The following is a 55,995-nucleotide window of genomic DNA, read 5'->3' as shown; positions in this document are numbered from 1 at the left end:
CGCAGCGCCTGCACGACCGTCGAGGAGACGACGAGCAGCGAGACGAGGACGACGGTCCCGGCCACGGAGGCGAGCAGCTCCAGCACGCCCGCGCGGGCGGACGCGACGCCCAGGAACTCGGGGCCGCCGCGCCCGTCCCCGGTCAGCACCCGGGCCTTCGCCGAGTCGCCGTCGGCGCGATTGCCCACGCTGTGGACGCCCGCCGCGTCCAGCGCGTGCCGCACCCGGCCGTACAACTCATCGGTGCCGACTCCGGAGGCGGCGATCACCCCGATGGCGTCCAGGCTGCCCGGGTGTCCGGCCAGCCGGCGGGCCCGGGCGGCCTCGAAGTAGACGGCGGCGCGCGGGCCGTCGGCCACGCCGACGACGGTGTACGCCGCGTCGACGCCCGCCACCCGCAGGGTGACCCGCTCGCCGGGGCGGGCCCCGCCGCCCATGACCACCTCGCCCGCGCCCTTCGGGGCGCGCCCGTCCCGCAGGGCGTACGGGGCGAGCCGGGCCGCGTCCCAGGGCCGCCCGGCGAGGGCCCGCCCCCCGCGCCCGACCTGGAACACGTCGTCGGGAACGGCCGCCCGGACGCCGGGCACCTTCCGCACCACGTCCAGGGCGCCGCGCTCCACCCGCACCCGCTCGGTGAGCCCGGCCCGCGCCGTCTCGGGGTCGCCGCCCCACGGCTTGGCGGTGAAGCGGGTCTCCTGGTCGCCCGCGACGACCAGGTCGGCCGCCGCGTACCGCTCCACGCGGGGGTGCCCGAGCGCCGTCGAGGTGAGGGCGAGCACGAACGAGCCGAGCAGCAGGGAGGTGAGGGCGAGCGCGGCGAACACGGCGGCCCACGCCTTGCGGTGTGTACGGGCGGCGCGGGAGGCCAGCAGCGCGGTCACGCGCACCGTTCCCCGTCCGGGCGCCGGCGCGCTCATGCCCGCCACCCCTCTCCGCCCTCTCCGCCCGCAGTGCTCTCCGCCGCGTTCTCCCCGGTGTCCCGCCCCAGGCGCTCCATCACGCGGCGCACATCGTCCGCTCCGGGCCGGTCCAGCCGCCCGACGGCCCGCCCCCGCACCAGGAAGAGGGCCTCATCCGCCCAGGCCGCCGCGACCGGGTCATGGGTGACCATCACCACCGTGTGGCCGTCGCGGTCGACGGCCCGCCGCAGCAGCGCCAGCACGCCCTGCGCGGTGGCCGGGTCGAGTGCGCCGGTCGGCTCGTCCGCGAAGACGATGTCGGGCTCGGTGACCAGCGCGCGGGCGATGGCCACGCGCTGCCGCTGCCCACCGGACAGCTCCGCCGGCCGGTCCTCTCCCCGCGCTCCGAGCCCCACCGCCGCAAGCGCCCGCGCGGCCCGCCCGTCGGGCGGCGCGCCCCCGAGCAGCAGGGGCAGGGCGACGTTCTCCGCGACGCTCAGCGACGGCACGAGGTTGTGCGCCTGGAACACGAAACCGATCCGCTCCCGCCGCAGCCGCGTCAGCGCGCTCTCCTTGAGCGAGGCCAGTTCCGTGCCCCCGACCCGCACCGTCCCCGCCGTCGGCCGGTCGAGCCCGGCGGCGCACTGCAGCAGGGTCGACTTCCCGGACCCGGACGGCCCCATCACGGCGAGGAACCGGCCGCGGGGCACCGCGAGGTCGACGGGGTGCAGCGCGGCCACGCCCCGCCGGTACTCCCGGCTCACCCCCTCCAGCGTGAGCGCGTCGGCCACCGGCCCCGCCCGCTCCGCGCCCACCGTGCCGGCACCGCCCCGCTGCCTGCGCATACGTACGCCCTCTCCCATTGATCGAATGGCTTCCCCATCCGCTCACGAGGCTAGGAACGGGCGGCGGCGCGGGGCAGAGGGCACGCTCCCGTTCCGGGGGTGTAGCGGGCTACACCCCGTGACACCGGCTCCCACATCCCCTGTTGGGGCGCCGGGCACTGGCGATGAGTCGCGTTGGGGGGATGAGCTACTGTCACGGGGGCACATCCATTGGCCCGTCTCATGCGTCTCTTGAGTAAGCGGCACTCTCAACATCGCCGCCCCCCAGGGGCATTTGGAGCATAAGTCTTGAAAACCGGCATCAAGGGCATTCGTCGCGCATCCGCTGTGGCCGTCATCGCCGCGGGCGCCGTTCTGAGCGCCGGGGCGCTGGCCCCCGCGCAGGCCGCCACGGTCGCGACCCCCACGATCACCGCCAAGGGCGGCTTCGTGATGAACAACGGCACGGGGAAGTCCCTCTACACCAAGGCAGCGGACACCCGTCTCTCCACCGGCTCCACCACGAAGATCATGACGGCTCGGGTGGTACTCGCCCAGCCGAATCTGAACCTGGACGCGAAGGTCACGGTCCAGAAGGCGTACAGCGACTACATCGTCGACAACAACTGGGCCTCCTCGGCGCGTCTGATCGTCGGCGACAAGGTCACCGTCCGCCAGCTGCTGTACGGGCTGATGCTGCCGTCCGGCTGCGACGCCGCGTACGCGCTGGCCGACAAGTTCGGCACCGGGTCCACCCGGGCCGCGCGCGTGAAGTCGTTCATCGGCAAGATGAACACGACCGCCAAGAACCTCGGCCTGAAGAACACGCACTTCGACTCGTTCGACGGCATAGGGCACGGCGCCAACTACTCCACGCCGCGCGACCTGACCAAGCTCGCCAGCAACGCGATGAAGTACTCCACGTTCCGTACGGTCGTGAAGACCAAGTCGACCAAGCAGAAGGTCACCACGAAGAACGGTGGCTACCGCTACATGGAGTGGAAGAACACCAACCCGCTGCTGGGCACCTACTCGGGCACCATCGGCGTGAAGACCGGCTCGGGCCCGGAGGCCAAGTACTGCCTGGTCTTCGCCGCCACCCGGAACAACAAGACGATCATCGGCACGGTCCTCGCCTCCTCGACGGTGGACAACCGCACGGTGGACGCGAAGAAGCTGCTCGACTACGGCTTCAAGAAGTAAGCGCCGACGGCGTTCGCCCGGGCCCGCCCGCGACCGGCTTCCGGTCGCGGGCGGGCCTGTGTCGCGAGCGGGCATGTGTCCCGATCCGACCAGGCGGCTGCCGCGGTCCGACTGGACCGCCTCCCCGGCGCGGCGGAACGGCCCCGGGGGTGTCCGCTGCCACACTGGGCGGCCATGGACGTCACCGCTCGTATCGAGTCCGTGTACGCGCAGATCGTGCGCCGCAACCCTGGGGAAGCGGAGTTCCACCAGGCGGCGGGCGAGGTGCTGCACACCCTCGCGCCCGTGCTCCGCGCGCACCCGGACCATCTCGACGCCCGGATCGTGGAGCGGCTGTGCGAACCGGAGCGACAGATCATCTTCCGGGTGCCCTGGGTCGACGACCAGGGCGACATCCATGTGAGCCGGGGCTTCCGGGTGGAGTTCAACAGCGCCCTCGGGCCGTACAAGGGCGGGCTGCGCTTCCACCCCAGCGTCAACCTGGGCATCGTGAAGTTCCTCGGCTTCGAGCAGATCTTCAAGAACGCCCTGACCGGGCTCGCCATCGGCGGCGGCAAGGGCGGCGCGGACTTCGACCCCAAGGGCCGCTCCGACGCGGAGGTCATGCGCTTCTGCCAGTCCTTCATGACCGAACTCCACCGGCACATCGGCGAGCACACCGACGTGCCGGCCGGGGACATCGGGGTGGGCGCGCGCGAGATCGGCTATCTGTTCGGCCAGTACAAGCGGCTGACCAACCGCTTCGAGGCCGGCGTCCTGACCGGCAAGGGCGTCGCCTGGGGCGGCTCGCACGCGCGCACCGAGGCCACGGGGTACGGCACCGTCCACTTCGCCCAGGAGATGCTGCGCACCCGTGGGCGCGGGTTCGACGGCTGCGATGTGATCGTCTCCGGGGCCGGCAATGTGGCCGTCTACGCCATCGAGAAGGTCCACGCCCTCGGCGGCCGCGTGATCGCCTGCTCCGACTCCTCCGGGTACGTGGTCGACCCGGCCGGGATCGACCTCGACCTGCTCAAGGAGGTCAAGGAGGTCCGCCGGGCGCGGATCCTCGACTACGCCCGGGCCAGGGCGGGCGCGGTGTTCTCCGACCGGGGCTCGGTGTTCGAGGTGGACTGCGACATCGCCCTCCCCTGCGCCACCCAGAACGAGCTGGGCGAGCAGGACGCCGTCGCGCTGGTGAAGAACGGCGTGCTGGCCGTGGCCGAGGGCGCGAACATGCCCTGCACCCCGGCGGCGGTCGAGGTGTTCCGGGAGGCCGGGGTGCTCTTCGGCCCCGGCAAGGCCGCCAACGCCGGCGGAGTGGCCACCTCCGCGCTGGAGATGCGGCAGAACGCCGCCCGCGAGCAGTGGACGTTCGAGCAGACCGAGGCGCGGCTGGCCGAGGTCATGTCCGATGTCCACGCGCTGTGCCGGGCCACCGCCGAGGAGTACGGCTCGCCCGACGACTACGCCCTGGGCGCGAACGTCGCCGGGTACCTGCGGGTGGCGGAGGCCATGGCCGCGCAGGGCGTGATCTGACCGCCGCCACGCCGGGCGCCGCCATGCCGGGCAGCCTCAACGCCGGCCGCCGGTGCTGCTGATGGACGAGCCGCTGGGCGCGCTCGACAAGAAGCTCCGCGAGGCCCTTCAGGAGGAGATCCGGGAGATCCACCGCAAGGTGGGCACCACCTTCCTGTACGTCACCCACGACCAGGAGGAGGCGCTCTCCCTCTCCGACCGGATCGCCGTCTACGACGACGGGCGGATCGTGCAGGTCGGCACCGCCGAGGAGTTGTACGAGCGGCCCCGGTCGCTGTTCGTCGCCCAGTTCCTCGGCGAGTCCACGCTGCTGCGCGGCGTCGTCCACCCCGACGACCCCAGGCGGCTGCACGCGGGCGCGCACGGCGTCCCGCTGTCCGGTGTCCATGGGGTGCGCGGCGACGCCTTGGTGGTGATCCGCCCCGAACAGCTGCGGCTCACGGCCGAGGGCCCGGCGCCCGGCCGGGCCGGGGTGCCGGTCACCGTGCGCGACGAGACGTACCTGGGCCACTCCCGCAAGCTGACCGTCGAACTGCCCGGCGGGCACACCGGGCTGGTCCGGGAGGGCCCCGGCACCGCCTCCGGGCTGCGCGTCGGCGACTCCGGTTACGCCACCTGGGACCCGGCCGCCGCCGCGGTGGTCCCGGACCTGTAATCCCTCGGTACTCGCGTGAGGACAAGTGAAGTGATCAACGGCCAGGTCTCCTTCTGGATGCGGGACACCGCCGGCTCGGCACGGGACCCCGCCGGCGCCGCCCACCCCGAGCGGCCCCCGCTGGACGGGGACACCACGGTCGACGTGTGCGTCGTCGGCGCCGGATACACCGGGCTGTGGACCGCCTACTGGCTGCGCCAGGCGCTGCCCGACGCCTCGATCCTCGTGGTCGAGGCGCGCCACGTCGGCTACGGCGCCTCCGGCCGCAACGGCGGCTGGCTGTCCGGCAAGATGATCGGCCTGCCCGGCCACCTCGCCGGAGGCCCCCGCGGCCGGCAGGGCGTGGTGGACCTGCGGCGCGCGGCCGTCGACTCCTTCGACGAGATCCTCGGGATCATGGCCGACCACGACCTCCTACCTGGCCGGCCGGACGCTCGCCGACCTCGTCGCCGGCCAGGACACCCGCTACACCAGACTGCCCTGGACGGGGCGCCGCTCCCCCCGCTGGGAGCCGGAGCCACTGCGCTGGCTGGGCTCCTACGCGATGTACGGCCTCTACCGCATCGCCGACCTCAGCGAGGCGACCACCCGCCACGAACGCACCTCGGCCTTCGCGCGGCTGGCCGACACGGTCTCCGGGCGGCACTGAGTCCTCTGTGCGGCGTTCTCTGTGCGGCGGTAGGCGGTCACCAGCAGCTACGGATCCACCCCCGCGACCGCTCTATACACTGTGTTTATACACACCATGTATAGTCCGAGCCGTTCAGGGCCACCCAGAACTACCGGCACGTCAGAGAGGCTCGTCCATGTACGCCAAGGCATTAGCGCCCGAGTACCAAGGCTCACTCAGTTCCCTGTCCGTGAACTCCTCCCTGACCGACGTTCTCGCCGAGGGCACCGACCGGCTGCGCGCCGCCGAACAGGCGGGCTCCCAGCGGGAGGTCGCGCGCTCGGGGCTCGCCGTGGCGGAGGCGCACCGCCGTCTGGGCCATGTCGAAGAGGCCGACCGCGCCTGGAAGGCGAGCTACCGCGCCGCCCGCTCGGCCGGTGACGTCGGCGCGATGGCATGGGCGGTGTGGAGCGGCGGCACCCTCGCCCGGCAGCGGGGCTCGCTCGCCCTGGCCCGTCGGCTGCTCGCCCTCGCCGCCGAGCTGGGCAAGCGCGGCGACGACGTGGTGGCCCGGGGCTACTCGCTGGCCGGGCTCGCGGAGACCGGCCGCATCCAGGGCGACTACGAGGCCGTACACACCCTGCACGAGCAACTGCTCGCCGAGGCCCGCAAGCGCGGCGAGGCCCGGCACACCGTCTGGGCGTTGGAGGGCATCGCCCAGATCCACCGGAACACCGGCTCGTACGACACCGCCTTCGCGATGTTCGAGGAGGCCGCCGCCATCGCCGCGCAGGCCGACGACCAGCGAGGCCGGGCCTGGGCGCTGCGCGGTATGGCCGACATCGTGTCCCTGCGGGACAAGGACGTGGACCGGGCCCTGGCGCTGCTGTCCGAGGCGGAGCTCGCCTGCCGCAGGATGAAGCTGACCAGCGCGCTCGCCTACAACCTCAAGATGCGCGGCAACGTCCTCTTCCGCGCCGGACGTTACGTGCCCGCCCGGGAGTACTACGAGACGGCGCTGGCCGAATTCCGCGCCATGAGCGAGCCGCGCGGCACCGCACTGTCCCGTCTGGGTCTGGCCAAGACGCTCGCCCGGCTGGGGCAGGACCCGGAGGTCACCGCCGCGGAACTGGACGACCTGCGGGGGGAGCTGGACCGCATCGGGCTGCGGCACGCCCGTGAGATGGTCGACGCGGCGTACGAGGAACTGGGCATATCGCGAACCGGTGCGCATCGCGCACCCGCCATACCCGGCGCGCGAAAGGCCCCAGAGGCGGTGGCCGCCCGATGACCACGAACCTCTCAACGAGGCCCGCAGCAAGGAGGGTCCACCAGTGACCGCGCCCGCGCCCCTGCTCCCGCGCCCGACCACCGCCCCACCCGTCCCCGCTTCCGCGGCGCAGACCCTCGCCCGCTGCCGGAGCCTCGTACTCCCCGCGCTGACCACGGCCGTGGAACGGCTCCACCCGTACCCGGGCGAGATGGCCGCCTTCTCCTTCGGCTGGTGCGAGGTGGGCGGCACCCCGGCCGCCGGACGGCCCGGCGGCGGCAAGGGCGTACGCCAGGCCCTGGCCGTGCTCGGCGCGGAGGCGGCGGGCGAGCCCGGGGCGACCGCGGTCGCCGGGGCGGTCGCCGTCGAGCTGATCCACGCCTTCTCACTCCTGCACGACGACATCATGGACGGCGATGAGACCCGGCGCCGGCGCGCTTCCGTATGGAAGGCGTACGGCACCGGCCCCGCCGTTCTGGCCGGGGACGCGCTGTTCGCCCTCGCGGTGCAGACGCTCGCCGAGTCGCACGGCCCGCACGGCGGCGCGGCGATCCGGCAGCTGTCGGGGGCGCTGGGCGACTTGGTGCGCGGTCAGGCGGAGGATCTGCTGTTCGAGTCCCGCCCCTGGACCGGCCCCGACGCGGTCCGCACCGCCGAATACCGTGCGATGGCCGAGGGCAAGACCGGGGCGCTGCTGGGCTGCGCCGCGGCCCTCGGCGCCCGGCTCGCGGGCGCTCCGGAGCCGGTCGTCACCGCGTTGGACCGGGCCGGGCGCCACGTCGGGGTGGCCTTCCAAGCCGTCGACGATCTGCTCGGCATATGGGGCGATCCGCGGGTCACGGGCAAGCCCGTGCACGGCGATCTGCGTCGGAGGAAGAAGACGCTGCCGGTACTGGCGGCCCTGGCCGCCGACGGCTCGGCCGCCCGCGAACTCGCCGCCCTCCTCACCGACAACCTGCACGCCGACGCGCCGGACGCCGGCCCCCACGACGCGGCCGTCCACCGCGCCGCCGAACTCGTCGAGGAGGCGGGCGGTCGCGCCGCCACCCTCGCCGAGGCCCACCACCACCTGGACGCCGCCCGCGCCCAGCTGGCCTCCGTCCCGCTGGCCCCGACCGCGGCCGCCGAACTCCTGGCTCTGCTGCCCTTCCTCGTCGACCGCGCGCTGTGACCACACCACCCCTTTGGCCCGCTGTGCGCGCGGCGGCGGGCCGCCTCACCCATGCTGGAACGGCCGCTGGGCTGGTGGGGAAGGACTGGTGTGGAAGGACGGGGCCCGATGAGGCTTGTCGTCGATCTCAACCGATGCCAGGGGTACGCGCAGTGCGCCTTCCTGGCGCCCGACGTGTTCGCGCTGCACGGGCACGAGGCGCTGCGCTACACCCCCTACGCCGACGACTCGCGGCGCGAGCAGGTGGCGCGCGCGGTGGCGGCCTGCCCGGTCGGGGCGATCCTGCTGGACGACCTGCCTGAGAACCTGGCGGACGACGTCGCGGGTGACGGGGCGGGCGACCCGGCGGACGGCCTCCCCGCGGCGGGCCCCGGTGTCGGCTGAGCGCGGCGGCGGGGGCGGGGGACGCGACGAGGGCCTCGCGCGGCTGCGGCGGGACGGGCGGATCGTGATCGTCGGCGCCTCCCTGGCCGGGCTGCGGGCCGCCGAGACGCTGCGCGAGCAGGGCTTCACCGGCTCGCTCACCCTGATCGGGGACGAGCCCGAGCCGCCGTACGACCGGCCGCCGCTGTCCAAGCAGGTCCTGCTGGGCACGGTGGACGCGGACCGCACCACCCTGCCCCGGCGCCGGCCGATCGGGGCCCGCTGGCGGCTGGGGACCGCCGCCACCGGGCTGGATCTCGCGGCCCGGCGGGTGCGCCTGGCCGGCGGCGACGAGGTGCCGTACGACCGGCTGCTGATCGCCACCGGTGTGCGCGCCCGCCCGTGGCCGCACCCCGCCGAGGCGGATCTCGACGGCGTCTTCACGCTGCGCACCGGCCGGGACGCGGCGCGGCTGCGGCGGCGGCTGGCGGCCGGGCCCCGGCGGGTGCTGGTCATCGGCGGCGGCTTCATGGGCTCCGAGATCGCGTCGGCCTGCCGTGAGCTGGGGCTGCCCGTCACCGTCGTCGAGCGCGGCCCGGCGCCCCTGGTGGGCGCCCTGGGCGGGGTGATCGGCCAGGTGGCGGCCGAGCTACAGCGGGCGCACGGCGTCGATCTGCGCTGCTCGGTCATGGTCACCGGGCTGGAGGGCGACGCGGCCGGGCGGCTGCGGCGCGCCCATCTGTCCGACGGCACCGCCCTGGAGGTGGATCTGGCGGTGGTCGCGCTGGGCGCCGTCCGCAACACCGAGTGGCTGGCCGGGTCGGGTCTTGGCGCCGGGCCCCGGGGGGTCGCGTGCGACGCGGGGTGCCGGGCGTTCGACGTACGGGGCCTGGTGACCGACGACGTGTTCGTGGCCGGGGACGTCGCCCGCACCCCGCACCCGCTCTTCGGCTACCAGTTCCTGTCCCTCGAACACTGGGGCAACGCCGTCGCGCAGGCCGAGGTCGCGGCGCACAACATGGTCAGCCCCGGGCCGGACCGCCGTCCCCACCTGTGGGTCCCCGCCTTCTGGTCCGCGCAGTTCGGGGTGAACATCAAGTCCGTCGGAGTGCCCACGATGGGCGAGGAACTGCTCATCGCCCAAGGGTCGCTCGCCGAGCGGAGCTTCACCGGCGTGTACGGCTACCAGGGCCGCGTCATCGCCGCCGTCACCTTCGACCAGACCAACTGGCTGGACTTCTACCGGCGGCAGATCGAGACGGCCGCGCCCTTCCCGCCGGTCTGCCGCACCGTGGACCGGCGCCCCGACGGGCTGCGCCCCGTCCCCGCCGACTTCCCCGACCCGTCCCTGCCCACCCACGGGCCGACCGTCACCCTCAGCGGTTACTCGCCGACCGACCGGCGGATCGTCTTCACCCCCGCCCGGCCCTGAGGGGCGCCCTGTTCACCCGGAAGGACTCCGTCCATGACGCACGGCACGTTCCTGCGGAAGATCACCGACTACGCCCACCGCGCCGACCCCTACCCCCTCTACGCCGAGCTGCGGAAGACGCCCGTGCTGCGGGACGACACCGGCCCGTACCTGGTCTCCACGTACTGGGAGATCCACGGCCTGCTGCACGACCCCCGGCTCAGCTCGGACCCCCGCAACCTCGACCCCGAGACCGCCGGCCTGGTCGTTGCCGAGGAGGAGGACGACCCGAGCCTGCCGCCGAGCTTCCTGCGGCTCGACCCGCCCGAGCACGACCGGCTCCGCCGGATGGCGATGTACCCCTTCGGGCCGCCGCACACTCCACGGCGGATCCACGACATGCGCGGGGAGCTCGCCCGGATCGTCACCGGGCTCGTCGACGGCTTCGAGGGCCGGGACCGGATCGACCTCGTCGACGACTTCGCGTACCCCTTCCCGGTGACCGTGATCTGCCGGCTGCTGGGCGTGCCCCGCGCGGACGAGCCGCTCTTCCACGCGTGGGCCGACACCATCGTCTCCAGCGCCGACCCCGACCCGGACGCGGACGCCGCCGAGCGGCGCGGCGCCGTCCGGCGGGCCCGCACCGAACTGGCCATGTATATGTCCGAGCTGATCGAGGAGCGCCGCCGCGCCCCGGGCGAGGACATGCTCTCCTCGCTGGTCCACGGGGACGGGCCGGACGGGCGGATGGCCCACTCCGAACTGGTCAGCACCGCCGCGCTGCTGCTGATCGCCGGGCACGAGACGACGGTCAACCTGATCACGAACGGGATGCTGACCCTGCTGCGCCACCCGGACGTCCTCAAGCGGCTGCACGACGACCCCCGCCTGGCCGTGCCCCTGGTGGAGGAGGTGCTGCGCTACGACCCGCCGGTCCAGCTCCTCCCCCAGCGGACCCCGCTCACCGACATCGACATCGCGGGCGTCACCATCCCCAAGGGCGCGTCCGTCTGGCTGATCCTCGCCTCCGGCAACCGCGACCCCCGGCGCTTCCCCGACCCCGACCGGTTCGACCCGGACCGCAGGGACAACCAGCACCTGGGCTTCGGCAGCGGCATCCACATCTGCTTCGGCGCCCCGCTGGCCCGGCTGGAGGCGCAGCTCGCGCTGGCCGAGCTGGCCCGCCGGCTGGAGAACCCCCGGCTGCTGGAGGACCCGCCCCCGTACCGCCGGAACGCGGTGCTGCGCGGCCCGCGCCACCTGCCCATCGGCTTCGACGGGGTGCGCGCGGCGCGGGAGCCTTGAGGGCGCCGTCTCGCGGGGCGGCGCGGGTGTCTTAAGCGGTTGTCCCTCGCGGGTGTGTGGAGTGGCCGCCCGTCCGGGGCCGTTGGAGGATGAGAGCAGGCGATGTTTGGAGGGCACGGTGTTCGAGGCCGAAGACATCCGGAAATGGCGCGACCGTGACGTGGTGGACCGCGAGGGCCGCAAGATCGGCACGCTCGAGTCGATCTACGTGGACACCGCCACCGACAAACCCGCCTTCGCGACCGTCACGGTCGGCATGCCGACCCGGCGGCGGCTGGTGTTCGTCCCCCTCGGCGGCGCGACCGTGTCCCCGCACTATCTGAAGGTCACCTACCCCCGGGACCTGGTGCGGGAGGCCCCGTCCATCGGGACCGACGACGTGCTGCCCGCCAAGGAGGAAGAGGCGGTCTTCGCCCACTACGACCTGAGCTACCAGCCGGGCGCCGGGGGCGAGCGACGGCTGGCCCGCCCCTGAGCGGGAGGGTGCGATGACGCTGTTCCTGCTGCTGCTCCTGGTGGCCGTGGCGCTGGGGATCACCGGCGCGGTCACCCAGGGGCTGTTCTATCTGCTGGTCATCGGCGTGGTGGTGTTCCTCGCCGACCTGGTCTTCCTCGGCGCCCGGCTGCGGCGCGGCAGTCGGCGCCCGATCCGCTGACCGGACCGGACCCGGGAACAGGACCTGACCGGACAAGACCTGACCGGACCGGACCCGGGGGGCAGGACAGGGCCCGGGGACAAGATCCTGGGACTGAACCCGGGCAGGACAGAACCTGCGAGGTGGGCTCCCTTCGCCGGCATTGTCCGGATCAGGTGGTGGAGGTCGCCTTCCGGTCTCCCCGACCTTCCGGCCTCTCAGCCCGGCCATCTAGGACGCGTCCGTTCAAGAGAACTCTTGTTCTCCCTTTCAGAGAACCGAAGTCCTCTGTCCCGGAGAACCGTGGTTCTCTCTGCTTGGACGTGTCTCCGGTCGAGCTCCCTCGCTCGCCCCGCAGGCTGTTTTTCACATTACCCCCGCCCCCTTTGGGTGACTAGACCCACTCACACATTTTTTGCCCGATTCGCCAGATTTTTCCCTTACGCCCCTCGGGTCGACCCCACCGCGCCCGCCACGGCGGGCGACAGCCGCCCGGTACTCCGGCGCCTTGGCTGCGCCGGGTGCCGCTTGCCCGGTAGGCTTTCCGTGTGATCTTCAAGCGCATCGGAAACGGTCGACCGTACCCCGACCACGGCCGGGAAAGCACCCGCCAGTGGGCGGATGTCGCCCCACGCCCGGTACGCCTTGACCAGCTGGTCACCACGAAGCAGCAGCTCGACCTCGAAACGCTGCTCGCGGAGGACTCGACGTTCTACGGGGACCTCTTCGCCCACGTCGTGAAGTGGCAGGGCGACCTCTACCTCGAGGACGGGCTGCACCGCGCCGTGCGCGCCGCGCTCCAGCAGCGCCAGGTGCTGCACGCGCGTGTCCTGGAACTCGGCTGACCGGCCGCGCGGGCGCCGCCGGGAGGGCTCGTTGGCCCTTTCGGGTTGGGCTGCGCGGCAACCATTGATCATTTAGTAGGCATCGCCACCGAGCCGCACTACGCTGCGCCTATGAGCATGCTCACCCCTCCCGGCATGGGCGGAAAGTACCGCATCACGGGCGACCGCTACCCGCGCATGCGCCGGCCGAGCGGCCGCCGCCGGCTCGTGTTCGCCGCGATGGGCGCCGTCTGCGCCCTCGGCCTGGTCGGCTGGGGAACGCTCCAGCTCATCGATGTCTTCTCGGGCGGCGACGACGACAAGACGGTGCGCGCGGCGCGGGGCACGGCGGACTGCAAGCGCGAGCTCGGCAAGGACACCGCCAAGGGCCACGACAAGGGTCACGACAAGGCCTCGGGTACGGCTCCCAAGGCGCTGCCGAAGCCCGGCGAGATCACCGTCAACGTCTACAACGCCACTCCGCGCACGGGGCTGGCCAAGGACACCGCCGACGAGCTGAAGAAGCGCGGCTTCAAGATCGGGAAGGTGGGCAACGCGCCCGCCGCGTACGACAAGAAGGTCAAGGGCCCCGGGATACTGCTCGGCGCGCCGGCGGCCACCAACGGCCCCTTCGACGTGCTCGGCACCCAGCTCGCCGGCGCCCGGACCGAGAACGACGGGCGCTCGGGCAAGGACATCGACCTGATCCTGGGGAGCGGCTTCAAGGACCTGACCAAGAAGAAGGACGCCACCAAGGCGCTGGCCGCCCTGTCCGCGCCGAAGCCGTCGTCCTCGACCCCGGCCTGCTGAGCCGGGCCCCACTGGCCGGGCCCTGCTGACCTGGGCCCCGCTGGCCGGGCCCTGCTGACCCAGGCCCCACTGGCCGGGCCCCGCTGACCCGGGCCCCACCGACCCGGGCCCTGCTGGCCGGGGCCCTGCTGGCCGGGGCCCGCTGAGCGCCGACCGCACCGCCCCGCGCGTCCGCTCGGGGCGGTCGGAGCCTGCTCGTACCGGCCTCGGCCGTCCCGCTCAGCCGGCCGTCCCGCTCAGCCGGCCGTCCCGCTCAGCCGGCCGTCCCGTACATCCGGTCCCCGGCGTCGCCGAGCCCGGGGACGATGTACCCGTTCTCGTTGAGCCGCTCGTCGACCGACGCGGTGACCACCGTGACGGGCGCGCCCGCGAGCTCGCGCTCCATGGTCTCCACGCCCTCGGGCGCCGCCAGCAGACACAGCGCGGTGACGTCGTCCGCCCCCCGCGATATCAGCTCCTGGATCGCCGCGACGAGCGTCCCGCCCGTCGCCAGCATCGGGTCCAGGACGTACACCTGACGGCCGGAGAGGTCCTCGGGCATCCGCGTCGCGTACGTCGACGCCTGCAGCGTCTCCTCGTCGCGGATCATGCCCAGGAAGCCGACCTCGGCGGTCGGCAGCAACCGCACCATGCCGTCCAGCATCCCCAGGCCCGCCCGCAGGATCGGCACCACCATGGGGCGCGGGTGGGACAGCCGCACCCCGGTCGTCGCCGTCACCGGGGTGTCGATGTCGACCTGCTCGGTGCGCACGTCCCGGGTCGCCTCATACGCGAGCAGGGTGACCAGCTCGTCGGCGAGGCGCCGGAAGGTGGGGGAGTCGGTGCGCCGGTCGCGCAGCGTGGTGAGTTTGTGCGCCACCAGCGGGTGGTCGACGACATGGATCCGCATGGCATCGACAGTAACCGAGCCCCGGGAGACCCACGCCGCCCGGCCGCCCTTCCGGGCCGTGTCAGCGGTATGCCGTCACGCGGGCATCAAACCCCCGATTGGGGGAAACGTTCCAGAAACGGCCGAGTAGGCCCGGGCCGCCGCCCCGGGCGAGACCTCGTACCGAGGGGTGTGGCCCATGGCTGACCGAAACCGGCTCCCCGGCGAGACGGCCGAAAGGACACCCGTTCACAAGCCCGCGGAGGAGACCGTGGAGGACATCGACAGGGACCGCCGCCGCCGTCGCGCCCAGTTCCTGCGCGACCTGACCGAGGCACGTGAGCTGCGCGATCGGGTGCGTCCACGGGCGGCGCGGGCGGCCCGGATGCGGCAGGTGCTGCGCATGCGGACGTTCCGCTGGTGAGGTGTGGGGGCGGGTTTCGAAGCCGTCCGTTTCGGTCCGCGTGAGTTACATCTCTTTGGACTGGTGCACGACGCAGCGCGGAAGACCTCTCGCGAAGCGATGGTTTCTGCCACGATTCCGATTGGGGCGGGGCACTGTCCCGCCCGCCCCGGCACGCCTATGACCAGTGGGAGAGTCACGGTGTACTTCGCCGCATTGCTCGCGCGCACCGCAGAAGGGTGGGAAGCGAGCGACACAGAGCTCGATGACGTGGAGACCCTGACAGATCTGATCGAACTGGCCCGTGAGGCCTCAGACGACGACACGGTGCTGGCCTTCGTCGAGCACGAGGACGCGTGGTTCGGCATCGTCCGCGTGGACGGCGAGGAGGATCCGCACATCTACGTATCGGACGCCGCCGCGGCCGCCCGCACCTCGTACGGCCAGATGCTCACCGACGAACTGCTCGGCCGGGGCCCCGACGAGGACCTGGACAGCCTCGTCGACCTGGACGGCACCGAGGACGGTGAGCCCGACGCGAGCGACGACGAGGACGCCGACCCGGACGCGCCGGTCCCCGCGGGCCCGCTCGGCGACGCCGACATCCTCGCCGACCTCGGCATGGACGAGAAGGAGCTGAAGGCCCTGGACGGGGACGCGCTGGAATCCATCGCCGACATGCTGGGCTGCAGCATGGAGGGGCTGGAAGCGGTGCGCTGACCGCTGTCGGCCCCGGCCGTGCCGTCGCCCACACTGGTGCCATGACCGATCCGCTGTCCGGCCTCGTCTCCGGTCCCGCCCCCGACCCCCTCCGCGACCCGTGGCGCGCCCCGATGCGCCTCGCGCTGGAGGAGGCGGCGCGGGCGCCGGAGACGGGCGACGTGCCGGTCGGCGCCGTCGTGCTGGGCCCCGACGGCTCCCCCCTCGGCCACGGCCGCAACGAGCGCGAGGCCCACGGCGACCCCACCGCCCACGCCGAGATCCTCGCGCTCCGCGAAGCCGCCCGCCGCCTCGGCGGCTGGCGCCTGACCGGCTGCACGCTCGTGGTCACCCTCGAGCCGTGCACCATGTGCGCCGGCGCGATCGTGCTGTCCCGCCTGGACCGGGTGGTCTACGGCGCCGTCGACGACAAGGCCGGCGCCGTCGGCTCCCTGTGGGACGTGGTCCGCGACCGCCGCCTCAACCACCGCCCCGAGGTCGTCCCCGGCGTCCTCGCCGACCAGTGCGCCGCCCTCCTCACCACCTTCTTCCGCGCCCCCCGCCCGTAACCGATTTCGGAGCACGGCCACCCGTCCGCTAAGCTCTCTCTCGGTAGCGTGTCCGAGCGGCCTAAGGAGCACGCCTCGAAAGCGTGTGAGGGGGCAACTCCTCCGTGGGTTCAAATCCCACCGCTACCGCTCCGAAACCGTGGGGCCCGGCTCAAGAGAGCCGGGCCCCACGCGTGTTCCCGCCCCACGTGTGCTCCCGCCTCCGTGTGTTCCCGCTTCGCCGGGCCGCGGGTCGGGGGAGTGGGGAGTTACGCCGCCGGCCAGTCGTCCGGGCCGCCGCCGTGCCACTCGATCAGGCGGGGGTTGTCCAGGGAGGCGTCGTCCTCCTCCAGCACGCCGGCGCGGCGCAGGACGCCGCGCAGTTCTTCGGCGGTGACGACGACGCCGACGTCCTCGCCGTCGATCATCACGCGGCGGCGCCCGTCGAGCGGTTCGTCCACCACCACGCGGGGCCGGTCCTCGGTCTTGTCCTCCATGCGACCAGCCTCGCCATGACCGCCGCCGCCCGCACCTCGGGCCTGTCGGCCGGGTGGCCGGGCGGGGCGGGAATCAGCCGGATGGAGCAGGGGTGGGGGTCACTCGGGCCCGCTGCTGAAGAGTTCGGCCGAGCGGTGGACCTGGGCCAGGCGGCGGAGCCCGGCGAGGAGCGCGTCGCCGAGGATGTCGCCGAGGACCACGGCCTCGGCCATGCCGTCGACATCGGGGCGGCGGCGGACGAGGTCCAGGTCGGTCGCGGCGATGGCGTCGGCGGCGTGGGCGTAGTCGTCGAGCCGGTCGACGAAGTCGTGCAGGCCCAGTTGGCGCAGGGCGCCCACGACCTCGGCGGCCGCGGCGACGGCGGGGCTGTCCGCGGAGACCTTCCAGCCCTGGCGGTGGACGAGGTCGAGGACCTCGGCCGTCGCGTCCTCGCGGGCCTCGTCGTCGCAGTAGGCGGCGGTGCGGATGACGGTCTGCTGGGCCGCGCCGAGGAGTTTGTGGGTGCCGGTGTCGGGGCTGTCGAGCGCGGCGATGACGTCGCGGGCCACGGCGACGGACAGGCCGCCGACGTCCAGCAGGGCCCGGATCAGCCGCAGTCTGCGCAGGTGGCGGTCGTCATAGTGGGCCTGGTTGCGGCTGGTGCGCTCGCCGGGCGGCAGCAGTCCCTCCCGCATGTAGTACTTGATCGTCGGCGTGGGTACGCCGCTGAGGCTGCTGAGCTCCCCGACGCGCATCGATGACCCTCCGGGCTCCTGGGACTCCACTTGCGTTCTCCGGATGCTGCCCGCCGTGCTCGGCCTGCTGGGCCACCGCGCCTGGGGCCGGAGGGAGAAGCGGCGGTGAACGCTCCGGTCCCGGCGGGTCAGCCCGCGCGGCCCTTGTCGAAGTCCAGTTCGAGCATCCGGATCGCGTTGCCCCGCAGGAGCTTGTAGACGGTCTCCGGCGGCAGCCCGGCCATGTGCTCGGCCGCGACCCGCTTGGTGTGCGGCCAGGTCGAGTCGACGTGCGGGTAGTCGGTCTCGAAGGTGGCGTTGTCCACGCCGACGGTGTCCAGCGAGGCGACGCCGTGTTTGTCGCGGAAGAAGCAGCAGAAGATCTGCCGGTAGTAGTACGAGGAGGGCGGCTCCGGGACCAGGTCGCGCACCCCGCCCCAGGCCCGGTGCTCCTCCCAGACGTCGTCCGCGCGCTCCAGGGCGTACGGGATCCAGCCCATCTGGCCCTCGGCGTAGGCGAGCTTCAGCCGTGGGAACCGCACCAGGACGCCGCTGAACAGGAAGTCCATCATCGACGCCATGGCGTTGTTGAAGCTCAGGGCCGCCTGGACGGCCGGCGGTGCGTCCGGGGAGGCGGCGGGCATCTGGGAGGAGGACCCGATGTGCATGCACACCACCGTGCCCGTCGCCTCGCACTCGGCGAAGAACGGGTCCCAGTAGCCGCTGTGGATGCTCGGCAGCCCCAGATACGTCGGGATCTCGCTGAACGTCACGGCGCGCACGCCCCGCGCCGCGTTCCGCCGGATCTCCTGGGCCGCCAGCTCCACGTCCCACAGCGGGATCAGGCACAGCGGGATCAGCCGGCCGCCGCTGTCCCCGCACCACTCCTCCACCATCCAGTCGTTGTACGCCCGGACGCAGGCCAGGCCGACCTCCTTGTCGGCGGCCTCGGCGAAGGTCTGGCCGCAGAAGCGCGGGAAGGTCGGGAAGCACAGCGAGGCCTCGACGTGGTTCATCTCCATGTCCGCGAGCCGGGCCCGGGGGTCCCAGCAGCCGCGCCGCATCTGGTCGCGGGTGATGCCTTCGAGGGTCATCTCGTCGCGCGAGAAGCCGACGGCCGCGATGATCCGTTTGTACGGGAAGAGCAGCCCCTCGTACTCCCACCAGTCGGTGGGCGGGCCGTCCGGGTCGGTGGTGATCCGGTACTTGCCACCGACATAGGCCAGCTCGCCGATGCCGGCGGTCAGGGGCTTCGGGCCGCGGTCCCGGAACTTGGCGGGCAGCCAGGTCTCGAAGAGGTGAGCGGGCTCGATCACGTGGTCGTCCACGCTGATGACCATGGGCAGCTCGGTCGCGCCGTTCGTCTCGCCAGTCATGCCGTCCTCTTCCCCGGCGTCCGGCAGTGGGGCCGGAACACCGCACCCTTATCTGACGCTCCGTCAGATGGAGGGTAGGGAGTCGGGCGTCAACCAGCAAGAGAAACCGGGCGCACGGAACGCGAACCGGCCGGTCCGGCGCGCGCCGCCCTCGCGCCCCTCCATGCGGATATCCGCCCCGTACCTAGACTGAATGGGGCGGTATCGGGTGTCTCGTACGGCGGGCCGTCCGCGGCCCGGCGTAGCGGCGAGGCCGGGGAGAAGCGGCGGAGAGGCGACGGAAGGAGTCCACGATGAGCGGCCCTGTCGTGGCCGGAGTCGACGGTTCCGAGCGCAGTCTGGCGGCGGCGGACTGGGCCGCGCGGGAAGCGCTGGACCGGGCGGTTCCGCTGCTGCTGTTGCACGCCTCCCCGCCCCTTCCGCCCCGGATCTCCCCGGTCCCGGGCGCGGACGCCTGGGAGAACGTGGGCGAGCAGATGATCCGGCAGACCGCGACGGACCTCGCCGGCCGCCATCCGGGCCTGGAGGTGACCGGCGAGCACGTCTCCGCGCCCGCGGACGAGGCCCTGCTCACGGCGGCGCGGAGCGCCGGGCTCATGGTCGTGGGGACTCGCGGCTGGGGCGGCTTCGACGGGCTGGCGGTCGGCTCCGTGGCGCTGCGGGTGGCGACCGCCGCCGACTGCCCCGTGGTGACGGTCCCCGGCCGGCGCGCCGGGGAGGCCGCCGACGCGGAGGGGGCCCCGGGCGCGGAGGAAGCCGGAGGGGTCGAGGAAACAGGCGAGGTCGGGGTCGCGGACGAGGCCGGGGTGGAGGCCGGGGAGGTCGTGGCCGCCCTCGACGCCCACGGCCGCGTCGCGGAGACCGCCGACTTCGCCTTCCGCGCCGCGCTGGCGCGCGAGGCCCGGCTGCGGGTGGTGCACGCGTGGGCCCTGCCCGCGGCCGCCCCCTCCGCCTGGATGATCGGCGTCCTCGAGGAGGACCGCGCCATGTGGGAGGACCAGGAGGGCCAGGCGGTGTCCGACGCGCTGCGCCCCTGGCGTACGAGATATCCGCAGGTCGACGTCCTGCCCGATGTCGTTCTGCTCAACCCGGCGCAGGCGCTGGTCAGATCCTCGGCGGGGGCGCTGCTGCTGGTCGTGGGCCGCCGTACGGCCGAGCGGGTGGCCGAGCGGCACCTGGGGCCGGTCGCCCACGCCGTACTGCACCACGCCCGCTGCCCGGTCGCGGTGGTGCCGCACCCTCAGCCGAAGAAGACGCCGAACTCCGCGTAGAGGGCCGGGTCGACGCCCTTGGTCCCGCCTGTCACCTCGGACAGCGGCACCCGCACCACGTCCGCGCCGCGCAGCGCCACCATCGTGCCGAAGTCCCGCTCGTACACCGCGTCGACCGCGCGCAGCCCGAAGCGCGTCGCCAGCCAGCGGTCGAAGGCGCTCGGCGTGCCGCCGCGCTGGATGTGGCCGAGCACCGTGGTGCGGGCCTCCTTGCCGGTGCGGTCGGCGATCTCCCGCGCCAGCCACTCGCCGATGCCGGACAGCCGCACATGGCCGAACTCGTCCAGCGAGGAGTCCTTCACCACCATCTGCCCCGCCTTGGGGACCGCACCCTCGGCCACCACGACGATCGGGGCGTACCGGATCTTGAAGCGGTCCCGTACCCACTCGCACACCTGGTCCAGGTCGAAGGGCTGCTCGGGGATGAGGATGACGTTGGCGCCGCCCGCGATGCCCGAGTGGAGGGCGATCCAGCCCGCGTGTCGGCCCATGACCTCGACGACCAGCGTCCGGGTGTGCGACTCGGCGGTGGTGTGCAGGCGGTCGATGGCCTCGGTCGCGATGTTTACCGCGGTGTCGAAGCCAAAGGTGTAGTCGGTGCCCGTGACGTCGTTGTCGATGGTCTTGGGCACCCCGACCACGCCGATCCCCTCGTCCGCCAGCGCGGCGGCGACGCCGAGCGTGTCCTCGCCGCCGATCGCGATGAGCGCGTCCACCTCGTACGCCGCCAGCGTCTCCCGCACCCGGGCCACCCCGTCCTCGCTCTTGAGCGGGTTGGTCCGGGAGGAGCCCAGGATGGTCCCGCCGCGCGGGAGGATGCCGCGTACGGCGGGGATGTCCAGCGGCACGATCGCGCCCTCCAGCGCGCCCCGCCAGCCGTCCCGCACGCCGACGAACTCGAACCCGCACTCCTGTACGCCCTTGCGCACGATCGCCCGGATCGCCGCGTTGAGGCCCGGGCAGTCGCCCCCGCCGGTCAGCACACCGACACGCATCTGAGCCCCCTTCCAGCCCCTCCGAGCGGCGCGGTGCCCGCCCGATCGTTCCCTCCTCATCCAGAATCCACCCATATGAGCCCGCATGCCCACCTTGCTCTACCGCGCCATGGGGCCGCCCTCGGGGGCGCCCATGCAAGACGCCCACACAAGAGGGGAGGACCGGTGGAGACACGAGTTGATTCGTAGGACTGATGAGACCACTGCGCCAAACGTGTGGATAGACTCACGCGACTGCACAGGGGACCGCAGGGGAGGCGGCACGAGATGGCACAGGCGAGGAAAGTCGCGCTCTACATGCTGATCGTCTTCGTGCTGTACACCATCATCAACAGCCCCGCGCGCGCGGCCGACCTGGTGCAGGTGGGCTTCGAGGGGATATCGGACGCCGCCAAGAGCGTCGGCGAGTTCATGACCGAGCTGATCAACTGACGTAGGCGCCGACGCGGGCCGGCCTCAGCCGACCCCCCATCCGCCGCCGCGCGAGCACTCGACCGAGCGAACCGGCCACACCGGCCATCCGGCCCACAGACCCCCTCGGATCCCGGCCCACCCCGCCCGGGCTCGTTCCCTGTCCGCGCACGCTCCGGCGTACGCCCCCACCCCCGCACCACCCCTCGAACACGTGGCAACGGCGCCACCAACACGTAGTAATGCGGTGCTTGCACACAGTGCACATGTCTTGTGATGCTATGACCGCTTTGCCGGGTGAGTACATCGTGAAGGGGTGGCGTGACCGTGTCGGCCCGAACCGCGCCCAGAACCCCGCCCCAGGGCGACGGCGGCAGCGACAGCGGCAGAAGCCGCGGAGCGGACGCCAGGGCGCTCACCCAGGTGCTCTTCGCCGAGCTCTCCCGCCTGACCCCCGGCACACCCGAACACACGCGCGTCCGGGACGCGCTGATCGAGGCCAACCTGCCGCTGGTGCGCTACGCCGCGGCCCGCTTCCGCAGCCGTAACGAGCCGATGGAGGACGTGGTCCAGGTCGGCACGATCGGGCTGATCAACGCGATCGACCGGTTCGACCCGGAGCGCGGGGTGCAGTTCCCGACCTTCGCGATGCCGACCGTGGTCGGCGAGATCAAGCGCTACTTCCGCGACAACGTCCGCACCGTCCATGTGCCGCGCCGGCTGCACGAGCTGTGGGTGCAGGTCAACGGCGCGACCGAGGACCTGACGGTGCTGCACGGCCGGTCCCCCACGACGGCCGAGATCGCCGAACGGCTCGGGCTCGGCGAGGACGAGGTGCTGGCCTGCATCGAGGCGGGGCGCTCGTACCACGCCACCTCGCTGGAGGCCGCCCAGGAGGGCGACGGGCTGCCGGGCCTCGTGGACCGGCTCGGCTACGAGGATCCGGCGCTCGCCGGAGTCGAACACCGCGATCTGGTGCGGCATCTGCTCGTCCAACTGCCGGAGCGGGAACAGCGCATCCTTTTGCTTCGTTACTACAGCAATCTGACCCAATCTCAGATCAGCGCCGAGCTGGGCGTCTCCCAGATGCATGTCTCCCGGCTGCTGTCCCGCAGCTTTGCCAGGCTCAGATCCGCAAACCGGATCGAGTCCTAACCGGGACGAGGGACCCCTCCCCCACTCCTTCCGGGCGGTAATGTCGACATGGCGCTACAGCGTGTTGCCGACATGTGACATTCTGCAGGAACCGCGTTTGCCGCGGCCCTACCTCCGGTATTCAGGGGGAGGCTGCGTTCGACGCGACGAGCGCAGCTGGGATCCGTCCGCGACCCAAAGGGGGTGGCATGTCCGTAGAACTGGGCAGCTCGAAGGTGCTCACCAACGACGCACCGCACGTGCTCGACGACTGCGACGCCATCGACACCCGCACCCTCTCCCGCTCCCTGTTCCTGCGGCTCGCCGCCCTCGAGCGGGACAGCGCGGAGCGCACCTACGTACGTGACACCCTCATCGAGCTGAACCTCCCCCTCGTGCGCTACGCGGCGGCCCGCTTCCGCAGCCGTAACGAACCGATGGAGGACATCGTCCAGGTGGGGACGATCGGCCTGATCAAGGCGATCGACCGGTTCGACTGCGAGCGGGGCGTGGAGTTCCCGACCTTCGCCATGCCGACCGTCGTGGGCGAGATCAAGCGCTTCTTCCGCGACACCAGTTGGTCGGTACGGGTGCCGCGGCGGTTGCAGGAGCTGCGCCTGGCCCTCACCAAGGCCAGCGACGAGCTGTCCCAGAAGCTCGACCGCTCCCCCACGGTCACCGAGCTGGCAGGCGCCCTCGGTGTCTCCGAGGAGGACGTGGTCGACGGACTGGCGGTGGGCAACGCCTACACCGCCTCCTCCCTCGACTCCCCCTCCCCCGAGGACGACGGCGGCGAGGGCTCGCTGGCGGACCGGCTCGGCTATGAGGACAGCGCCCTGGAAGGCGTGGAGTACCGCGAGTCACTCAAGCCGCTGCTGGCCAAACTGCCGCCGCGCGAGCGCCAGATCATCATGCTCCGCTTCTTCGCCAATATGACGCAGTCGCAAATCGGCGAAGAGGTCGGCATCTCCCAGATGCATGTCTCACGGCTGCTGACGCGGACTCTGGCCCAGCTGCGGGAAGGGCTCATCGCCGACTGACACGGCGTCATCGGGCCGGTGCGCGACCCTGTACACCTGACGGGGTGTCAGCGACACTGGCCCGATGCGACGCCCGAAGCGATACGCGTGGAGCCGGACAACGGGCCGCCGGGGCAAGGCGATCGCCTCCTCGGCGGCCGCGCTGTGCCTGGGTGCGCTGCTCAGCGGCTGCGCCGGCGGCGACGACGGATATCTCGCGGCCGAAGCGGCCGGGCCGGACGGGGCGCGCGCCACATCCGCGCCGTCGAAGGGCGGCGTGGAGATGGTGCCGCTCGACGGCGACGGCGACCGCGACGGCGCGGGGAAGGGCACCGGGGACGGGAAGCGGCGGCCGTCCGGGGCGGGGACCGCCACGGGGTCGGGCGCGCCGGACGCCTCGTACGGGCTGGACGGGCCCACCTCGGCATCGACGCGGGGGCGGTCGCCGGGGCAGTCGCCGCAGGCGCCGTCAGGGCGCGGCGGCACCGACGGCGGCGACGGGACCGGCGCCGGGAGCGGCACCACCCCCGGCGGGGGCGGCTCCGGCGACACGGGAGACACGGGAAGCACCGGAGGCTCCGGGGGCCCGGGAGGCACGGGCGGCTCCGGGGACTCAGGAGGCTCGGCGCCCCCTCAGTCCCCGCCCGGCACGCCCTCCACCCCGACCGGCCCCGCCGAGCTCACCCTCGGAGACCTGGTGCGCACGGCGGCCGACGACCGCTGGTGCGAGAAGGTGACCGTCGAGTTCCGCAACATCGGCGGTGCCCCCGTGACCACGGGGAAGATCACCTTCGCGACCCACATCATCGACTCCCTCGGCATCGACTGGGCGACGGTCGAGTCGGCGTACGACCTGCCGGTGCCGATCAAGGCGGGCGGCAAGAAGGAGAAGACCTGGGAGGTGTGCGTGGACGCCTGGCGGGTACCGCTGGGAATGCACATCGAGACCCAGGACGCCTCCGTCACAGGGACGAAGTGATAGCGATGAGTGAAGCTTAGGCCTAGGCCAGGGCCAGCCAGGCGACCCCGGCCACCACGGCGATCGCGACGATCACGCCGACGATCACGCCGACCCGGGGGCCGCCGGAAGCGGAGGGAGCGGCCGCCCGCTGCTGCTGCGGCCCGCCTTCGTCGACGAAGGCCCGGAACATCTGAGTGGAGCCGGCCGGGTCGTAGTTGCCCTGGGGTCCTTGGGGGTTGTTCGCCATGGCCCCCGACCCTAGCGAATGAGCGGTGTCCCGCACACCCCAGGCCCCCACCGCCCCACAGGCCCCGGCCACCGGGCCGAAACGGGCCGCTTGACCGGCCCCTGAGCCGGCCTTTGCGGGCAATTTACTCAGCGAAGCCCCATTTCATTTGCCTGTAGCAACTAAATTCACCTATGGTTGCCCTAAGCAACCGATAGTTCTGGAGGTGCCATGGCCGCACGGAGTCAGTACGAGGAGCTGGCACGGCAACTGAGCGCCATCGGCACCGTCAAGCGAGGGCTGTCGCGTGTCCTCCCCCATGACTGCGCGGCCGGCTCGGCCATCGTCCTGATGCTGCTCCACCGCTATGGCGAGATGCGCATGAGCAAACTGGCCGAGCTGCTGGACATCGACATGTCGGTCACCAGCCGGCATGTCGCGCACGCCGCCGAGCGCGGCTGGATCGACCGGAACCCGGATCCTCAGGACCGGCGGTCCCGGCTGCTGAGCCTCAACGCCAGTGGCGAGAAGCTGCTCAGCGAGGTGTCCGAGCGCTATACGCAGGCGCTCGCCGCCTGTCTGAGCGACTGGTCCGATGACGACGTCGGCCGCCTCAACGAACTACTCGCCCGGCTGCGGACGAGCTTCGGTGACACCAGGTCCCGGGTTCCCCAGCTCCGGGACGAGAGCACCACCCGTACACCAACGCAACGTTAAGGAACTCCATGGCAACGACCACACCGGACGGCGGTGTGCGGGGACCCGCGGGGCACCCCGCCCACGCCAAGCACGGCGGCGGCCACCGCGGTCACCACGGCCACGGCGCCGACCCGGCGGCACCGATGACCCACCGGCAGATCATGGAGGCGCTGTCCGGGCTGCTGCTCGGCATGTTCGTCGCGATCCTCTCCTCGACGATCGTCTCGAACGCCCTCCCGGAGATCATCGCGGACCTCCACGGCGGTCAGTCCTCGTACACCTGGGTGGTCACCGCCGCCCTGCTGTCGATGACCGCCGCCACCCCGCTGTGGGGCAAGCTCTCCGACCTGTTCAGCAAGAAGCTCCTGGTCCAGATATCGCTGATCATCTATGTGGCCGGCTCCGTGGTCGCCGGGCTCTCGCAGAACTCCGGCATGCTGATCGCCTGCCGTGTGGTGCAGGGCATCGGCGTCGGCGGTCTGTCGGCCCTGGCGCAGATCGTCATGGCCGCGATGATCTCCCCGCGCGAGCGCGGCCGCTACAGCGGCTACCTCGGCGCGACCTTCGCGGTGGCGACCGTCGGCGGCCCGCTGCTGGGCGGCGTGATCACCGACACCTCCTGGCTCGGCTGGCGCTGGTGCTTCTACGTGGGCGTGCCGTTCGCGGTCATCGCGCTGATCGTGCTGCAGAAGACCCTGAAGCTCCCGGTCGTCAAGCGGGAGGTCAAGGTCGACTGGTCCGGTGCCTTCTTCATCAGCGCCGCGGTCTCGCTGCTGCTGATCTGGGTCACCTTCGCGGGTGACAAGTACGACTGGCTCTCCTGGCAGACCGGCGCCATGGTCGGCGGCTCGATCCTGCTCGGCCTGGTCTTCCTCCTGATCGAGAACAAGGCGAGCGAGCCGATCATCCCGCTGCGGCTGTTCCGCAACAAGACCATCACCCTCGCGTCGATCGCCTCGCTGTTCGTCGGTGTCGCGATGTTCGCCGGGACCGTCTTCTTCAGCCAGTACTTCCAGCTCGCGCGGGACAAGTCGCCGACGATGTCCGGCGTCATGACCATCCCGATGATCGGCGGCCTGTTCGTCTCCTCGACCGTCTCCGGCCAGGTCATCACCAAGACCGGCCGCTGGAAGGCCTGGCTGGTCACCGGTGGTGTGCTGGTGACCGCGGGGCTGGGGCTGCTCGGCACCATGCGGTACGACACGCCCTACTGGCACCTGGCGATCTTCATGGCCCTCATGGGCCTCGGCATCGGCATGATGATGCAGAACCTGGTGCTGGCCACCCAGAACCAGGTGGCCCCGCAGGACCTGGGCGCGGCCAGCGCGGTCGTGACCTTCTTCCGCTCCCTGGGCGGTGCGGTCGGCGTCTCGGCGCTGGGCGCGGTGCTCGCCAACCGCGTCACCCACTACGTCAAGGACGGCCTGGCCGAGCTGGGCCCCAAGGGCAAGGCCCTGGGCCACGGGGGCACCGGCGGCGGCGGGATCCCCGACGTGGACAAGCTCCCGGAGCCGTTCCGCACGATCATGGAGAGCGCCTACGGGCACGGCATCGGGGACGTCTTCCTGTACGCCTCGGGGGCCGCGCTGCTGGCCTTCGTCGTCACGCTGTTCATCAAGGAGGTCCCGCTGAAGACCCGGTCCGGCAACCAGAGCGCCGCCTCTTCGGAGGAGGCCACCGAGGCCCCGGCCGAGCAGGCCCCCGCCATGAGCGCCGCGGGCGGCGCGAGCGCCGTGGAGCAGCTCGAGCCCGCGCTGGTGGGCGCGCCGTCCGCCGACCTGTCCGACGCCACGTCGGAGTACGCCCTGGCGGGCGCGGCCGCCCCCCAGCGGCTGGCCGCGTACGCCTCCGCAGGAGGCGACGGCGCCGACCACCGCCCCCGGCAGGGTGTGCACGGCTTCGTACGGAACGCGGACCACACCGCCGTGCCGCGCGCCGCGGTCACGCTGATCTCGCTGAACGGACGGCAGCTGGGCCGCTCGGTGGCCCATGTGGACGGCTCGTACGCGCTGGACGCCCCCGGCTCCGGCACCTACGTCCTGATCGCGGCCGCCGACGGCCACCAGCCGCAGGCGTCCACCGTCGTGGTCGGCGAGGAGCCGCTCGCCTTCGACGTGGTGCTGGCGGCGACCAGCGGCCTGGCGGGCACCGTGCGCGGCGCCGCCGACGGGCAGCCGGTCGAGGCGGCGATGGTCGTGGTCACCGATGTCCGCGGCGAGGTGCTGGCCACCGGCAAGACCGGTGAGCAGGGCGACTTCAGCTTCGACGAGCTGGTCGCCGGGACCTTCACGGTCGCGGTGAACGCCGCCGGCTTCCGGCCCACCGCGCTGCCCGTCGAGGTCGGCGCCCAGGGCCTGACCCGGGTCGAGATCGCGCTGCAGGCCGGCGCCCGGGTGCAGGGCGTGGTGCGGGCCGGGGTCGACCGGCGGCCGCTGCCGGACGCGCGGGTCACCCTGGTCGACGCGGCCGGGAACGTGATCGCCACCGCGACCACCGGCGAGGACGGGGCGTACGCCTTCACCGACCTGGACGCGGGCGACTACACGGTCATCGCGAGCGGCTACCCGCCGGTCGCCGGCTCGCTGACGGTGCAGGGGCAGGGCATCGACGGACACGACGTCGAACTCTCCCACCCCGTCGACTGACGGGGCCGGCGGCACCGAAGAACCCCCGGGGCCGGGGCGCGCGGAGCGGAGACGCGCCCCGGTCACGGCCGGGACGGCGCGAAAGCGCCGGGCCCGGAACCCGGATCCCGGCGGCGGTGTATAGCAGGTGGAGAGCCTGCCAGGCAGGGGACGGCCTGACGCCGCCGCCCGGGTCCGGCGTACGACCCTCACACGGACATCACACGACCATCCCTCACACGACCATCCGTCACACGGACAGACCACGCGCACAGTGCGCGACACCACAGCCCCGACTGAAGAGACAGCCTCGACGGAAACGGGAGCGGGAGCGAGAGCGAGAGGCGGCATGACGACCACTGGAGCAGGAACGGGCGGGAGCGCGAGCGGGGGCCTGCGCGCCCTGATCCGCACGCGTGACGGCTGGGCGGTGCAGCACGCCGTGGTGACCGTCACCGACATGACGGGCGCTCAGGTGCTGCGCGCCCAGGCCGACGAGGACGGCGCGGTGCGCACGGGCGAGCCGCTGGCGCCCGGGCCGTACACGGTCATCGCGACCGCCGTGGGCTACGCCCCCGCCGCCTCGACCGCGATCGTCACGGCCTCGGGGCGCGCGGACGTCGGCACGGTGGTGCTGGCGCGGCAGGGCGGGGTGGAGCTGCCGCCGCCCGGCGCGTGGACGCTCGACCCGGCGCACTCGACGGTGGCGGCCGTCGCCCAGCACCTGGGCATCTCCAGCGTGCACGGCCGGTTCACGGAGTTCAGCGGGCGCATCGAGATAGCGGAGGACATCGAGAAGTCCGGGGTGGAGGCGGTCATCCAGGCCGCGAGCATCGACACGGGGAACGGGATGCGGGACGACCATCTGAGGTCGGCCGACTTCCTGGACGTGGAGCGCTTCCCGGTCCTGACGTACCGGAGCACCGGACTGACCCCGGCCGGCGCGGACCGCTGGACGGTCCACGGCGAGCTGACCCTCCACGGCGTGGTCCGCGAGGTCGACCTGGACCTGACGTATCTGGGCACGGGCCCCGACCCCTGGGGCGGGGTGCGAGCCGCCTTCCGCGCCACGGCGCAGCTGCGGCGGGAGGACTTCGCGATGAACTACAACCAGGTGGTCGCGGCGGGCATCGCCGCCATCGGCACGACGCTGCGAGTGGAGCTGGACATACAAGCGATTCAGGGGGGCCAGGCCGTGCAGGGCAAGGAGCTGCCGGACACCTGAGGTGCCGGGGGCCGGTGGCGGGCCGGGAGCGGCCTCAGTCCTCGCCGCGGGCGGGGGCGTGGCCGTCCCGGAGGGCCTCGATACCGGCGATCGCACAGTCCAGGGCGAAGGTGAAGTCCCGCTCGCGCATCTCCTGGACGGTGCTGCCGCCCCGGGCCTCCATGAGCGCCCGCGACTCGTCGAACTCCGGGCGGCCCTCGATGGTGCCCATCATCTCGGCGAAGAACTCGTCCTGACTGACGCCCGCCGCCCGGCAGCGGGCGGCGAAGCGGCCCTCGATGGTGCTGAAGCCGTAGACGAACTGGAAGACGAGGGCCAGCGCGCCCGGCACCTCGGAGGTGGGCAGGCCGCTGTTGTGGAGCACGCGCTGCACGGCGGTGGAGAAGGCCATGGCGTTCGGCCCGATGTTCATGTACTCGCCCATCAGCGGGGACAGCCAGGGGTGGGCGACCAGCAGCCTGCGGTATTCGGAAGCGATCTGACGCAGCTGATCGCGCCAGTCCCGCTCCTCGGGCTCCAGGTGCCCCAGGTGCTCATAGCCCTCGACGGGGCCCAGGCTTCCGGCGGGGAGCGACATCTCGCCCATCGCCGCGTCGAGGGCGAGTTCGAGGAGCTGGTCCTTGGTCTCGACGTACCAGTAGACCGACATCGCGGTGACCCCCAGCTCGGCCGCCAGCCGGCGCATCGAGAACCCGGCCAGCCCCTCGGCGTCCAGCAGCCGGACCGTGGCCGCGACGATCTTGACGTGGTCGAGCCCGGCCGGCTGCTGCTCGCCCCTGCGCTTGGAGGCCTTGCGCTCGGAGAGCCAGATGCTGGTCCGCGGACGGCTGACACGGCTGCCTGTTGCCATGGCGCGCTCCCCTTCGTCCCTGCGCCAGGGCCGCGCGGCTGGGGATGCGCGGCCGATGACGTCTTACTACCCGATGCTATGCCGCTGAGATCTCCTGTGAAGATCGTTCGGCACGGCGCAGCAGCACCGCCGTCAGCACGCCGCCCGCGAGCACGGCCGCCGCTCCGACCAGTTGGCTGGTCTGCACACCCGAGGCGAAGGCGTCCGCGACGGTGGCCCGCTCCTCCTCGGTGCGCGCGGCGGCGTAGGCGGTCGGGAACGAGCCGGCCCCGGCGGCGGCCGCGGGCAGCAGCGCGCCGAACCGGGAGCCCAGGACCGCGCCGAGGACGGCCACGCCCAGGCCGTTGCCGAACTCGGTGAGCGTGCCGTTGACGCCCGCGCCCACCCCGGCCTTCTCCGGCGGGATCGCCGACATGATGGCCGTGGCCATCGCGGGCATGGAGACCGCGATGCCCGCCCCCATCACGACCAGTCCGAGGAGCATCCCGCCGTATCCGTCGGCGCCGAGCGTCGCGATGAGGGCCAGCCCCAGCGCCAGCAGGCCCATCCCACAGAAGATGGTGACCGGGGTGCCGAGCTTTTGCAGCAGCCGGGCGCCGACACCCGTGAGGTTCAGCCCGACGATCACCAGCGCGAGCGGGGCGGTCCGCAGGCCCGCGCCCAGCGCGTCGTATCCGAGCACGAACTGCAGGTGCTGGGTGAGCAGGAAGAGCGAGCCGCCCATGCCGAAGGCGACGAGGATGCCGCCCCCGACGGCCCCCACGAAGCGGCGGTCGCGGAAGAAGTGCATGTCCAGCATCGGGTGGGGGATCCGGCGCTCCCACAGCGCGAAGCCGGTCAGCACCACCACGCCCACGAAGGCCGACAGCAGCACCCGCTGGGACGTCCAGCCGTGTTCGGGCCCCGAGATGATCGCGAAGACGACGCCGGTCATGCCGATCGTGGACAGCAGCGCGCCGAGCAGGTCGGGCCGGTCGCCGGTCGGGTTCTTCGACTCCGGCACCAGCCAGACGACGGCGGCGAGACCGAGCAGCGCCACCGGGAGGTTGATCAGGAAGATCGAGCCCCACCAGAAGTGCTCGAGGAGCGAGCCACCGATCAGCGGGCCCGCGGCGAAACCGAGCGAGCTGACGGCGCCCCACACGCCGATGGCCTTGGGACGCTCGCCCTCGTCGAAGATCTGGACGACCACGGCCAGGGTGGTGGTCATCAGCAGCGCCCCGCCGACCCCCATGCCCGCGCGTGCGGCGATCAGCTGGCCCGGCCCCTGCGCCAGCGAGGCGATCAGCGAGCCGATCCCGAACAGGGCGAGCCCCGCGACGAGCATCTTCTTCCGGCCGTAGCGGTCGGCGGCGTTGCCCGCGGTGAGCAGCAGTCCGGACTGGACGAGCGAATAGGCGTTGATCATCCACTGGACGTCGGCCGTGGAGGCGGCCATCTCCTCGGTGAGGGAGGGGATCGCGACGTTGAGGATGGTGTTGTCGAGCAGCACGGTGAGCTGGGCGAGGCAGATGACGCCGAGAATCAGCCAGCGCTGGGGGTGCCCGCCGGACTGGTGCCCGGGCGGGGTGTCGGACGTGGGGTCGGCGAGTTGCGCCGTCATGGGCACTCCTTGCGTGTCTTGTACGGCGTATGGGCGAGGTTCGTACACCGTACAGCGACTCCTCTACGCCGTACAGGAAATATTGGGCCGGGACGGCGAAAGGGCCGGTGACCGGGGGATTTCCCCGCTCACCGGCCCGCTCGGCGGTCCGCTCACCGGCCCGCTCGGCAGCTGGCTGAGCCGCGCGCCTCGCCGGATCAGGACTTGTTCGAGGCCTTCTGGGTCAGGTCGTAGAGGGTGGTGCCGTCCACGGTGACCTTCTTGAAGTTGGCCTGGATCCACGAGCTGATCTGGGAGGAGGTGCCGTTCCCGCCGCCCGGGCCGCCGCCCGGGCCGCCGCCCGGGCCGCCGCCCATGCCGCCCATGCCGCCCGAGCTGATGAAGTAGTGGATCCTGCCCTGCTTCACGTACTCCTTGAACTGCGCGAGGGTCGGGGACGGGTCACTGCCGTTGAAGCCGCCGATGGCCATCACCGGTTCCTCGGTGGCGAGTTGGTAGCCCGCGGCGTTCTGCGAGCCGATCGCGGCCGCCACCCAGGTGTAGTCCCCGGCGTTCTTCTCCAGCGCGGCCTTGACCTTGGAGCTGACACTCGGGCCGTCCAGCAGACCGCCCATGCCGCCGCCGCGTCGGCCGCCTTCGCCCATGCCGCCGGGCAGCATGCCCAGCCGGTTGCCCTGGCCGTTCTGGCCCTGGCCGCTGCCGTTCTGCTGGGACTGGCCGCCGCCGGGGAAGCCGCCGTTCTGGCCGCCCTGCTGACCGCCGCCGGGGGGCATGCCCTGCTGACCGGCAGGACCGCCGTTCTGACCCGGGCCGTTCTGACCCGGGCCGTTCTGGCCCTGGCCGTTCTGACCGTTCTGGCCCTGCCCGTTGCCGTTGCCGAGGCCCGGCGGGCCGCCGTTGGCACCGTCCCGGAAGCCGGCCCGGAAGCCGCCCGGCCCACCGCCGGGACCGCCCATGCCGCCCGACACCGCTGGACCGGCGGTGACGATCGAGCCGCGGTGCGGGGTGTCGACCGTGTTCAGCGTGTACGCGAGGGGCCCGGCCAGCGACGCCGCGAGGCCGAGGGCCGCCACGCCCAGCGCCGGCCGCCCGCCCAGCCGCGCCCCGGCCAACAGCCCGGCCGCCGCCGCGAGCCCGCCGATCAGCACGGCCCAGCGCAGCCAGGGGTGCCAGTCGGGGGAGCGGTTCAGCATCACGTACGACCAGACGGCCGTCACCGCGACCGTGGCGGCGAGCACCATCGAGGCCGCGACGGTGGTCCGCCGCTCCCACAGCATCGCCGCGCCCATGCCCACGATCGCCGCGATGTAGGGCGCGAGCGCGATGTTGTAGTACTGGTGGAAGATCCCGGACATGAAGCTGAAGGTGGCGAAGGTCATCAGCATCGCGCCGCCCCACACCAGGAACGCCGCGCGCCGGGTGTCCGTGCGCTTCGCCCGCCAGGTCAGCCAGACCCCGGCGAGCAGCAGGATGAAGGCCGCGGGCAGCAGCCAGGCGATCTGACCGCCCATGTCGGAGCCGAAGAGCCGGTCGATGCCGGTCTCGCCCCACCGGCCGCCGCCGTTGCCGCCGCCGCCGACGCTGCCGGTCTCGTTGCCGTTGATCCGGCCCAGGCCGTTGTAGCCGAAGGTCAGCTCGAGGAAGCTGTTGTTCTGCGAGCCGCCGATGTACGGGCGCGAGGACTTCGGCCACAGCTCGACGATCGCCACCCACCAGCCGCCGGAGACGACCATCGCGAGCCCGGCGAGCAGCAGTTGGCCGATCCGCCTGCCCGGCTTCGCCGGCGCGCACACCGCGTACACCACCGCCAGCGGCGGCAGGATGAGCCACGCCTGCAGCGTCTTGGTCAGGAAGGCGAAGCCGAAGCAGACTCCGGCGAGCACCAGCCACTTGGTGCGGGCGTCCTCCAGCGCGCGCAGCACGCAGTAGACCGCCGCGACCATCAGCAGACACAGCAGCGCGTCGGGGTTGTTGAACCGGAACATCAGCGCCGCGACCGGGGTCACCGCCAGCGTCGCCGCCGCGATGAGACCGGCGGCCGCGCTGAACCGGCGCCGCACCGCCGCATACAGCAGCCCGACCGTCGCCACGCCCATCAGCGCCTCGGGGACCAGGATCGCCCAGGAGCTCAGGCCGAACAGCCGCACCGACAGGGCCATCGGCCACAGGGCGGCCGGGGGCTTGTCGACGGTGATGGAGTTGCCGGCGTCGGAGGAGCCGAAGAAGAACGCCTTCCAGCTCTCGCTGCCCGCCTGCACCGCGGCCGAGTAGAACTGGTTCGCGTAGCCGGACGCGCCCAGACTCCACAGGTAGAGCACGGCGGTGACGGCCAGCAGCCCCCACAGCGCGGGCCGCGCCCAGCGCGGGTCCTCCGGCCGGCCGCGCCACGCCCGGACCAGGCGCGAGCCCGCCGGGGCCTCCGGCCGCGCGGGGAGCGGGGCCGGAGGGGTCGGAGGGGTCGGGGGCGGCGGCCCTGCCGCGCGGAAGCCCTGGTCGTACGTCGTCATCGGGTTGTCCTCGGATTGTCGTCGGTCGGGTCAGGGACGGTGGGAGCGCCGATGCCCGCGCTGTCCGCGCTGTCCGCGCTGTCCGAGGGGAAGACCCAGGCCCGGAAGAGCAGGAAGCGCAGCACGGTCGCGGCGAGGTTGGCGGCGATCAGGACGGCGAGTTCGGTGCTGTGCGCCGGGGTGCCGGAGGCGGCGGCGTCCAGGGCGGCCAGGGAACCGCTGGTCAGGGCGAGGCCGATGGCGAACACCACCAGCCCCTGGGCCTGGTGGCGCACCGCCCGGTCCCGGCCCCGTACCCCGAAGGTGAGCCTCCGGTTGGCCGCGGTGTTGCCGAGCGCCGACAGCAGCAGGGCCAGCGCGTTGGCCACCTGCGGGCCCGTGCCCAGCCGGAAGAGGGAGTACAGCAGCAGATAGACGAGCGTGCTGAGCGCGCCCACCACGCAGAAGCCGACCAACTGCCGGGCCAGCCCGCCCGGGACCCCGCTCAGCCCCCGGTCGCGCGGGTCGTCGCCGAAGGGGCGGCGCAGCCGATCGAGCGGCAGCGCGCCAGTGGCCAGCGCGCGCCCCACCCGCCAGACGCCCTTGAGGTCCTCGGTGGCCGTCCTCACGATGTGGACCGTGGAGTCGGGGTCGTCGACCCAGTCCACCGGCACCTCGTGGATGCGCAGCCCCGCCCGCTCGGCCAGCACCAGCATCTCGGTGTCGAAGAACCACCCGGTGTCCTCGACCAGCGGCAGCAGCCGCTCGGCGACGTCCTTGCGGATCGCCTTGAAGCCGCACTGGGCGTCCGAGAAGCGGGCGGACAGGCTGCCGCGCAGGATCAGGTTGTACGCGCGGGAGATGAACTCCCGCTTGGGGCCGCGCACCACACGCGAGCTGCGCGCGAGCCGGGACCCGATCGCCAGGTCCGAGTGGCCGGAGATGAGCGGGGCCACCAGCGGCAGCAGCGCGTTGAGGTCGGTGGACAGATCCACGTCCATGTAGGCCAGCACCGGCGCCCGCGACATCGACCAGACGGTGCGCAGCGCGCGGCCCCGGCCCTTCTGCTCCAGCCGGACCGCCGTGACCTCGTCGATGCCGTCGTCGAGTCGGGCGGAGATCTCCGGCGTGCGGTCCGTGCTCGCGTTGTCCGCGATGGTGATGCGGAAGGGGTACGGGAAGGTGCGGGTCAGGTGGTCGTGCAGCCGCCGCACGCACCGCTCGAGGTCGGCCTCCTCGTTGTACACGGGGACCACGACGTCGAGCACCGGCTGGCTCCGGCCGACCGTCACATGCGCACGGGCGGGCAGGGTCTGCGGGGGCGTCCCCGGTGTCCCGGGTGTCTCGGGCGGTGCCTCGAGAGGTGTGTGAGTTCGCATGGGGACGACATTCGCCAGCGGCGCTGTCATGGCTGTGTGGTCAGCCTGTGGGGTGCCTGTGAGTGGGTGACGGACTGATGGACAGCGGCTTGGCGTACGGGCGCCTGGTGCGCGGAAGGCCAGGGCCCGGAAGAGCGGTGAACGGAGGACCGGTGGGAGACCGGTGCGCGGAAGACTGGTGCGCGGAAGACCGGTGCGCGGAAGACCGGTGCGCGGAAGACCGGTGCGCGGGCAGGTGGACGCCGAAGACGGTGCGTCCGGGGACGCTGTCCACCGTCACCTGGCCGCCGTGCGCCGTGACCACGGCGTGCACGATGGCGAGGCCGAGCCCCGTGCTCCCGGCGGCGCGCGAGCGCGAGGCGTCGCCGCGCGCGAAGCGTTCGAAGACATGCGGCAGCAGGTCGGGCGGGATGCCCGGCCCGTCGTCCTCGACCTCCAGGGAGACGCAGGACGCGGGATACGGGGACGGATACACGCGCGCGGTGACCGTCGTCCCGGGCGGAGTGTGCGTACGGGCGTTGGCCAGCAGGTTGACCAGGATCTGACGCAGCCGGGCGTCGTCGCCGTACACGACCGCGGGGTCGTCGGGCAGCTCCAGGCGCCACTTGTGGTCGGGCCCGGCCGCCCGGGCGTCGCTGACCGCGTCGACCACCAGGGGCGACAGGTCGAGCTCCGCGCGCTCGACGGGGCGGCCCGCGTCGAGCCGCGCCAGCAGCAGCAGGTCCTCGACCAGGCCGGTCATCCGCGCCGCCTCGGACTCGACGCGGCCGAGGGCGTGGCGGGTGTCGGGTCCGATCTCCTCGCGGCCGCGTCTGGTCAGCTCGGCGTAGCCGCGGATCGAGGCCAGCGGGGTACGCAGCTCATGGCTGGCGTCGGCGACGAACTGGCGTACCCGCGTCTCGCTCTCCTGGCGGGCCGCGAGCGCCGACTCCACATGCCCGAGCATGCGGTTCAGGGCCGCGCCGACCTGGCCGACCTCGGTGCGCGGGTCGGCCTCGGAGGAAGGAACCCGCTCGCTCAGGGCCACCTCGCCGCTGTGCAGCGGGAGTTCGGAGACCCGGGTGGCGGTGGCCGCCACCCGGCGCAGCGGGCGCAGCGAGATGCCGACCATGGCTGCGCCGGCGATCCCGGCGGCGACCAGCCCGGCCGCGGTGACGGAGACCTCGGCGAGGATGAGGGTGTCGATGGTGTTCTGCGCCTCGGCGGTCGGGATGCCGACCAGGAAGTCGCCGTGGCCGCCGATGACGTACGTGACGCGGTATTCGCCCTTGTCGGGGATGTCGACGGTGTGCTCCGCCCCGTCCCGGGGGACCTGGCTCAGCGCCTTCCGCTGCGCGGAGGTGAGAGAGCTGCCGGAGATCCGGGGCTCCCCCGTGGTGGACTCGTGCTGCGAGCTGATCGCGCTGTCGCCCAGCTCGCCGCCGCCCCCGACCTCGGCGGCGAGGGTCCCCATCGGCTGGCCGGGCCCGGCGACGGTGTCGCGGATGTCCTCGGTCCAGCGGCCCCCGCCGCTGTCGGGCAGCGGGGTCTTGCCGATGCCGAAGGGCGGGCCCGCGACCCGCATGGCGACGCCGGAGAGCTGCTTGTCCACCTGGTCGTACAGATAGGTGTGGAGGGCGATGGTGGTGACCGTGCCGATGACGGCGCAGACGACGGCGATCAGCCCGACCGCGGAGAAGACCAGCCGGGTGCGCAGCGACCACGGCCTGCGGCGGCGGCGCGCGGACCGCCTGCCGGACGGGGAGGACGGACGGGACGGCCGGGGCCCGGCGGGCGCAGCGGCAGACGCACCGGCGGGCGCACCGCCGGCAGGGGAGAACGCCATGGCCCGGCTCACCTACTCGCCCGGCTTGATCAGATACCCCGCGCCACGCCGGGTGTGGATCATCGGGCTGCGCCCCGCGTCGATCTTCCGGCGAAGGTAGGAGATGTACAGCTCCACGACGTTGGCCTGGCCGCCGAAGTCGTAGCTCCACACCCGGTCGAGGATCTGGGCCTTGCTGAGCACGCGGCGCGGATTGCGCATCAGGTAGCGCAGCAGCTCGAACTCGGTCGCGGTCAGATGGATCTCCCGGCCGGCCCGCGAGACCTCGTGGCTGTCCTCGTCCAGGACCAGATCGCCCACGGTCAGCAGCGACTCGCTGCGCGCCGCCGCGGCCCCGGACCTGCGCAGCAGGCCGCGCAGCCGGGCCACGACCTCCTCCAGGCTGAAGGGCTTGGTGACGTAGTCGTCGCCGCCCGCGGTCAGCCCGGCGATCCGGTCCTCGACCGCGTCCTTCGCGGTCAGGAAGAGCACCGGCACCTCGGGGAGTTCACCGCGGACCCGCCCCAGCAGCGTGAGCCCGTCCATGTCGGGCAGCATGATGTCCAGGACGACGGCGTCCGGGCGCAGCTCGCGGGTGATCCGCAGAGCCTCCGCGCCGTCGCCGGCCGTCCGCACCTCCCAGCCCTCGTAGCGCAGCGCCATCGAGAGCAGGTCGGCGAGCGCCGACTCATCGTCCACCACCAGCACCCGTACGGGGCTGCCGTCGGGCCGCAGCAGTTCGGAACGCCCATGGGGCGAGGTCGCCTTCATGGTTGTCACCCTCGGGCGGCCGTCTGAGAGCCCCCTTTCGGCTGTCTGTGAAAAACCTGAGAATGCTGTGCGCTCCGCTCGGCCCCCGGCCGGCCCCTCTTGGGCTCTCCCAGGCCCCCTCAGGCCCTCTCAGGCCCTCTCAGGTGAGAATCCGGTGCCGAATCGGCGTACGACCGCGCGGCGGGAATCAACCGGATGGGGCCTCCGGTTGAATGGTCGTATGGCCTCTCACCACACACAGAGCGACACGCCCGGCACGACCTCCGGCAGGGCACTCGCCACGACACTGGGCCGGACGGGCATCTGGACCGGAGCCCTCCGCGCGACGGACCCCGCGCGGCACGGCGCGATCAGGGACGCCGCGGCCGAGTTGGAAGAGCTCGGCTTCCCAGCGCTGTGGCTCGGCGGCAGCCCCTCATTGGACCAGGCCGCCCTCCTCCTGGAGGCGACCTCCCGGATCACCGTGGCGACCGGCATCCTCAGCATCTGGGACCACACGGCGGCCGAGGTGGCCGAGCACCACGCCGCCCTCGACCCGGCGCATGGCGACCGCTTCCTGCTCGGCCTCGGGGTGAGCCACAGCCGCCTGGCCAAGGACTACTCCCGCCCGTACACGGCGATGCGCGAGTACCTCGACGCCCTCGACGCCGCGCCGACCCCCGTCCCCGCCTCCCGCCGGGTGCTGGCCGCCCTCGGCCCGAAGATGCTGAAGCTGTCCCGCGACCGCGCCGCGGGTGCCCACCCCTACCTCGTCACGGCCGAGTTCACCGCCAAGGCCCGCGAGATCCTGGGCCCCGACCCCCTCCTCGCCCCGGAGCTCAAGGTCGTCCTCGAACCGGACCTGGACCGCGCTCGCACCGTCGCCCGTGGCTATCTCGCCTTCTACCTCTCGCTGCCCAACTACACCAACAACCTCCTCCGGTTGGGATTCGGCGAGGACGACTTCCGCGACGGCGGCAGCGACCGCCTCGTCTCTTCCGTCTTCGCCCTCGGTGACGCGGAGGCGATCCGCCGCCGCGTCGACGAGTTCCTGGCGGCGGGCGCGGACCACCTGGCGGTGCAGGTCGTCACCGACAACCCCATGAGCGACATCCCGCTGGCGGAGTGGCGCACGCTGGCCGAGGCCCTGCCGCTCGGCCAGAACGGCTGAGCCCCGGGCTCGCGCCTCACCACACGCAGCTCACGACTCACGTTCGGGGCGGGCCCACCCCCGTCGGGCCCGCCCCGAACGCCGCCGGGTCAGCCCGGCCACTGTGCAAGCAGCATGGCACCCCCCACTGACAATCGCGCTGCCCTGCGACTCGCGGACGCCCGGGGCGGCGCGTCACGGCCCCGTCTCAGGCTTGCTGCGGGTTGGTATCGGCGCCGGTCAGGGCTTTTGTCGCGACCATGATGATCTGCAGTACAAGATCGCCACGTAGAGCTCACCACGCGCGAGATCCCCCCGTACACGATCCCCCCGTACACGATCACCGCGCACGAGATCACCGCGCACGAGATCACCGCGCACGAGATCACCGCGCACGGGATCACCGCGTACGGGATCAGTACGCACAAGATCAACACGTACGAGCTCACCAGACGCGACAACGCCACGTTCACCACCGACGGGACCCCCCAACGTGCTCAACCGCTCCCCCCGCACCCGCGCCGCCGCCCTCCTCTGCGCGGCGGGCCTCGCCCTGCTGGCCACCGGCTGCGAGGAGGACACCGCCGCCGCGCAGCCGGGGCGCGGACCGGGACCGGCGGCCTCGAGAGGCCGAGCGCTCGACGGCGACAGCAACGGAGACGGCACCCTGGCCCTCGGCAAGGCCGCGGCGATCACCTACAAGCGCGGCTCGGACAACGTCCGGGACACCCTGAAGATCGCGGCGAAGAGCGTGGTGCGGGGCTCCCAGGCCGACCTGCCCAAGGACGCCCTGCGGGCCGCGGACCGGCGACTGCGGCCGTACTACGTCACGATGACCTTCACGAACGTCGGTGACGCCGCCATCCACTACCCCTTCCTGAACACCCCCACCGGCCTGGAGGACCGCGCCGGCGTGCCCCAGGAGGTGCTGATCACGGGGGACGAGGGAGTGAAGCGGTGCCCCGGCAAGGACCCGGACGACTTCGGAGCGGGTCGGACCGTCACCCTGTGCAAAATCTTCCTGCTGCCCCGGGGCACCGCCCCGGCCACCGTCACCTACGCCACGGGCGATCACACCGAGAGCCCCGTGGCCTGGAAGATCCCGGGCTGAAACGGCCGAGGGCCCGGCACTGATGTGCCGGGCCCTCGTATGAGTAGCGGGGACAGGATTTGAACCTGCGACCTCTGGGTTATGAGCCCAGCGAGCTACCGAGCTGCTCCACCCCGCGTCGGTGCTGGTAACTGTACGTCATTCCGAGCGCCCAGGGAAATCCATTCCGCCCCCGGTTACTTTGCAACGGCCCGGTCTCAGCCTCGCTTCGAGTGGATCATCGCCTCTGGCCTGGGGCTTTGTCACGGCCATGATGTGTGCACACCACATCGACGGGCCTGCGCATCCAGCCCGCCGCACCACGAACTCACGTCAACGGGGACCGACTCATGCGTATCCGATCCACGCGCCACCGCACCGCCGTCACCGTCCTGTGTGCCGCCGGCTTCGCCCTGCTCGTCACCGGCTGCAACGACAACCTCGCCCAGGACGGCGGCGAGAAGACGCCCACCAAGGAGCCCAAGCCCTCCGCCACCCCCAGCAAGGCGCTGGACTCCGACGCGGGCAAGACCCTCGCCCTCGGCGAGTCCACCCCGATCACCTACAAGCGCTCGGACAAGACGGGCACCCTGAGGATCGCGGCCAAGAGCGTGGTGAAGGGCGCGCAGTCGGACCTGGACAAGGTGGCCCTCAACGCCGAGGAGCGGAAGCTCCAGCCGTACTACGTGACGATGAGCTTCCAGAACATCGGCAAGAACTCGATCCACTACCCCTTCCTCACCACCCCGGTCAATCTCCGTGACAGCCGCGGCGAGGACGCGAAGGCCCTCATCACCCTGAACGGCGACGTCGCCAAGTGCCCCGGCGAGGACCCGGACGACTTCGGCGCGGGCGACAACGCCACCCTCTGCAAGGTCTTCCTGCTGCCCGCCGGCGAGACCCCGTCGGTCACCTCGTACACGGGCGACTTCGACAAGGAGCCGGTGTTCTGGAAGGCCGGGCAGGACTGATCCCTGCTCTCCCACCCGGAGGGAGGCTGTTTCCACGGAAACGGAACCAGCCTCCCCACACAAACCAACCGACCCGCGCGAACCAGCCTCCCCACGCATCCCAGGGGACGGCATAATCCCCCCATGGCTGCCCATGTGTCCCCCGTCCAGGCCCTGATCGTCGTAGACGTCCAATCGGCCTTCGCCTCGGGTCCGGACGCGGTGCCCGCGGCACCGCGGATGGTGGTGTGCGTCAAGGACCTGATGGCCAGGGCCCGTACGGCCGGCGCGCTCGTCGTCCAGCTCCAGAACGACGGCCCGGAGGGCGCGCCCGACGAGCCGGGGACACCGGGCTGGGAGCTGCACCTGCCCGTCCACCAAGACCTCGGGGACGTCGTGATCCGCAAGACGGAGGACGACGGTTTCCAGGACACGCCCCTCGCGCGGCTTCTCAACGAGACGGGAATCCAGGCCCTGGCCATATGCGGAGTGATGTCGGAGATGTGCGTCAGCGCGACGGCGCGTACGGCGCTGGCCCAGGGCTACCGCGTGGTCATGCCGCACGACGCCCACGCGACCTACGACATCCCCGCGGCGCCCGGCATCAGCGACATGGTGCCCGCCGCGATGGTCTCCCGCGTCGCCGAATGGGCGCTGGGCGACGAGGTCGAAATCGTCCCGCACGCCGCCGATGTGACGTTCGAGCCCCCGGCGGACCGGCCGACCCCGGAAGGGGCTCAACGATCCTCAGTACATTGACGGGTTCTCAGAAGCTCTGATCCCAGGCAGCGCCACACGGGTGATCGGTCCACCGAGTGGGGGCGCCCTTGAGAGATCCCCGTCCCCCGGACACACGATCAGCCGGGCCCGTAGCATCTTCGCCGTGGAGATCGGCGGAGCAAGAGGTCTTGCGAACGAAGCGCCGTACATACGATTCCAGAGCACGACCCCGAACGAGCGCGGATACTTCACCGGCGTATTCGGACTGGTCAACGGCCTGGCACGGGACGGGAAGCTCACCGCTGAGCAGGAGCGCTTCAGGCGGACCAACAATGACTGGTACAACGCGGCCTATCCCGACCCCTCCTCCGTCGACCCGACGGTCTACGACCGCGCGCTTCACCCCGGGGCGGCTGCCTGGTTCAAATCCACCTCGCGGGACCTGATCAAGCGAGTAGACGGCTACTTGGAGATCCTCGCCGCTCATGGGATCGGGTGCCGCATGATGCACTCGTCGGATCCAGGAAGGATCGCCTACGAGGACGCGTACCAAATCGTCGTCGTTCCGCACGATGCCTGACCCGGCCACCCGGGCCCGTCGACCATACGCGCCGGGGAGGGATGGCGAGCGTGCGGCTCATAGCCCCAGCCTGACCCCAACCCGGCTATTGATCATCACCAGGCCACGGCTGCTGTCACCGTTGATGTCAACGCATACGCCAGAGAGCCCTTCCGATGATCGGAAGGGCCCTCTGGGCTGGGGCGCGCTCGGCAGGATTCGAACCTGCAACCTCTTGATCCGTAGTCAAGTGCTCTATCCGTTAAGCTACGAGCGCTTGGCTTCCCGGCGGTTTTTCTTGCCGGTCGGCGTTGCGGGGACAACATTACATGACCTGCGGCGTCAGACGAAATCCGTTTCCCACACCCCCTCCGAGCTGGGAAAACTCCCTTTTGGCGGTCGCCGGGGAGCGGCGGGGCGACGGAGCGAGGCAGGCACACGGGGGCTGAGGCCGGGCTGGCGATGGTTACCATGCGTGACCAGGTTGGCACGCAAGGGGCGGCCGGCCGGGTGGGGTGGTGGGGGCGCCTGGAGGGGTAAACGCGGCGGAGCCCCGGCCGTGGGGCCGGGGCTCCGGTCAGTGCGGAGGCTCCGGGATTTGAACCCGGGATGGGGGGTTACCCCAAACCGCATTAGCAGTGCGGCGCCATAGACCAGACTAGGCGAAGCCTCCATGCACACCGAGCATATTCGCGCGAGCGCGATGCGGTGTGTGCAGATGATGTCACAGCCCAGGGGGATGTCACCAATCGCCGCCTACGGTACTCGGCTGGCGGGTCGCATCGCAAAGCCCTTATGGCGGCGCAACGCGCACGACGGCGGCGCGTTAGACGGGCAGGGGCAGTGCGCCCCGATGTGATCACACCTGGAGCGCCCCCATGCCTGTGTTGCACCGCCTCGCCGTCGCCGCCGTCTCGGCGGCCGCCTCTGTGGCCGCGCTGAGCGTCCCCGCCTGGGCAGCGCCCGTGCCGCTGCCCAGGCCGTACGACGGGGAGGGCGGCGACCGTTTGGTCGTCACCGTGTCGCGGAGCGGCGTGGTCGCGGACTCCGTCACGTACACGCTGACGTGTCATCCCACGGGCGGGACGCATCCGGCCGCGGGGGAGGCGTGCGATCAGCTGGATGACGCGACGGTGTGGGGGAGGGAACCGTTCGCGCCCGTGCCGCCCGGGGCGATGTGCACGGGGCAGTACGGGGGGCCGGCCACGGGGCATCTGCGGGGGCGTTGGGCGGGGCGGCCGGTGGACGCGCGGTTCACTCGGGTGAACGGGTGCGAGATCGCCCGGTGGGACAGATTTTCCGAGGTTTTGCGCCTTCCTGGGAGCTGACCTGGAGTATTGGCCGGGCCTGGGACGGAACCGACCGGTGAGCGCGCCCAGGGGGTTTGTCCAGGCGTGCGTCGAGACGCGTACGTCGTGCTGCGACCTCCCTCTCATCTACCGCCGCGCCCGCGCCCGCTGCCCGTAGACTCCCTGGAGGACACTCAACGGACGCGGCGGCACAATGACCGCGAGTGTCGGGCAAGGTGCGGTACATCAGGGAGGAAGCGTCGTCGTGAGCAGCAGGCCATCCCGAGGCGCTGCTCGCCTCGCAGCCATACTCGACGCCCTCCCGGACGCCCTGCTGCTGGTCAACTGCAACGGCACGGTCGTCAACGCCAACCACATCGCGCTCGAGACCTTCGAGGTGCCGGGAACGGCGCTCGTCGGCCGCGGGCTTCTCGATCTCCTCCCCACCTTCGACTCCAATCGCATTCCGGGCTCGATGCGCCGCCCGGACCGGGACGAGGCGGGCCGCACCAAGCCGACGCGCATGATCGCGCGGCGCACCGACGGCGTGCAGTTCCCCGTCGAGGTCACCAGCGCGAATCTGGAGGACGGCCGGACCCCGTACGCCGACCAGTACAGCTACACCGGCGACGAACTGCTGATGCTCGTCGTGCGCGACCTGACCGGGACGCTCGACACGGAGGCCGAACTCGCCCGCCAGCAGCGCCAGACCGAGATGATCCTGCGCGCGGCGGCGGAGGGCGTGGTCGGCGTGGACACCGAGGGCAAGGTGGTCCTCGTCAACCCGTCCGCCGCGCAGATCCTCGGCTACCGGGCCAGCGACTTGGGCGGTCAGGAGCTTCATCCTCTTGTACACCACTCGCGCGCGGATGGTTCCCCTCTCCCGTACGAGGAGTCCCCGCTCACCGAGACCCTGCGCTCCGGCCGCAAATACCGGGTGCGCGGCCAGGTGCTGTGGGCGAAGGACGGCAGCCCGGTACCGGTCGACCTGACGACCGCGCCCGTGCGGGACGGTGATCAGCTCGTCGGCGCGGTGATGACCTTCACCGACCGGCGGCCCGAGGAAGCCCTCGTGGCGCAACACGCCGAGGAGCTGGAGAAGGTCACAGCCAAGCACGCGGAGGAGCTGGAGAAGCTCACCGCGCGGCACGCGGAGGAGGTCGAGAAACTCACCGCGCGGCTCAATCAGGAGCGGGACGAGCTCACGGCGCGGCTCGCCCAGGAGCGCCAGGAACACGCCGAGCGGTACGAGGCGGTCGCCGCCCGCAACGCCCAGCTGCTCGCCGTACTCGACCAGTCGCTGCGCGGCCCGCTGCTGGAGCTGCGCGGTGAACTCGGCGTGCTCGCCGACGACCCGGCCGGGCAGCTGTGGCCCGAGGCGAACCAGATCCTCCACCACCTCGCCGCCGGCTACACCCGGATGACCACGCTGGTGGACAACGTCCTCAGCTACCAGCGGCTCGACTCGGGCAGCGAGGACTTCACGCGGCACCCGGTCTCGATGGACGAGGTCGTCACGGCCGGCGTCGAGGGCGCGGTCGAGCTGATCGGCCCGGGGCGGGCGCAGTTCGCCGTGCACGCGCCGCCGATCGAGGCCGAGGTGGACGCGGAGCGCCTGGCACAGGCGCTGGCGCACCTGATCGCGGACGTGGCCGGAGTCGACTCCACCGGAAAGGCGGCCGGGGGCCCCGGCGGCGCGACGGGCGACTCGACGATCGTGGTGGCGGCGGCGCAGCGCGGCGACGTCGTACGGATCGAGGTACGGGGTCCGTACGCGGGCGGCGACCCGGTGCACGAGCCGATCGTCCGGGGGATCGTACGGCGGCACGGTGGCGTGCTGCAGACGCATGAGATGCCGGGCATGGGCGGGCACGCGTACGTCCTGGAGGTGCCGATCTCCGCGGCCGCCGCCGACCAGGCGGGCGGGCCCGAGGACGCCACGGCGGCATCCGCGGGCACGTCCGGGACGGGGTCAGCGGCGGGGACCGCCGGCCGGGGCGCCTCCGGCCCAGCAGCCGACACCGGCCACACGGCCTCGGGCCCCGGGGCCGCCCAGGGCGGAACGGACGGCACGGGCACGGGCACGGGCCAGACGCCGACGGGGCGGCGCGCCCGGCGGGGCCCGAACGGAACCAACGGCGCGGGGACCAATGGTGCCGGGGCCGAGGGCGCCGGGACCCATGGCACGGGGACCAACGGTGCCGGGGCCGAGGGCGCCGGGACCCATGGCGCCGGTATGAACAGCACGGACACGCACGGCGCCGGTACGAACGGCGCCGGTGCCAACGGGCCCGCTACGCACGGGGCCGGTACGAACGGCGCCGGTGCCGGCGGTAGCGGTGGCAACGGCGGGGGCACGCGCGGCGGCGCCGCCGCACCCGGAGCCGCCCCGCGCACGCCCGGCACCCAGCGCGCCGGTCACCGCGCCGCCCACGCCGGGCCCGCGCCCCTGGCGCCCGCGCCGGACGGCGACGACACCGCCGCGGCGCAGCAGGCCGAGGCCGAGGAGCCACGGCCGACCGGGCGCCGACGCGCCCGCCGCCACCCCGCCGAAGGGCAGCCGGCGGCCGCGAGCGCGAACCCCGAGACCGACGGCCAGGGTTCGGGGGCTCATCGCCATGCCCGGACCGGTGCGCCGCAGGCCGGTCCACAAGCCGGTCCGCGGACCGGCCCGCAGGCCGCCGCGATGGGTCCGGTGCCGCCGCAGGGCGTGGCCGGGCAGCCGTCGCCCCCGGCGGGGCGGCGCGCCCGTCGCGCTGCCCCGGCCGAGGGCGGCCCGGGGCGGTCGGCCTTCGCGCTGCCGCCCGCGGCGGCCGACGCCGCTCCGCAGACCGGCGGCTGGCCCGCCGCCGCGGGCCCCGAGGCGCCCCCGGACGCCCAAGGCGCCCAGGGCGGACCGGCCATGCCCGCACTGCCCGCCGCACGCACCCCCGAACAACAGCAGAACAACTGGAACCAGCCCGAGGACGGCCCGAACGCCGGCCCGGACCCGCTCCCCCCGACCCAGCCCGGCGCCCAGCCCGCCGGACGGCGGCGGGCCCGGCGCGCGCTCGCCGAGGCACCCGGGCGGGCCGGAGCCGACCAGACGCAGCAGCCACAGCCGCAACCGCAGCGCCAGGGGCAACCCCAGGCGCAGTCTCAGCCCGCCGGCGACCCGGCCGGTGGCCGGTCCCCCTTCGCGCTGCCGCCCGCGGCGGCCGACCGGGCGCCGCAGTCCGCGCTGCCACCGGAGCTCGGCCCCGTGGGCCTCGTCCCCGCGCAGCACGGGGCGCGGGACGCGCGCGGCGGAGCCGCCCAGGACGCCCAGGGCGGCGGCCTCGCCGTACGGGGCGGCCCCGTACCGCCCAACGCCGGGCAGCGGCCCGGCGGCTGGCCCGCCGCCCCGGGGCCCCCAGACGCCCCCGGACGCCCAAAGTGCCCAGGGCGGACCGGCCATGCCCGCACTGCCCGCCGCACGCACCCCCGAACAACAGCAGAACAACTGGAACCAGCCCGAGAGCGCCCCGTACGACGCGGACGCGGGTCCGTACGACGCCGACGCGGGTCCGTACGGCCCGGAGGGCGGCCCGGGAGACGGCCCGTACGAGACCGGCGGCGGCCCGCGGCCGGTGCCCGGCCCCGGCGTGCCCCAGCCCGCCCCGCAGCCCACCGGGCGGCGACGGGCCCGGCGGCCGCTGACCGAGGACCAGTCGGGGCCTGGGAATCAGCCTGGACCGGGCGAGCAGCCGGGCCACGGCGGGATGTCGGAGCACGGAGGCCGGCCGGGGCACGGCGGACAGCCGGGGCAGGGCCAGTTGCCCACCATGCAGGAAGGCGCGCCGCAGCCGGGCGCCTGGCCGGGCGGTCCCACGCCACGCGGCCCCCAGCCTCAGCCTCTGCCCCAGCGCCGGCCGCAGCAGTTGGCCGCGGCCGAGCCCGCCCCGGGCGCCGACGCCTCGCAGGGGCGCTCGATCAGCGTGCGGACCCTTGGGCAGGGCGTGCCGTTCGCTCAGCAGGTCTCGGAGCATCACCCGCACCATCCGCAGGCGCAGCTCCAGACGCCGTCGGGCGGCACGGCCACGCCCGGGGGTTCGGGCAGGCGGCGCAAGCTGGCGGCCCGACCCGACCCGGGCGATCCGGCCGCCTCGGCCGAGATCGAGCCGGCCGGCCGCGCGCAGCCGCCCCACCCCGGTGCCCAGCCGCCCCCCGGAGCCCAGCCGCGCCCCGGAGGCCCGGCCCATCCCGGGGCCCAGCCCCACGGCGGTGCCCGCGGGCCCCAGCCGCGCCCCCAGCCGGTGGGGCCGGGGCCGCATCCGCACCGTCCCACCGCGCCGCAGAGCGCGGGCCGCGCCTTCGCGATCGGCGCGCCCGACGAGGGCGCCGAGGGGCCGGAGCCGCTGGACGGGCCGAACGGCGCGGTCGAGGTCGTCGACGACCGCACCCCACCGCCCGACGACGAGCTGCCGCCCGAGCCCCTGGACAACCCGCGCCGCCTGCTCGTATGGCCGGCGCCTGACATGTCCACTCAGCAGGCGCTCAGCGACCGCGGCTACCGCCCGGTGATCGTGCATTCGCGGGAAGAGGTGGACGCGCAGATCGCGGCGTACCCGGCCGCGCTGTTCGTCGACCCGCTGACCGGGCCGATCACCCGGACGGCGCTGCAGTCGCTGCGTACCGCGGCGGTCGCCGCCGAGGTGCCGGTGCTGGTGACGGCGGGGCTCGGCCAGGCGTCGCGGGAGGCGGCGTACGGCGCCGATCCGGCCGTCCTGTTCAAGGCGCTCGCCCCGCGCGACAGCGAGCAGCACCCGCCGCGGGTGCTGCTGATCGAGGAGCACCAGCCGATCTCCGAGGCGCTGACGGCGACGCTTGAGCGGCGCGGCATGCAGGTCGCCAGGGCGGCGACGGACGCGGACGCGGTGACGCTCGCGGCGCAGATGCGGCCGAATCTGGTGGTGATGGACCTGATGCAGGTGCGCCGCCGCCGGGCCGGGATCGTGGACTGGCTGCGGGGGAACGGGCTGCTCAACCGCACCCCGCTGGTCGTCTACACCTCCGCGGACATCGACCCGGCCAATCTGTCGCGGCTGAGTTCGGGCGAGACCGTGCTGTTCCTCGCGGAGCGCTCGACGAGCGCGGAGGTGCAGGGGCGGATCGTGGACCTGCTGGCCAAGATCGGCAACAACTGAGGCCCGCCGGGCGCCGGCCTTCGGGCTATGAACCCTGGGGGTGGGGGCCCTCGTGTTCGGGGCCCTCGTGTTCGGGGCCCTCGGCTTGCGAGCCCTTGGACGGTGAGCCCTCCGTGCCGGTGAGGCGGCGGACGGCGGCGTGGAGTGACTCGCTGAGCCGCGCGGCGTCCTCCTCCGTGTCGCCGACGAGCAGCCTGCGGAACTGCGACACGGCGAAGGGCCAGCCCGCCAGCGCGCTGATGACGAACACCAGGTGCTGCGGCGGGAGATACCCGTCGATGGCGCCCCGCTCCTGCGCGGCGGAGAATGCGGCGGCCTTCGCCGCGTAGGACGCGCGCCGCTCCTCCTCCCGCTGGACCTCGGAACCGCCGCTTCCGTACTCGAGCCCCTCCCAGAGCATCAGCCGCAGCAGCTCGGGGTGGGCGGCGTGGTAGGCCATCAGGCGGTCCAGATAGCCGGCCGGGTCCTCGGGGTCGGGCGGGACCGCGGCCGCGAGGTCCAGCATGGCGTGCTGTATGACCTGCCTGAACAGTTCGGCCTTGTCGCCGAAGTAGGCATAGATGAGCTGCTTGTTGGCCTTGGCCTCGCGGGCGATGCGGTCGATGCGGGCCCCGGCGATGCCGTGGGCGGCGAATTCCGCGGTGGCCGCCGCGAAGATCCGGGCCTTCGTCGCCTCCGCGTCCCTTGCTTGTGCCATGGACCCAGGGTAACCAACTGTCTGGTTGACAACCTCCCCCCGAGCCCGCAGACTCAATAACCAACCAGTTGGTTACGAGAGCAGAAGCAGGCATGCGCCGCGGGGAGGCATCAGCGATGACGGTGGCAGAGACGCGTACGGGCACGGGCTCGGACATGGCCACGCCTACGGGTACCGGCACGGACGTACGTAGAGGCACGGATACGGATACGGGTAGGGATCCGGCCGTGCCGTCCGACACCAGCCGCGCCACCGGCGCCGGACCCCGCCCCCGCGCCCGGCGCGACGGCCCGCCCACCGGAGTGTTCCTCGCGGTCATCGCCCTCTGCACCGCCGTGACCGCCGCCAACATCTACCTCGCCGCGCCGCTCCTCAATCTGATCGCCCGCGACCTCGGCGTCGCCCCGTCGGCCGCCGGGTGGATCGCCTCCGTCGCCCAGCTCGGCTACGCGGCCGGACTGCTGCTCTTCGCGCCCCTCGGCGACACCGCCAACCGCCGCCGCCTCGTCGGCGCGCTGTCCGCCGCGGCGGGCGTGGCCCTGGTCGTCGCGGGGCTGGCGCCGGGGCTGCCCGCGCTCGGTGCCGCCGTCTTCGCGGCCTCCGCCGCCACGGTCGTACCGCAGCTGCTGGTGCCGCTCGTCGCCGAACGCGCCCCGGCCGCGCGGCGCGGCCGCCACCTCGGCGTCGTCGTCGCGGGGCTGTTCGCCGGCGTGGTCGCGGCCCGGGTGCTGGGCGGGCTCGCCGGGCAGGCGTACGGCTGGCGCGCCGTCTTCCTCGGCGCGGCGGGCCTGACCGCGCTCATCGGCCTGGCGACCGCCGCGCTGCTGCCGGCCGAGACCCGTCCGCGTGCCAAGACCCACCCGTCGGCGATCCTCAAGGGCGTCGCGCGGGTGCCGCGGATGCTCGCCACCTCCTCCGAACTGCGGAGCGCGTGCCTGCGGCAGGCCGGGTTGTACGGGGCGTGGAGCGCCCTGTGGACGGCGCTGGCCCTGCTGCTCACCGGGCCCGGATACGGCATGTCGACGGGCACGGCCGGGCTGTTCGGCCTGTTCGGGCTGACCGCGAGCGCCGTGGCGCCGCTGTCCGGCGGCCTGGTGGACCGGTTCGGGGTGACCCGGGTGGTCGGCGCCGCGTATGTGCTCGCCGCCGCCTCCGTACCGCTGTTCTGGCTCGGCGGCTCCTGGATCTGGGCGCTGTGCGCGGCGGCGGTGCTGCTGCACGCCGGGCTGACGGCGGGGCAGGTGGCCAACCAGACCCGGGCCCTGACCTCGACCGCCTCCCCGGCCACGGCCAACACGGCCTACATCGTCTCGGCGTTCATCGGCGGAGCCACCGCTTCGGCGCTCGCGGGACCCGCGTTCGAGCGGTGGGGCTGGGGCGGGGTATGCGCCGTCGCCGTCTGCTGGCTGGCCCTCGGCTGGCTGGGCGCCGCCCGACGCCGTCCCGGCCGGGCCACCCGAACGCGTTGACCGGCCGCCCAGGATCCGGTCCCCGGCCCCGGACCCGGGATCCGGTCCCGGGATCCGGTCCCCGGGCCCGACCCCGGACTCGTGCTGGGCCCCGGACTCGGCTTCTGCTTCGCACCCGACATCAGGAGCATCGGAGCTTTTCGGGGGCGTGGACTTGGTCGTCCGCGCCCCTCGGCCGCCTAGCCGAGCTTCGTCACCTCCAGCTCACCGTCCGCGTACCGCCTGCGGATGACCTTCTTGTCGAACTTCCCCACGCTCGTCTTCGGCACCTCCTCGATCAGCGCCCAGCGCTCCGGCAGCTGCCAGTGCGCGATCCGCTCCGCGAGGAACGCCCGGAGCTCCTCGTAATCGACCTCGACGCTGTCCTTCAGCACCACCGTCGCCAGCGGGCGCTCCCCCCACTTCTCGTCCGGCACCGCGACCACCGCCGCCTCGGCGACATGCGGGTGGGCCATCAGATGGTTCTCCAGCTCGACCGACGAGATCCATTCCCCGCCCGACTTGATGACGTCCTTCGCCCGGTCCGTCAGCGTCAGGAAGCCGTCCGCCGTGATGGCGCCGACATCGCCGGTCTTCAGCCAGCCGTCGGCGGTGAACTTGTCCTCCGGGCGGAATGGCTCGCCCTCCGCCCCGCCGTAGTACGCGGCCGCGATCCACGGACCGCGCACCTCCAGCTCGCCCACCGACGTGCCGTCCCAGGGCACGAGCTCGCCGTCGGGCGCGGTCAGCCGGTACTCCACCGAGGCCGGGAAGCGGCCCTGGGACTCGCGGTACGGCCACTCCTCCTCCGCCGTGAGACCGGCGGGCGGATGGGCCACGGACCCGAGCGGCGAGAGTTCCGTCATGCCCCAGGCGTGCACCACCCGGATGCCGTGCCGCTCCTCGAACGCCCTCATCAACGACGGCGGGCAGGCCGCCCCGCCGATGTAGACCTCGCGCAGCGAGGACACGTCCCGCGGCTTGGCGTCGAGCTCGGACAACAGCCCCTGCCAGATGGTGGGGACGGCGGCGCTGAGGGTGGGGCGGACCGCCTCGATCATGTCGGCGAGCGGGGCCGGGTGCAGAAAGCGGTCGGGCATCAACATGGAGGCGCCCGCCATGAAGGCGGCGTGCGGGGTGCCCCACGCGTTGGCGTGGAACATCGGCACCACCGGCAGCAGGGTGTCCTTCGCGGACATGCCGAACGCCTCGACGCTGTTGACCTGCATCGAGTGCAGATAGATCGAACGGTGGCTGTAGGCAACGCCCTTCGGGTCGCCGGTCGTCCCGGACGTGTAGCACAGGGCCGCGGCCCGGCGCTCATCCGTGACGGGCCAGGGGTAACGCGCGGGACGGCCCTCGATCAGCTCCTCGTAGTCGTGGACGTTCGCCCGGCACCCGTCCAGAACGGAGCGGTCCCCCGGCCCGGCGACGACCACGTGCTCCACGGAACCGAGCCGGGGCAGGAGCGGGGCGAGCAGCGGCAGCAGCGAGCCGTTGACGAGGATCACGCGGTCGGCGGCATGATTGATGATCCAGGCCAACTGGTCGGCGGGCAGCCGGAGATTGAGGGTGTGCAGCACGGCCCCCATCGAGGGCACCGCCAGATACGCCTCCAGGTGCTCGCAGTTGTTCCACATGAGCGAGCCCACGACCTGGTCCTCTTCGACGCCGAGCTCGTCGCGCAGCGCGTTCGCCAGCTGGATCGACCGCAGCGCCACGTCGTAGAAGGTACGGCGCTCCGGCTCGCCGTCACCGGTCCAGGTGATGACTTGCGCCTTGCTGTGCGTCAGCGCCCCGTGGACGAGGATGCGGGTCACGGTCAGCGGTACGTCCTGCATCGTGCTGAGCACCGGGGCCTCCAGGGTTCCGGTTACGCGCGGTCGAGGTGTCCGCCGATTCTGCAGCCGACCGGACGGTATGTCACTAGGTCCGGTCAGGCCGCCCGGGTGAGGGCCGGGTCCTCGCGCAGCTTGCCGAGGGCGCGCGAGACGGCGCTCTTGACCGTGCCCACCGACACGCCCAGCACCTCGGCCGTCTGGGCCTCGCTGAGGTCCTCGTAATACCTGAGGACGACCATGGCCCGCTGCCGGTCGGGCAGCCGCAGCACCGCCCGCCACATCGCGTCCCGCAACACCTGCTGCTCGGCGGGGTCCGGGGCGGGGACCGGATCCGGCTCGGGCAGCTCCTCGCACACGAACTCGTCGACCTTGCGCTTGCGCCACTGCGAGGTCCGCGTGTTCACCAACGCCCGGCGGACATACCCGTCCAGCGCGTTGTGGTCCTCTATCCGCTCCCACGCCAAGTACGTCTTGGCCAGCGCGGTCTGCAACAGGTCCTCCGCGTCCCAGGCGTTCGCGCTCAGCGCGCGGGCGGTGCGCAGCAGCACCGGCCCCCGCGCCCGCACGTACGACGCGAAGGACGGAAACGCGGCGGTGGACGCGCCGGTGCACACACTCGTGGTCATGCCTCCCACGCTAGGAGTGGGCAGCGGTCGATGGATCGGCCGTAAGTGCCGAAGGCGCCTCAACCTCAGGTTGTAGGGGCGGGGCCGGCATCACCTCCTGCGGGGGGAGGGGTGGCGGAGAGTACCTCAGGGTTGTGCCCCAGGGGTGGTACGGCGAGGGGGGTACGACCGGGGGCTCGGCCGACGGCCGGGGGCTCGCCCGACGACCGGGGTCAGTCGATGATCGCCACGGGGGCGTCGACCTTGTTGCGGTCGATCTGCAGGGTCCGGCCGCCGTGCGTCTCGGTGATATTGCCGACGTACTGGTGGATACGGCGGTGCGGATGCCAGGCGCTCTTGGGCAGGACCGGCTCCCCGGACAGCGATGCCTTCCCGCTCCAGCGCGCGAACCACATCACGGAGGGGAGGTCGTGCTTCCCGGCCTCGCGGGCCTGCTCCAGATGCAGCACCCCCGACTCGGCGCTGCTGTAGAAGCCCGGGAAATAGCCGTGCGAGCGCACTTCCCGGTTCCAGCCGCGGATGAAGGAGAGCGTGGTCTTGGCGCACTTGGTGCGCCACTGCTCGTACGCCTCCATGTCGAGGTAGAGCGCGCTGCGCTTCTTGAGGGCCAGCGCCTTGGCTCGGTTGACCGCGTCCTTGCCCTCCTTGCGCCCCTGCGACCAGGGCTTGTCGCCGATGGGGACGTGCTTCTTGTTCTTGTTGCGGACGCAGGGGGACTGCGAGCCGACATAGATGGGCAGCACCCGCCAGCCGATGGCACGGGTCCCCCGCATCCACGAAACGCTGAGGTTCGGCTGGCTCGGGCAGGCCCGGCCGCGGCCCCCGTAGTAGACGCCGACCGCGCCGTACCGGGATCCGCTCCAGGCGCGCAGGGTCTCGAGCGAGGGGGCGTGGCAGGTGTCCAGGGCCCAGCCACGGAAGACCTTGGCGCCCAGCGGCCGAGGGTCGGGGAGGGCCGCCTCGGGGGAGGAGGCGGCGGAAGGGGCGCCGACGATCAGCGTGGCCGGCGTCGCGGACAGGCCGACCGCACATCCGACGATCTTCCATCTGATCTTCTTTCTTCGGTCCATATGACGAGTCAAAGTGCCGGTGGGGGGACCGGCCCCGCAGACACGCGCGCGGTTCAGCCGTCTGCGCCGATGAGCAGCCCGGATGTCGGTACCCCGGTGCCCGCCGTGACCAGGGCGCGGGACGCCTGCGGGACCTGGTTGACCGAGGTGCCGCGTATCTGGCGGACCGCTTCGGCTATCCCGTTCATCCCGTGCAGATAGGCCTCACCGAGCTGACCGCCATGGGTATTGAGCGGTAGCGCGCCGTCGGCGACGAAGCCGGGCGCCTCACCGGGCCCGCAGAAGCCGAACTCCTCCAGCTGCATCAGCACGAACGGGGTGAAGTGGTCGTAGAGGATGCCCACATCGATGTCGGCGGGGGTCAGCCCGCTGCCGCGCCACAGCTGCCGCGCGACCACTCCCATCTCGGGAAGCCCGGTCAGGTCGTCGCGGTAGAAGCTCGTCATCTGCTCCTGCCCGCGCCCCGCGCCCTGCGCCGCCGCGGTGACCACCGCGGGCGGATGCGGCAGATCGCGCGCCCGCTCGACACCGGTGACCACGAGCGCCTGGCCGCCGTCCGTCTCCTGGCAGCAGTCCAGCAGCCGCAGCGGCTCGACGATCCAGCGGGAGGCGGCGTGGTCGGCGAGGGTGATCGGCTTACCGTAGAAGTACGCGGCGGGGTTGGTGGCGGCGTGGCGGCGGTCCGTGACGGCAACATGGCCGAAGACATCCGGCGACAGGCCGTACGTGTGCAGATAGCGCCGCGCGGCCATGGCGACCCACGAGGCCGGGGTCAGCAGGCCGAAGGGCAGCGCCCAGCCGAGCGCGGTGCCTTCGGCCGAGGGCTCGCGGTGCTGCACCCCGGAGCCGAAGCGGCGGCCGGAGCGCTCGTTGAACGCCCGGTAGCAGACCACGACGTCGGCGACGCCCGTGGCCACGGCGAGCGCGGCCTGCTGGACGATGGCGCAGGCGGCTCCCCCGCCGTAGTGGACGCGGGAGAAGAACGAGAGCTCGCCGATGCCGCAGGCCTGGGCCACGGTGATCTCGGGGCTGGTGTCCATGGTGAAGGTGACCAGCCCGTCGACGTCGGCGGGGGTGAGCCCGGCGTCGTCCAGGGCGGCGCGGACGGCCTCAGCCGCCAGCTTCAGCTCGCTGCGACCGGAGTCCTTGGAGAACTCGGTGGCGCCGATCCCCACGATCGCCGCCCGGCCGCCGAGCGTATCGGCTCTGCGGACGCTCATCGGGCTCTACCTTCTTCCTGGGTCTGCCCCAGCCATTCGTAGGGTTGTGGCGCCCAGGGGAACCGGGTGTGGCTTTCATCGGGCTGCCGATCATGGTTCGGGAGGCTTGGCCGCCTGGTTCCCCACGACG

52 protein-coding genes, 4 tRNA genes and 1 pseudogene (1 of these 57 only partly in view) are annotated in these 55,995 nt (G+C 72.7%); 34 read left to right on the top strand and 23 right to left on the bottom strand.

From position 1 onward, the window contains the following. Together ABFY07_RS30260 and ABFY07_RS30255 are read right to left on the bottom strand one after the other, a co-directional pair. Positions 1 to 917, bottom strand: the 5' end (the start) of a protein-coding gene (locus ABFY07_RS30260) for an FtsX-like permease family protein (protein ID WP_346177543.1). The gene continues 1,657 nt to the left of window position 1, outside the view; the window shows 917 of its 2,574 coding nt (coding positions 1-917); the start codon lies at positions 915 to 917; its stop codon lies beyond the left edge, outside the window. After that, entirely contained in the window at positions 914 to 1,744 is an 831-nt protein-coding gene (locus ABFY07_RS30255) for an ABC transporter ATP-binding protein (RefSeq protein ID WP_346177542.1), read from the bottom strand. The genes ABFY07_RS30260 and ABFY07_RS30255 overlap by 4 nt, the downstream gene beginning before the upstream one ends. A gap of 288 nt (positions 1,745 to 2,032) precedes the next feature. On the opposite strand from ABFY07_RS30255, the gene ABFY07_RS30250 reads away from it, so the two are divergent. The 13 genes and pseudogenes from ABFY07_RS30250 to ABFY07_RS30190 all read left to right on the top strand — a co-directional run bounded on the left by ABFY07_RS30250 (position 2,033) and on the right by ABFY07_RS30190 (position 13,498). Further along, positions 2,033 to 2,926 carry a D-alanyl-D-alanine carboxypeptidase family protein gene (locus tag ABFY07_RS30250; protein ID WP_346177541.1) on the top strand — a complete coding sequence of 298 codons (894 nt, stop codon included), beginning with the start codon at positions 2,033 to 2,035 and terminating at the stop codon, positions 2,924 to 2,926. Positions 2,927 to 3,100: 174 nt separating this feature from the next. Beyond that, on the top strand, positions 3,101 to 4,444 hold the full coding sequence (gene gdhA / locus ABFY07_RS30245; protein ID WP_346177540.1) for an NADP-specific glutamate dehydrogenase: 1,344 nt from the start codon (positions 3,101 to 3,103) through the stop codon (positions 4,442 to 4,444). Positions 4,445 to 4,505: 61 nt separating this feature from the next. Beyond that, positions 4,506 to 5,099: an ABC transporter ATP-binding protein gene (locus tag ABFY07_RS30240; RefSeq protein ID WP_346177539.1), complete on the top strand. Its 594-nt coding sequence runs from the start codon at positions 4,506 to 4,508 to the stop codon at positions 5,097 to 5,099. Between the two features lie 57 nt (positions 5,100 to 5,156). Next, positions 5,157 to 5,429, top strand: a pseudogene (locus ABFY07_RS43255) (FAD-dependent oxidoreductase); the annotation flags it as partial. A gap of 476 nt (positions 5,430 to 5,905) precedes the next feature. Continuing rightward, entirely contained in the window at positions 5,906 to 7,000 is a 1,095-nt protein-coding gene (locus ABFY07_RS30230) for a tetratricopeptide repeat protein (RefSeq protein WP_346177538.1), read from the top strand. 43 nt (positions 7,001 to 7,043) lie between these two features. Beyond that, entirely contained in the window at positions 7,044 to 8,150 is a 1,107-nt protein-coding gene (locus ABFY07_RS30225) for a polyprenyl synthetase family protein (RefSeq protein ID WP_428837036.1), read from the top strand. A gap of 108 nt (positions 8,151 to 8,258) precedes the next feature. After that, positions 8,259 to 8,534 carry a ferredoxin gene (locus ABFY07_RS30220; RefSeq protein WP_346177537.1) on the top strand — a complete coding sequence of 92 codons (276 nt, stop codon included), beginning with the start codon at positions 8,259 to 8,261 and terminating at the stop codon, positions 8,532 to 8,534. Then, positions 8,524 to 9,945 (top strand): NAD(P)/FAD-dependent oxidoreductase, encoded by a 1,422-nt coding sequence (locus ABFY07_RS30215; protein ID WP_346177536.1) that lies wholly within the window; start codon positions 8,524 to 8,526, stop codon positions 9,943 to 9,945. Before ABFY07_RS30220 ends, ABFY07_RS30215 begins: the two co-directional genes overlap by 11 nt. Positions 9,946 to 9,978: 33 nt before the next feature. Further along, positions 9,979 to 11,229, top strand: coding sequence for a cytochrome P450 (locus tag ABFY07_RS30210; RefSeq protein WP_346177535.1), 1,251 nt, complete (start codon positions 9,979 to 9,981; stop codon positions 11,227 to 11,229). Positions 11,230 to 11,347: 118 nt separating this feature from the next. Further along, a complete protein-coding gene (locus ABFY07_RS30205) occupies positions 11,348 to 11,704 on the top strand; it encodes a PRC-barrel domain-containing protein (protein WP_346177534.1) in 357 nt (118 codons plus the stop codon). 13 nt (positions 11,705 to 11,717) lie between these two features. Continuing rightward, positions 11,718 to 11,885: a hypothetical protein gene (locus ABFY07_RS30200; RefSeq protein ID WP_346177533.1), complete on the top strand. Its 168-nt coding sequence runs from the start codon at positions 11,718 to 11,720 to the stop codon at positions 11,883 to 11,885. 527 nt (positions 11,886 to 12,412) lie between these two features. Then, positions 12,413 to 12,709: a type II toxin-antitoxin system VapB family antitoxin gene (locus ABFY07_RS30195; protein ID WP_003986294.1), complete on the top strand. Its 297-nt coding sequence runs from the start codon at positions 12,413 to 12,415 to the stop codon at positions 12,707 to 12,709. A gap of 111 nt (positions 12,710 to 12,820) precedes the next feature. Beyond that, on the top strand, positions 12,821 to 13,498 hold the full coding sequence (locus ABFY07_RS30190; RefSeq protein WP_346177532.1) for a LytR C-terminal domain-containing protein: 678 nt from the start codon (positions 12,821 to 12,823) through the stop codon (positions 13,496 to 13,498). A 253-nt stretch (positions 13,499 to 13,751) separates the two neighbouring features. Here ABFY07_RS30190 and upp read toward each other — a convergent pair whose 3' ends face one another. Then, positions 13,752 to 14,387 (bottom strand): uracil phosphoribosyltransferase, encoded by a 636-nt coding sequence (gene upp / locus ABFY07_RS30185; protein ID WP_076970934.1) that lies wholly within the window; start codon positions 14,385 to 14,387, stop codon positions 13,752 to 13,754. 178 nt (positions 14,388 to 14,565) lie between these two features. Between upp and ABFY07_RS30180 the strand changes: the two genes are divergently transcribed. The 4 genes from ABFY07_RS30180 (at position 14,566) to ABFY07_RS30165 (ending at position 16,166) form a co-directional block, all read left to right on the top strand. Then, positions 14,566 to 14,790: a hypothetical protein gene (locus ABFY07_RS30180; protein WP_346177531.1), complete on the top strand. Its 225-nt coding sequence runs from the start codon at positions 14,566 to 14,568 to the stop codon at positions 14,788 to 14,790. A gap of 159 nt (positions 14,791 to 14,949) precedes the next feature. Further along, positions 14,950 to 15,489, top strand: a complete 540-nt coding sequence (locus ABFY07_RS30175; RefSeq protein ID WP_076970933.1) for a tRNA adenosine deaminase-associated protein — start codon at positions 14,950 to 14,952, stop codon at positions 15,487 to 15,489. A 41-nt stretch (positions 15,490 to 15,530) separates the two neighbouring features. Then, positions 15,531 to 16,037, top strand: coding sequence for a tRNA adenosine(34) deaminase TadA (gene tadA / locus ABFY07_RS30170; RefSeq protein ID WP_346177530.1), 507 nt, complete (start codon positions 15,531 to 15,533; stop codon positions 16,035 to 16,037). A 42-nt stretch (positions 16,038 to 16,079) separates the two neighbouring features. Next, a tRNA-Ser gene (locus ABFY07_RS30165) sits at positions 16,080 to 16,166 on the top strand. A gap of 119 nt (positions 16,167 to 16,285) precedes the next feature. Here ABFY07_RS30165 and ABFY07_RS30160 read toward each other — a convergent pair. From ABFY07_RS30160 to ABFY07_RS30150, 3 genes are all read right to left on the bottom strand, one after another. Then, positions 16,286 to 16,513: a hypothetical protein gene (locus tag ABFY07_RS30160; RefSeq protein ID WP_346177529.1), complete on the bottom strand. Its 228-nt coding sequence runs from the start codon at positions 16,511 to 16,513 to the stop codon at positions 16,286 to 16,288. 99 nt (positions 16,514 to 16,612) lie between these two features. Beyond that, positions 16,613 to 17,248, bottom strand: a complete 636-nt coding sequence (locus tag ABFY07_RS30155; RefSeq protein ID WP_346177528.1) for a MerR family transcriptional regulator — start codon at positions 17,246 to 17,248, stop codon at positions 16,613 to 16,615. Between the two features lie 128 nt (positions 17,249 to 17,376). Next, entirely contained in the window at positions 17,377 to 18,603 is a 1,227-nt protein-coding gene (locus tag ABFY07_RS30150) for an amidohydrolase family protein (RefSeq protein WP_346177527.1), read from the bottom strand. Between the two features lie 293 nt (positions 18,604 to 18,896). On the opposite strand from ABFY07_RS30150, the gene ABFY07_RS30145 reads away from it, so the two are divergent. Continuing rightward, the gene (locus ABFY07_RS30145; RefSeq protein ID WP_346177526.1) at positions 18,897 to 19,874 is read left to right on the top strand and encodes a universal stress protein; all 978 of its coding nucleotides are present in this window, start codon (positions 18,897 to 18,899) and stop codon (positions 19,872 to 19,874) included. Here the strand turns inward: ABFY07_RS30145 and ABFY07_RS30140 are convergent. Then, positions 19,844 to 20,869, bottom strand: a complete 1,026-nt coding sequence (locus ABFY07_RS30140; RefSeq protein ID WP_065961758.1) for a 6-phosphofructokinase — start codon at positions 20,867 to 20,869, stop codon at positions 19,844 to 19,846. The two genes, ABFY07_RS30145 and ABFY07_RS30140, sit on opposite strands and share 31 nt — an antisense overlap. Before the next feature lie 267 nt (positions 20,870 to 21,136). On the opposite strand from ABFY07_RS30140, the gene ABFY07_RS30135 reads away from it, so the two are divergent. From ABFY07_RS30135 to ABFY07_RS30120, 4 genes are all read left to right on the top strand, one after another. Beyond that, complete coding sequence (locus tag ABFY07_RS30135; protein WP_170066565.1) at positions 21,137 to 21,301, top strand: hypothetical protein; 165 nt, start codon at positions 21,137 to 21,139, stop codon at positions 21,299 to 21,301. 300 nt (positions 21,302 to 21,601) lie between these two features. Then, complete coding sequence (locus tag ABFY07_RS30130) at positions 21,602 to 22,435, top strand: RNA polymerase sigma factor SigF (RefSeq protein ID WP_346177525.1); 834 nt, start codon at positions 21,602 to 21,604, stop codon at positions 22,433 to 22,435. A 188-nt stretch (positions 22,436 to 22,623) separates the two neighbouring features. Continuing rightward, on the top strand, positions 22,624 to 23,454 hold the full coding sequence (locus tag ABFY07_RS30125; RefSeq protein WP_346177524.1) for an RNA polymerase sigma factor SigF: 831 nt from the start codon (positions 22,624 to 22,626) through the stop codon (positions 23,452 to 23,454). 64 nt (positions 23,455 to 23,518) lie between these two features. After that, entirely contained in the window at positions 23,519 to 24,412 is an 894-nt protein-coding gene (locus ABFY07_RS30120; RefSeq protein ID WP_346177523.1) for a hypothetical protein, read from the top strand. Positions 24,413 to 24,434: 22 nt separating this feature from the next. On the opposite strand, the gene ABFY07_RS30115 is transcribed toward ABFY07_RS30120, so the two are convergent. Further along, on the bottom strand, positions 24,435 to 24,641 hold the full coding sequence (locus tag ABFY07_RS30115; RefSeq protein ID WP_346177522.1) for a hypothetical protein: 207 nt from the start codon (positions 24,639 to 24,641) through the stop codon (positions 24,435 to 24,437). 210 nt (positions 24,642 to 24,851) lie between these two features. Here ABFY07_RS30115 and ABFY07_RS30110 point away from each other — a divergent pair, with 210 nt between their 5' ends. The 3 genes from ABFY07_RS30110 to ABFY07_RS30100 all read left to right on the top strand — a co-directional run bounded on the left by ABFY07_RS30110 (position 24,852) and on the right by ABFY07_RS30100 (position 29,168). Beyond that, positions 24,852 to 25,337, top strand: coding sequence for a MarR family winged helix-turn-helix transcriptional regulator (locus ABFY07_RS30110; RefSeq protein WP_065961768.1), 486 nt, complete (start codon positions 24,852 to 24,854; stop codon positions 25,335 to 25,337). 125 nt (positions 25,338 to 25,462) lie between these two features. Next, positions 25,463 to 27,964 (top strand): MFS transporter, encoded by a 2,502-nt coding sequence (locus ABFY07_RS30105; protein ID WP_479685637.1) that lies wholly within the window; start codon positions 25,463 to 25,465, stop codon positions 27,962 to 27,964. Positions 27,965 to 28,292: 328 nt separating this feature from the next. Then, on the top strand, positions 28,293 to 29,168 hold the full coding sequence (locus tag ABFY07_RS30100; protein ID WP_346177520.1) for a YceI family protein: 876 nt from the start codon (positions 28,293 to 28,295) through the stop codon (positions 29,166 to 29,168). 34 nt (positions 29,169 to 29,202) lie between these two features. Here the strand turns inward: ABFY07_RS30100 and ABFY07_RS30095 are convergent, their stop codons facing one another. The 6 genes from ABFY07_RS30095 to ABFY07_RS30070 all read right to left on the bottom strand — a co-directional run bounded on the left by ABFY07_RS30095 (position 29,203) and on the right by ABFY07_RS30070 (position 38,061). Continuing rightward, entirely contained in the window at positions 29,203 to 30,018 is an 816-nt protein-coding gene (locus ABFY07_RS30095; RefSeq protein ID WP_346177519.1) for a TetR/AcrR family transcriptional regulator, read from the bottom strand. A 76-nt stretch (positions 30,019 to 30,094) separates the two neighbouring features. Further along, the gene (locus ABFY07_RS30090) at positions 30,095 to 31,621 is read right to left on the bottom strand and encodes an MFS transporter (RefSeq protein ID WP_346177518.1); all 1,527 of its coding nucleotides are present in this window, start codon (positions 31,619 to 31,621) and stop codon (positions 30,095 to 30,097) included. Positions 31,622 to 31,818: 197 nt separating this feature from the next. Then, positions 31,819 to 34,128 (bottom strand): ArnT family glycosyltransferase, encoded by a 2,310-nt coding sequence (locus ABFY07_RS30085; RefSeq protein ID WP_346177517.1) that lies wholly within the window; start codon positions 34,126 to 34,128, stop codon positions 31,819 to 31,821. Next, positions 34,125 to 35,486, bottom strand: a complete 1,362-nt coding sequence (locus ABFY07_RS30080; protein ID WP_346177516.1) for a bifunctional glycosyltransferase family 2/GtrA family protein — start codon at positions 35,484 to 35,486, stop codon at positions 34,125 to 34,127. The genes ABFY07_RS30085 and ABFY07_RS30080 overlap by 4 nt, the downstream gene beginning before the upstream one ends. A 40-nt stretch (positions 35,487 to 35,526) precedes the next feature. Then, on the bottom strand, positions 35,527 to 37,311 hold the full coding sequence (locus ABFY07_RS30075) for a sensor histidine kinase (RefSeq protein WP_346177515.1): 1,785 nt from the start codon (positions 37,309 to 37,311) through the stop codon (positions 35,527 to 35,529). Between the two features lie 12 nt (positions 37,312 to 37,323). Next, positions 37,324 to 38,061, bottom strand: coding sequence for a response regulator transcription factor (locus tag ABFY07_RS30070; protein ID WP_076970928.1), 738 nt, complete (start codon positions 38,059 to 38,061; stop codon positions 37,324 to 37,326). 220 nt (positions 38,062 to 38,281) lie between these two features. Here ABFY07_RS30070 and ABFY07_RS30065 point away from each other — a divergent pair, with 220 nt between their 5' ends. Together ABFY07_RS30065 and ABFY07_RS30060 are read left to right on the top strand one after the other, a co-directional pair. After that, complete coding sequence (locus tag ABFY07_RS30065; RefSeq protein WP_346177514.1) at positions 38,282 to 39,211, top strand: LLM class F420-dependent oxidoreductase; 930 nt, start codon at positions 38,282 to 38,284, stop codon at positions 39,209 to 39,211. Between the two features lie 472 nt (positions 39,212 to 39,683). Further along, entirely contained in the window at positions 39,684 to 40,301 is a 618-nt protein-coding gene (locus ABFY07_RS30060; protein ID WP_346177513.1) for a hypothetical protein, read from the top strand. A 44-nt stretch (positions 40,302 to 40,345) separates the two neighbouring features. Here ABFY07_RS30060 and ABFY07_RS30055 read toward each other — a convergent pair. Next, positions 40,346 to 40,419: transfer RNA gene (locus ABFY07_RS30055), tRNA-Met, on the bottom strand. Between the two features lie 211 nt (positions 40,420 to 40,630). Between ABFY07_RS30055 and ABFY07_RS30050 the strand changes: the two genes are divergently transcribed. The 3 genes from ABFY07_RS30050 (at position 40,631) to ABFY07_RS30040 (ending at position 42,530) form a co-directional block, all read left to right on the top strand. Beyond that, entirely contained in the window at positions 40,631 to 41,251 is a 621-nt protein-coding gene (locus tag ABFY07_RS30050; protein ID WP_065961788.1) for a hypothetical protein, read from the top strand. Positions 41,252 to 41,374: 123 nt separating this feature from the next. Next, positions 41,375 to 41,989: an isochorismatase family protein gene (locus ABFY07_RS30045; RefSeq protein ID WP_346177512.1), complete on the top strand. Its 615-nt coding sequence runs from the start codon at positions 41,375 to 41,377 to the stop codon at positions 41,987 to 41,989. Positions 41,990 to 42,113: 124 nt separating this feature from the next. Beyond that, the gene (locus tag ABFY07_RS30040; protein ID WP_346177511.1) at positions 42,114 to 42,530 is read left to right on the top strand and encodes a hypothetical protein; all 417 of its coding nucleotides are present in this window, start codon (positions 42,114 to 42,116) and stop codon (positions 42,528 to 42,530) included. 183 nt (positions 42,531 to 42,713) lie between these two features. On the opposite strand, the gene ABFY07_RS30035 is transcribed toward ABFY07_RS30040, so the two are convergent. The 3 genes from ABFY07_RS30035 to ABFY07_RS30025 form a co-directional block, all read right to left on the bottom strand. Next, positions 42,714 to 42,786, bottom strand: a tRNA-Arg gene (locus ABFY07_RS30035). Between the two features lie 306 nt (positions 42,787 to 43,092). Then, a tRNA-Ser gene (locus ABFY07_RS30030) sits at positions 43,093 to 43,182 on the bottom strand. Between the two features lie 186 nt (positions 43,183 to 43,368). Then, entirely contained in the window at positions 43,369 to 43,569 is a 201-nt protein-coding gene (locus tag ABFY07_RS30025) for a hypothetical protein (protein ID WP_342673133.1), read from the bottom strand. On the opposite strand from ABFY07_RS30025, the gene ABFY07_RS30020 reads away from it, so the two are divergent. From ABFY07_RS30020 to ABFY07_RS43250, 3 genes are all read left to right on the top strand, one after another. Next, positions 43,475 to 43,837 (top strand): SSI family serine proteinase inhibitor, encoded by a 363-nt coding sequence (locus tag ABFY07_RS30020; protein ID WP_346177583.1) that lies wholly within the window; start codon positions 43,475 to 43,477, stop codon positions 43,835 to 43,837. The two genes, ABFY07_RS30025 and ABFY07_RS30020, sit on opposite strands and share 95 nt — an antisense overlap. Before the next feature lie 226 nt (positions 43,838 to 44,063). Beyond that, the gene (locus tag ABFY07_RS30015) at positions 44,064 to 48,293 is read left to right on the top strand and encodes a PAS domain-containing protein (RefSeq protein WP_428837035.1); all 4,230 of its coding nucleotides are present in this window, start codon (positions 44,064 to 44,066) and stop codon (positions 48,291 to 48,293) included. A 1-nt stretch (position 48,294) separates the two neighbouring features. Then, positions 48,295 to 48,963, top strand: a complete 669-nt coding sequence (locus tag ABFY07_RS43250) for a response regulator (RefSeq protein ID WP_428837034.1) — start codon at positions 48,295 to 48,297, stop codon at positions 48,961 to 48,963. A gap of 25 nt (positions 48,964 to 48,988) precedes the next feature. Here ABFY07_RS43250 and ABFY07_RS30010 read toward each other — a convergent pair whose 3' ends face one another. After that, entirely contained in the window at positions 48,989 to 49,660 is a 672-nt protein-coding gene (locus ABFY07_RS30010; RefSeq protein WP_346177510.1) for a TetR/AcrR family transcriptional regulator, read from the bottom strand. A gap of 227 nt (positions 49,661 to 49,887) precedes the next feature. Here ABFY07_RS30010 and ABFY07_RS30005 point away from each other — a divergent pair, with 227 nt between their 5' ends. Beyond that, the gene (locus tag ABFY07_RS30005; protein ID WP_346177509.1) at positions 49,888 to 51,129 is read left to right on the top strand and encodes an MFS transporter; all 1,242 of its coding nucleotides are present in this window, start codon (positions 49,888 to 49,890) and stop codon (positions 51,127 to 51,129) included. Between the two features lie 179 nt (positions 51,130 to 51,308). On the opposite strand, the gene ABFY07_RS30000 is transcribed toward ABFY07_RS30005, so the two are convergent. The 4 genes from ABFY07_RS30000 to ABFY07_RS29985 form a co-directional block, all read right to left on the bottom strand. Beyond that, positions 51,309 to 52,961 carry a long-chain fatty acid--CoA ligase gene (locus tag ABFY07_RS30000; RefSeq protein ID WP_346177508.1) on the bottom strand — a complete coding sequence of 551 codons (1,653 nt, stop codon included), beginning with the start codon at positions 52,959 to 52,961 and terminating at the stop codon, positions 51,309 to 51,311. Positions 52,962 to 53,044: 83 nt separating this feature from the next. Further along, the gene (locus tag ABFY07_RS29995; RefSeq protein ID WP_346177507.1) at positions 53,045 to 53,575 is read right to left on the bottom strand and encodes a SigE family RNA polymerase sigma factor; all 531 of its coding nucleotides are present in this window, start codon (positions 53,573 to 53,575) and stop codon (positions 53,045 to 53,047) included. Positions 53,576 to 53,787: 212 nt separating this feature from the next. Beyond that, on the bottom strand, positions 53,788 to 54,645 hold the full coding sequence (locus ABFY07_RS29990; RefSeq protein WP_346177506.1) for a DUF1906 domain-containing protein: 858 nt from the start codon (positions 54,643 to 54,645) through the stop codon (positions 53,788 to 53,790). Between the two features lie 53 nt (positions 54,646 to 54,698). Continuing rightward, positions 54,699 to 55,865 carry a lipid-transfer protein gene (locus ABFY07_RS29985; RefSeq protein WP_346177505.1) on the bottom strand — a complete coding sequence of 389 codons (1,167 nt, stop codon included), beginning with the start codon at positions 55,863 to 55,865 and terminating at the stop codon, positions 54,699 to 54,701. Between the last annotated feature and the right edge of the window lie 130 nt (positions 55,866 to 55,995).

Origin of the sequence: Streptomyces sparsogenes subsp. cuspidosporus, assembly GCF_039532705.1 — a bacterium.
GTDB lineage: Bacteria > Actinomycetota > Actinomycetes > Streptomycetales > Streptomycetaceae > Streptomyces > Streptomyces sparsogenes.
The sequence above is the reverse complement of the archived record's forward strand: the minus strand, read 5'-3'. Positions and strand labels throughout refer to the sequence as shown.

Coding starts and splice junctions, on each gene's coding strand:
- ABFY07_RS30135 (WP_170066565.1), top strand. CDS start 21,137: ATGGCACAGGCGAGGAAAGTCGCGCTCTACATGCTGATCGTCTTCGTG.
- ABFY07_RS30075 (WP_346177515.1), bottom strand. CDS start 37,311: ATGGCGTTCTCCCCTGCCGGCGGTGCGCCCGCCGGTGCGTCTGCCGCT.
- ABFY07_RS30120 (WP_346177523.1), top strand. CDS start 23,519: ATGCGACGCCCGAAGCGATACGCGTGGAGCCGGACAACGGGCCGCCGG.
- ABFY07_RS30100 (WP_346177520.1), top strand. CDS start 28,293: ATGACGACCACTGGAGCAGGAACGGGCGGGAGCGCGAGCGGGGGCCTG.
- ABFY07_RS29985 (WP_346177505.1), bottom strand. CDS start 55,865: ATGAGCGTCCGCAGAGCCGATACGCTCGGCGGCCGGGCGGCGATCGTG.
- ABFY07_RS30200 (WP_346177533.1), top strand. CDS start 11,718: ATGACGCTGTTCCTGCTGCTGCTCCTGGTGGCCGTGGCGCTGGGGATC.
- ABFY07_RS30065 (WP_346177514.1), top strand. CDS start 38,282: ATGGCCTCTCACCACACACAGAGCGACACGCCCGGCACGACCTCCGGC.
- ABFY07_RS30145 (WP_346177526.1), top strand. CDS start 18,897: ATGAGCGGCCCTGTCGTGGCCGGAGTCGACGGTTCCGAGCGCAGTCTG.
- tadA (WP_346177530.1), top strand. CDS start 15,531: ATGACCGATCCGCTGTCCGGCCTCGTCTCCGGTCCCGCCCCCGACCCC.
- ABFY07_RS30050 (WP_065961788.1), top strand. CDS start 40,631: ATGCGTATCCGATCCACGCGCCACCGCACCGCCGTCACCGTCCTGTGT.
- ABFY07_RS30190 (WP_346177532.1), top strand. CDS start 12,821: ATGAGCATGCTCACCCCTCCCGGCATGGGCGGAAAGTACCGCATCACG.
- ABFY07_RS30095 (WP_346177519.1), bottom strand. CDS start 30,018: ATGGCAACAGGCAGCCGTGTCAGCCGTCCGCGGACCAGCATCTGGCTC.
- ABFY07_RS30080 (WP_346177516.1), bottom strand. CDS start 35,486: ATGCGAACTCACACACCTCTCGAGGCACCGCCCGAGACACCCGGGACA.
- ABFY07_RS30115 (WP_346177522.1), bottom strand. CDS start 24,641: ATGGCGAACAACCCCCAAGGACCCCAGGGCAACTACGACCCGGCCGGC.
- ABFY07_RS29995 (WP_346177507.1), bottom strand. CDS start 53,575: ATGACCACGAGTGTGTGCACCGGCGCGTCCACCGCCGCGTTTCCGTCC.
- ABFY07_RS30210 (WP_346177535.1), top strand. CDS start 9,979: ATGACGCACGGCACGTTCCTGCGGAAGATCACCGACTACGCCCACCGC.
- ABFY07_RS30240 (WP_346177539.1), top strand. CDS start 4,506: ATGGACGAGCCGCTGGGCGCGCTCGACAAGAAGCTCCGCGAGGCCCTT.
- ABFY07_RS43250 (WP_428837034.1), top strand. CDS start 48,295: ATGTCCACTCAGCAGGCGCTCAGCGACCGCGGCTACCGCCCGGTGATC.
- ABFY07_RS30220 (WP_346177537.1), top strand. CDS start 8,259: ATGAGGCTTGTCGTCGATCTCAACCGATGCCAGGGGTACGCGCAGTGC.
- ABFY07_RS30010 (WP_346177510.1), bottom strand. CDS start 49,660: ATGGCACAAGCAAGGGACGCGGAGGCGACGAAGGCCCGGATCTTCGCG.
- ABFY07_RS30045 (WP_346177512.1), top strand. CDS start 41,375: ATGGCTGCCCATGTGTCCCCCGTCCAGGCCCTGATCGTCGTAGACGTC.
- ABFY07_RS30255 (WP_346177542.1), bottom strand. CDS start 1,744: ATGCGCAGGCAGCGGGGCGGTGCCGGCACGGTGGGCGCGGAGCGGGCG.
- upp (WP_076970934.1), bottom strand. CDS start 14,387: ATGCGGATCCATGTCGTCGACCACCCGCTGGTGGCGCACAAACTCACC.
- ABFY07_RS30110 (WP_065961768.1), top strand. CDS start 24,852: ATGGCCGCACGGAGTCAGTACGAGGAGCTGGCACGGCAACTGAGCGCC.
- ABFY07_RS30180 (WP_346177531.1), top strand. CDS start 14,566: ATGGCTGACCGAAACCGGCTCCCCGGCGAGACGGCCGAAAGGACACCC.
- ABFY07_RS30140 (WP_065961758.1), bottom strand. CDS start 20,869: ATGCGTGTCGGTGTGCTGACCGGCGGGGGCGACTGCCCGGGCCTCAAC.
- gdhA (WP_346177540.1), top strand. CDS start 3,101: ATGGACGTCACCGCTCGTATCGAGTCCGTGTACGCGCAGATCGTGCGC.
- ABFY07_RS29990 (WP_346177506.1), bottom strand. CDS start 54,645: ATGGACCGAAGAAAGAAGATCAGATGGAAGATCGTCGGATGTGCGGTC.
- ABFY07_RS30175 (WP_076970933.1), top strand. CDS start 14,950: ATGACCAGTGGGAGAGTCACGGTGTACTTCGCCGCATTGCTCGCGCGC.
- ABFY07_RS30150 (WP_346177527.1), bottom strand. CDS start 18,603: ATGACTGGCGAGACGAACGGCGCGACCGAGCTGCCCATGGTCATCAGC.
- ABFY07_RS30070 (WP_076970928.1), bottom strand. CDS start 38,061: ATGAAGGCGACCTCGCCCCATGGGCGTTCCGAACTGCTGCGGCCCGAC.
- ABFY07_RS30085 (WP_346177517.1), bottom strand. CDS start 34,128: ATGACGACGTACGACCAGGGCTTCCGCGCGGCAGGGCCGCCGCCCCCG.
- ABFY07_RS30105 (WP_479685637.1), top strand. CDS start 25,463: ATGACCCACCGGCAGATCATGGAGGCGCTGTCCGGGCTGCTGCTCGGC.
- ABFY07_RS30090 (WP_346177518.1), bottom strand. CDS start 31,621: ATGACGGCGCAACTCGCCGACCCCACGTCCGACACCCCGCCCGGGCAC.
- ABFY07_RS30125 (WP_346177524.1), top strand. CDS start 22,624: ATGTCCGTAGAACTGGGCAGCTCGAAGGTGCTCACCAACGACGCACCG.
- ABFY07_RS30155 (WP_346177528.1), bottom strand. CDS start 17,248: ATGCGCGTCGGGGAGCTCAGCAGCCTCAGCGGCGTACCCACGCCGACG.
- ABFY07_RS30230 (WP_346177538.1), top strand. CDS start 5,906: ATGTACGCCAAGGCATTAGCGCCCGAGTACCAAGGCTCACTCAGTTCC.
- ABFY07_RS30160 (WP_346177529.1), bottom strand. CDS start 16,513: ATGGAGGACAAGACCGAGGACCGGCCCCGCGTGGTGGTGGACGAACCG.